A 55,031-nucleotide genomic window follows, 5' to 3' on the forward strand; every position below is an offset into this window, starting at 1 on the left:
GATCGGCGCGTCCCGACCCGGGGACGTGCCGATCGGCACGAGTCCGCGTGCGGGGAGGCTCCGCCGCCTCCGTGCATAATGTGACGTCAGGATGTGAACGTACACATCCGCCAACGAGGTCGGGACCGTGACGACACAGCCGAGCAGCACGCGCGCGCCGAACATCCGCGATGTCGCGCGCGCCGCCGGCGTCTCCTACCAGACCGTCTCGCGCGTCCTCAACGACTCCCCGAACCTGCGACCGGAGACCCGGGAGCGTGTGCTGCAGGTCATCGACGAGCTCGGCTACCGCCCGAACCAGGCGGCGCGCGCCCTGGTCACCAGCCGATCCGGCCTGATCGGCGTCCTCATCGCCTCCCGCGCCGCCGCCTACGGTGTGCAGACCTCGGTCTACGAGATCGAGGACGCGGCGCGCGAGGCCGGGTACAGCGTGGCCATCGCGACCTGCCTGAGCGACGACGCCTCGCTCCGGCACGCGATCGACCAGCTGCTCGGCCAGGCGGTGGAGGCGATCGTGGTCGTCGCGCCGCAGGCCCGCGTCTTCGACCTGATCCAGGCGCAGCCCCTCGGCATCCCCTATGTGTCGCTCGACTCCGAGCACCGCGACGAGGGGCACAGCGTGTCCGTCGACCAGTTCGAGGGCGCGCGCCTCGCGACGCGGCATCTGCTCGAGCTCGGCCACACCCGGATCCTGCACCTCGCGGGCCCGCAGGACTGGATCGAGGCGGACGCGCGCATGCGCGGCTACCTCCGGGAGGTGGCGGACAACGAGCTCTATGTCCAGCCGCCCGTCCTCGGCGACTGGACGGCCGAGTTCGGGTACCGCGCCGGCCGTGAGCTCATGCACCGCATGGAGTTCACGGCGGTCTTCTGCTCCAACGACCAGATGGCGCTGGGCCTCATGCACGCCTTCCGCGAGGCGGATGTCCGCGTGCCCGCCGACATCAGCGTCATCGGCTTCGACGACATCCCCGACGCCGCCCACTACTGGCCGCCGCTCACCACGATCCGGCAGGACTTCGCCGAGATCGGCCGGCGCGCGATCGCCCTCGCCCTGGCGCAGCTGTCCGGGGAGCCGGCGCCGTACCCGACGGAGCCGATCCGACCGCAGCTCGTGCTGCGCGCCTCGACCGGAGCGCCCGGTCGTCGCTGAGCCGAGATGTCACGAGATGGTGACGGTCGCGAAACCCGTTTGACACGTCCGACGGCGCGCACTAATTTTTCGGGGTACCGTGTGAACGGTCACACGGACGCGTCCATCCCGGTCGCGTCGACAGCGACGTCGAGCAGCGAAGGAGCACGGTGAGCCAGCCGACCATCCTGGAGATGCGCTCCATCACCAAGGAGTTCCCGGGCGTCAAGGCCCTCTCGGACGTGTCGATGACCGTGAAGGCCGGAGAGATCCACGCGATCGCCGGCGAGAACGGCGCGGGCAAGTCCACCCTCATGAAGGTGCTGTCGGGCGTGTACCCGTTCGGCACCTACGAGGGCGACATCGTCTACAACGGCCAGGTCCAGCGCTTCGCCAACATCAAGCAGTCCGAACAGGCCGGCATCGTGATCATCCACCAGGAGCTCGCGCTGATCCCCGAGCTGTCGATCACCGAGAACATCTTCCTGGGCAGCGAGCCGAGCCGCTTCGGCGTCATCGACTGGGTCGCGGCCCAGAAGGAGGCCGAGGAGCTCCTGGCCCGCGTCGGGCTCAACGAGGACCCGGACACCCAGATCAAGTCGATCGGCGTCGGCAAGCAGCAGCTGGTCGAGATCGCGAAGGCGCTCCACAAGGACGTCAAGCTGCTCATCCTCGACGAGCCGACCGCGGCCCTCAACGAGGCCGAGTCGCAGCACCTGCTCGATCTCATCGTCGGCCTCAAGGCCAAGGGAGTGACGAGCATCATGATCAGCCACAAGCTCAACGAGATCGAGCGCGTGGCCGACGAGATCACGATCATCCGCGACGGCAAGACGATCGAGACCCTCGACGTCGAGCAGGGCAACATCGACGAGGACGCGATCATTCGCGGCATGGTCGGCCGCTCGCTCGAGTCGCGCTTCCCCGATCGCGAGCCGAAGATCGGCGAGACGTTCTTCGAGGTGAAGCACTGGACGGTGCGCCACCCGCTCGACCCCAACCGCCTGGTCTGCAAGGACGAGGAGTTCTTCGTCCGCCGCGGCGAGATCGTCGGCTTCGCCGGGCTCATGGGCGCGGGCCGCACGGAGCTCGCGATGAGCCTGTTCGGCCGGTCGTACGGCACCTGGGTCTCCGGCGAGATCTACAAGGACGGCCGCGAGATCTCGGTGCCGAACGTGGGCGCGGCGATCAAGCACGGCATCGGCTACGTGAGCGAGGACCGCAAGGCGCTCGGGCTCAACCTGCTCGACACGATCAAGCGGTCCACGGTCTCCGCCGACCTCGCGAAGATCTCGACCGCGGGCGTCGTCGACTCGCTGCAGGAGTTCGAGGTCGCCGACCGCTACCGCAAGCTCCTCCGCACCAAGGCGACGAGCGTCGAGGAGGGGGTGAGCAAGCTCTCCGGCGGCAACCAGCAGAAGGTCGTCCTGTCGAAGTGGATGTTCACCGACCCCGACCTGCTGATCCTCGACGAGCCGACCCGCGGCATCGACGTGGGCGCCAAGTACGAGATCTACGGGATCATCAACGACCTCGCCGCACAGGGCAAGGGCATCATCCTCATCTCGTCCGAGCTCCCGGAGCTGCTCGGGATGTCCGACCGCATCTACACGATCTTCGAAGGCCAGATCACCAACGTGGTGGACGCGGCCGACGCCACTCCCGAGAACCTCCTGGTCAGCATGACCTCGACCCGAAAGACCGGATCCGCCCGATGAGCAACAAGTTCACGAACGCCGTCCGCACCCTCACCGGCGGACGCGGCATCAGCCAGTACTCCATGGTCATCGCGCTCGTCGTGATCATGGGCATCTTCGAGTGGCTGACCGGCGGTCTGACCCTCAACCAGGGCAACGTCATCAACGTCGTCCAGCAGTACTCCTACATCCTGATCCTCGCGATCGGGATGGTCATGGTGATCATCGCCGGCCACATCGACCTGTCGGTCGGGTCGGTCGCCGCCTTCGTCGGGATCATCGTGGCCAAGTCGATGTCCGACTGGCACCTCCCCCCGGTGCTCGCGATGCTGCTCGGCCTCGTCGTCGGCGGACTCGTCGGCGCCTGGCAGGGCTTCTGGGTCGCGTTCGTGCGCGTCCCGGCCTTCATCGTGACGCTCGCGGGGCAGCTGATCTTCCGCGGCGGCAACCAGCTCTTCGGGCAGTCCTCGTCGCAGTCCACGCCCGACAGCTACAACTGGATCGGCAACGGCTTCCTGCCGGACCCGGTCTGGGGCGTGCCGGCGAACCTCTCCACGTGCATCATCGGCGTGATCATCGTCGCGGTCATCGTCTTCCTCGAGGTGCGCGGGCGTCAGCGCCGCGTGCGCATGGGCGCGACCCGCCGGCCGCTCTGGACCTCGATCGTCAAGGTCGCCGCGCTCTCGATCGTCACGCTCTTCGCGACCTACCTCTTCGCGACCGGTCGCGCCGGGACCAGCTTCCCGATCGTGGGCATCATCGCCGGCGTGCTGATCATCATCTACACGTTCGTGACGAACAACACGATCTTCGGCCGCCAGATCTACGCGGTCGGCGGCAACGCCGCCGCCGCGGTCCTCTCCGGTGTCAGCAGCCGCCGCGTGAACTTCTTCGTCATGTTCAACATGTCGGTGCTGGCCGCGATCGCGGGCATGGTGTTCATCGGCAACGCGACGGCCTCCGGCCCGTTCGACGGCACCGGCTGGGAGCTCGACGCGATCGCTGCCGTGTTCGTCGGTGGCGCCGCGGTCGCGGGCGGCATCGGAACGGTGCCGGGATCGATCATCGGCGCCCTGGTCATGGCCTTCCTGGCCAACGGGCTCTCGCTGCTCGGCGTGCCGTCGGAGTGGACCTCGATCATCCGCGGCCTCGTGCTCCTCGTCGCCGTCGCGTTCGACGTCTACAACAAGACCCAGGGGCGCCCGTCCTTCACCGGCGCGCTGCTCCGCGGGCTCGGCATCGGCCGAACCCGCCCCCGGGGCGAGGCGGTCACCGAGACCGCGCTCCCCGAGAACCCCTCCAAGCCCTCGCTGGGCTGATCGAAGCCGATCGGCCCTCGACGGAAGGCGCAGACCGCACGACGGACTGCCCTGCAATCCACCACCAGAGATAAGCAGAAGGAACTATGCGGAAATCACTCCTCATCGGGATCGCCACCGCGGCCATCGCGGTCACGGCGCTCGCCGGCTGCTCGAGCTCCCGCTCGAGCGGCGACAGCGGAAGCGGCAGCGGCGCCATCAAGAAGGGCGACTCCGTCGGCGTCGCGCTTCCCGCCAAGACCTCGCAGAACTGGGTGCTCGCCAAGCAGTCGTTCGACGACGCCCTGACGAAGGCGGGCTTCAAGGCCGACGTGCAGTACGCGGCGGCGAACAACACCGTCTCCGACCAGCAGAACCAGATCGACAACATGATCACCAAGGGCGACAAGGTGATCATCATCGCGGCCCAGGACGGCTCGCAGCTCGGCACGCAGGTGGCGAAGGCCAAGAAGGCCGGCATCACCGTCATCGCGTGGGACCGCAACATCCTCAACACGAAGAACGTCGACTACTACGTCGCCTTCAACAACTACCTCGTGGGCCAGCTGCAGGGCCAGGCGCTCATCGACGGCATGAAGAAGGCGCACCCGGACCAGTCGAAGTTCAACATCGAGCTGTTCGCGGGCTCGTCGACCGACGCCAACGCGACGGTGTTCTTCAACGGCGCGATGAGCGTGCTGAAGCCGAAGATCGACGACGGCACCCTCGTGGTGGCCTCGGGTCAGACCACGTTCCAGCAGGTCCAGACCGACAACTGGGACCCGAAGAACTCGCAGGCCCGCATGTCGAACCTGATCACGAGCACCTACGCGAACGGCACGAAGCTCGACGGCGTCCTGTCGCCGAACGACACCCTCGCGCGCTCGATCATCACGGCGATCAAGGCCGCCGGCCTCCCGAACCCGATCGTGACCGGTCAGGACTCGGAGACCGACTCGATCCCGCTGATCATGCAGGGCATCCAGTACTCCACCATCTACAAGAACACCGATGAGGAGGCCAAGGGCGCGGTCGACGTCGTCTCGGCTCTCGCCGCGGGCAAGACCCCGGCGAACGTCGACAAGAACGACAAGACCAACGCGTACAACGGGACGATCACTGTTCCCTACGTCGCGCTCAAGCCGATCCTCGTGACGAAGGACAACGCGGTCGAGGCGTACGCCAACAACCCGACCCTCGAGGCGCTCGCCAAGAAGGGCTGAGTCCCCATCACGGAGAACGCCCCGGTCGCAGCTCGCGGCCGGGGCGTTCCTCTGTGTGCGGCAGGTACCGCGCCCCGCCGCCCCCTTCGGATGTCCTGTCCGCAATGCAGTCGGGTGCGACAGATGTCGACTTCTGAGGGTGAGGAGGCCTCTCCGGGTCTGCCCATCCTGCATTTCGGGCACTGGCACTCGCACCGGCGGCCGGCGGACCGCACCGAGGCGCGGCTACGCGTTCGGGGTGACGATGTTCTTCAGCGTCGCCGCGTCGGTCGCGGTGGTCAGCGCCTCCTCGACCCGGTCGAGGCCGAAGCGCCCCGACACGAGCGCGTCGAGGTCGACGCGGCCGGTGGAGGCGAGCTCGATCGCGAGCGGCCAGGTGTTGGCGTAGCGGAAGACGCCCGTCACCAGCAGCTCGTAGTTCTGGATGCGCGCGACCGGCAGCTCGAGGTCGGGCTTGCCCATGCCGACGAGCACGACCCGACCGGCCGGCTTGACCGCGAGGATGCCGGAGCGCACCGCCGGCGCGGCACCGGACGCGTCGATGAAGGCGTCGACCTCGAGACCCTCGACGGACTCCGCGGCCGGGTCGATCACGCGCGTCGCGCCCAGCTTCAGCACCTGCTCGCGGCGGAGCTCCAGGATGTCGCTCACGATGACCTCGCTCGCGCCGAACGCCCGCGCGACCTGCGCGGCCACGACGCCGATCGGACCGGCGCCCGCGATGAGCACCCGGCTGCCCGGCTTCGTGCCGGCCTTCTGGTTCGCCCAGATGCCCACCGACAGCGGCTCGCAGAGCGCCGCCGCCTCGATCGACATGCCGTCCGGGATCGGGTGCGCGTAGTCCGCCTGGATCACGGCCGACTCGGCGAAGGCGCCGTCGATCGGCGGGGTCGCGTAGAACTCCATGAGCGGGCAGAGGTTGTAGCGCCCCGCCTTGCACTGCTCGCACACGCGGCACGCGCGCTGCGGCTCGATCGAGACCCGCTCGCCCACGCGGTCGGCGGGCACGGCCGACCCGACCTCGATGATCGTGCCCGCGGACTCGTGCCCGAGGATCATCGGCTCCTCGACGACGAAGTCGCCGATCCGCATCTCGTGGAAGTAGTGGACGTCGCTCCCGCACACGCCGACCGCCTCGATGCGCACGCGCACCTGGTCGGGGTCGAGGGGCACGACGGGCACGTCGTCGACCGTGACGGTCTCCTTGTCGTGCAGAACGCTCGCACGCATCGTGTCGGTCACGGCTTCCTCCTCGTGTACTGCTCCCGGATGATCGGGCGGGTGTCGCGGTCGGGTCGCGCGCCGACAGGGACCTCCCACGTCGGTCGCTCGCCGGTCAGCACCCAGGCCGCCTGCACCGCGGCGCCGAGCGCCACGTACTCGCCGGGCTGCGGCACCTCCACCGGGGCGTCGAACACCTGCGCGGCGATCGCGGCGACCGCGGGGTTCTGGGCGGCGCCGCCGATGAGCAGCAGGCGCTCGGCGACGACGCCCTGGGCGCGCACCGCGTCGAGGCCGTCGGCGAGGCCGCACAACATCCCCTCGATCGCCGCGCGGGCGAGATTCTCGCGGGTCGTCGACCCGAGGGTCATGCCGAACAGCGTCGCCGTGGCGTCGGGGTAGTTCGGGGTGCGCTCGCCCTCGAACCAGGGCTGCAGCACGAGGCCCGCGGATCCGGGCTCGGCCGCCAGCGCGAGCTCGCCGAGCTGCGCGTGGTCGACGCCGAGCAGCCGGGCCGTCGCGTCGAGCACGCGCGCGGCGTTGAGCGTGGTGGCGATCGGCAGGAAGTTGCCGCTCGCGTCGGCGAAACCCGCGGCCGCGCCGGTCTCGTCGGCGATCGGGTCGGCGGTCACGGCGAAGACGGTGCCGCTCGTGCCGAGCGAGACCGCGACGTCGCCGGGGCGGGCGCCGAGACCGAGGGCGGCGGCGGCGTTGTCGCCGGCACCGGGTCCGACCACGATGCCGGCGGGGGCGGCGTCGGTCGCGGCGGTCTCGCCGGCCCGCTCGTCGGGCCCGAGCACCCGCGGCAGGACCGCGTCGTGCCCGAGCGCGGCGATCAGCAGCTCGCGGTCGTACTCGCCGGTCGGCGACCAGTAGCTCGTGCCGCTCGCGTCCGAGCGGTCGGTCACGAGCGCATCCAGCTGCGGTCCGAGCGGCGATGCGTCGGCCGGGCCGTAGCCGAGCAGTCGCCAGGTCAGCCAGTCGTGGGGGAGCGCGACGGCGGCGACGCGGGCCGCGTTCTCGGGTTCCGCATCCCGCAGCCAGCGGAGCTTCGTCGCGGTGAACGACGCGACCGGCACGCTGCCGGTGCGTCGCGCGAGCTCGGCCGCGCCGAACTCGTCGATGAGGTCGCGGGCCGCCTGCGCCGAGCGGGTGTCGTTCCAGAGGAGCGCATCGCGGATCACGCGCCCGTCGGCGTCGAGCACGACCATGCCGTGCTGCTGCCCGCCGATCGCGATCGCGGCGACGTCGTCGAGACCGCCCGCGTCGGTGACCGCGGTGACGAGCGCCGTCCACCACGCCGCGGGGTCGACCTCGGTGCCGTCGGGATGCGACGCGCGCCCGGTGCGCACGACGGCGCCCGTCTCGACGTCGCGCACGACGACCTTGCAGCTCTGCGTCGACGAGTCGACGCCCGCGACGAGCGTCACGGCGATCTCCTTCCGGCCGGTGCGCGGAATCCGCCGGTCACGGGGAGCCCGGACCAGCGGATTCTGCGCACGGGGCGTGGCGGGGTGGGGCGGGTGGGGTCAGCGGGCGCCGAGCAGGTGCTCGGTCGCGAGCTGCTGCAGGCGCACGAAGCCGAAGCCCTTGCCGCCGAGGTACGCGTCGGTGTCGAAGTCCTCGAACGCCGAGCGGTCCCCGAGCAGCTGCTCGTAGGTCTCGCCCTCGTTCAGGGTCGGCTTCGCGAGCTCCGCGACCTTGGCCCGCTCGAGCGTCTCCTGGACCTCGGGGTCGGCGCGGAACGCCTGCGCGCGCTCCTTGAGGAGCAGGTAGGTCGTCATGTTGGCGGCCGCGGCCTCCCAGACGCCCTGCTCGTCCTCGGTGCGGCTCGGCTTGAAGTCGAAGTGGCGCGGGCCGTCGTAGGGACGGCCTCCGAGGACGCCGCCGTTCTCGAGCAGGTCGACGAGCGCGAACGCGTTGTGCAGGTCGCCGTGGCCGAACGCGAGGTCCTGGTCGTACTTGATCGAGCGCTGGCCGTTCAGATCGATGTGGAAGAGCTTGCCGTGGTACAGCGCCTGCGCGATGCCGGCCTGGAAGTTGAGGCCCGCCATCTGCTCGTGGCCGACCTCGGGGTTGACGCCCGCGAGCTCCGGGTGCTCGAGGGTCTCGATGAAGGCGAGCGCGTGGCCGACCGTCGGCAGCAGGATGTCGCCGCGGGGCTCGTTCGGCTTCGGCTCGATCGCGAAGCGGATGCCGTAGCCCTTGTCGAGCACGTACTGCGAGAGCAGGTCGACGGCCTCCTTGTAGCGCGACAGCGCGGACCGCACGTCCTTGGCGGCGTCGTATTCGGCGCCCTCGCGGCCGCCCCACATGACGAAGGTCTCGGCGCCGAGCTCGGCGGCCAGGTCGATGTTGCGGAGGACCTTGCGCAGCGCGTAACGGCGCACCTGGCGGTCGTTCGAGGTGAAGCCGCCGTCCTTGAACACCGGAGCCGAGAACAGGTTGGTGGTGACCATCGGGATCTTCAGCCCGGTGGCCTCGAGCGCGCCCTTGAGGCGGTCGATCTCGCCCTGGCGGACCTCGTCGGAGGAGCCGAAGGCGAAGAGGTCGTCGTCGTGGAAGGTGAGGCCGTAGGCGCCGAGCTCGGCGAGCTTCTGCACGGCGTGGACCGTGTCGAGCGGCGGGCGGGTCGGACCGCCGAAGGGGTCGGTCCCGTTGTAGCCGATGGTCCAGAGACCGAAGGTGAACTTGTCGGCGGGGGTGGGCTGGACGGCCATGGAGGATCTCCCAATCGCGGCATCGTCGGCGGATAAGTGGTGGCTCACAACATATCACCGGCGCGAACTGCTGGCTAGAGTTACCGCATGTCCGGCGACCTCGCCGCGCGCACGTCCGTGTCGCGCACCACGCTCTCGCGTGTCGCCGACGACGCCGACGTCTCGATCTCGACCGTCTCGAAGGTGCTCAACGGGCGCACCGGCGTTTCCGACGCGACGCGGCGCCGGGTCGAGGAGCTGCTCCGCGACCACGGCTACAACCGCCGGAACACCCAGCTGACCGTGGCGCCCCTCGTCGAGCTCGTCTTCCACGAGGTCGACAGCCCGTGGTCGATCAACGTCATCGCCGGCGTCGAGCGCGCGGCCCGCGAGAACGGGCTGAGCATGCTGCTCACGAAGAGCGGCGACCGGCACAAGCCGAGCCCGGACTGGATCGAGGGCGCGATGCAGCGCCGGCCCGCGGGCGTCATCCTCGTGTTCTCCGACCTGCAGCCCGACCACAAGCACCAGCTGCGCGCGCGCAACATCCCGTTCGTGGTCGTCGACCCGTCCGGCGATCCGGCCCCGGACGTCCCATCGATCGGGACGGCCAACTGGTCCGGCGGCTATGCGGCCACCCGTCACCTGATCGACCTCGGCCACCGCGACATCGCGATCGTGGCGGGTCCCGACGACATGCTCTGCTCGACGGCGCGGATCTCCGGCTACCGGGCGGCGCTCGAGAGCGCCGGCATCCCGGTGCGGCGGGACTACATCGCGCCGAGCGGCGAGTTCCGCTTCGACGACGGCCTCCGGGCGGGCGGCGAGCTGCTGGACCTGCCGCAGCGGCCGACCGCGATCTTCGCGAGCAGCGACCTGCAGGCGCTCGGCGTCTACGAGGCGGCGCGGCGGCGCGGCGTCCGCATCCCGGACGACCTCTCGGTCGTCGGCTACGACGACGTCGACGTCGCGAGCTGGGCGGGGCCGCCGCTCACGACCGTGCGGCAGCCGCTCACCGAGATGGCCGCCGAGGCCGTCCGGCTCATCGTCCGACTGCGCGAGGGTGAGCTCGTCGACCACCTGCACGTCGACCTGGAGTCCCGCCTGGTCGTGCGCGAGAGCACGCGTCGGCCGGTCTGATGCCGAGCGGCGCGACCGGGCTCGACGACGTCCGTCGCGGCAATCTCGCGGCGGTGCTGCGGCTCGTGCATCGCGAGGGGCCGGTCTCCCGCGCGTGGATCACCTCGCGCACGGGCCTCAACCGCTCGACCGTCGGCGGCCTCGTCTCCGACCTCGCGAGCCGCGGCCTGGTGCGCGAGGCCGCGCCGGAGGCGACCAACCGGGTCGGTCGCCCGTCGCCCGTCGTCGAGGCCGATCCGCGCCTCGCGGTCGTCGCGGTGAACCCGGAGGTCGATGCGGTCACGACCGCGGTCGTCGGGCTCGGCGCCCGGGTCGAGCGGCGCGAGCGGCACGAGCTCGGGCACCCGGCGACCCCGGAGGAGACGGCGCGCATCGCGGCGGACGCCGTCGCGGCGGCGGCCGCGAACGGCGCGCGCGTCCATCGGATCGCCGCGGTCGGGCTCGCGGTGCCGGGCCTCGTCGGGGAGGCCGACGGCACCGTCCGCTGGGCGCCGCACCTCGGCTGGTCGGGGGCGCCGCTCCGGGCGCTCGTCGAGGCGGCGACGGATCTGCCGGCCGCGGTCGCCAACGACGCGACGGCCGGAGCGCTCGCCGAGCACCTGTTCGGCGCCGGCCGCGGCGTCGACGACCTGGTCTATCTGAACGGCGGCGCCAGCGGCATCGGCGGCGGCATCATCATCGGCGGCGCGACGCTCGGCGGCCATGCGGGATTCGCCGGCGAGCTCGGGCAGAGCCCCGCGGCGTTCCTCCGCCCGGAGGACCGCACGTCGGAGCGCGGCGTCGTGGAGGACGAGGTCGGGCGCGAGCCGCTGCTCCGCGCGCTCGGCATGCGCAGCGCGACCGACCCCGAGCTCGCGGCCGCGCTGCTCGAGGGCGACCGGGAGGACATCCGCGCGGAGCTCGCCCGGCAGCGCCGCGTGCTGGCGGCCACGCTCGCGACCGCTGTCAACATGCTCGACCCGGAGCTGATCGTGTTGGGCGGCTACCTCGCGACGCTGCTGGAGTCGGATCCCGCGGAGCTCGGCCGGCTCGTGCGCGAGCACTCGGTGCCCTCCGGCGGCGTCGGGGTCCGGCTCGCGACGGCGGGGCTCGGCGACGACCGCCTGCTCGTCGGCGCCGCGGAGCTCGCGCTCGCCGGGGTGCTCGCCGACCCCGGCTCGATCTCCGAGGTCGGTCGCTAGCCTGACGAGATGACCGACGACTACCGCGACGACGACGTCGCCTTCCCGCGCGACGTCCTCCTCGGCACGGCGACGGCCTCGTACCAGATCGAGGGCGCGGTGGCCGAGGACGGCCGCACCCCTTCCATCTGGGACACCTTCAGCCGGACGCCGGGCCGTGTGCTGAACGGCGACACCGGCGACGTGGCCGACGACCACTACCACCGCTGGGCGTCGGACCTCGACCTCATGGCCGAGCTCGGCGTCGACGCCTACCGCTTCTCGATCGCGTGGCCGCGGGTGCAGCCGGGCGGCGCGGGCCGCGTCAACGACGCGGGGCTCGCGTTCTACTCGCGCCTGGTCGACGGGCTGCTCGAGCGCGGCATCCGGCCGTGGGCGACGCTCTACCACTGGGACCTCCCGCAGGAGCTGGAGGACGCCGGCGGCTGGGCCAATCGCGACACCGCGCCGCGCTTCGCCGAGTACGCGGCGCGCACCGTCGAGGCGCTCGGCGACCGCGTCGCCGGGTGGATCACGCTCAACGAGCCGTGGTGCGCGGCGTTCCTCGGCTACGCGACCGGCGAGCACGCGCCGGGGCGCCGGGAGCCGGCGGCGTCGCTCGCCGCGGCCCACCACCTGAACCTCGCCCACGGGCTCGCGGTGCCCGAGATCCGCCGGGCCGCGACGAACGACCCGGCGGTCGCGATCACGCTCAACCTCCACGTCGTCCGGCCCGAGGGCGACGGCGGCGAGGAGGCCGTGAGGCGCGTCGACGCGGTGGGCAACCGGATCTTCCTCGACCCGGTCTTCCACGGCCGCTACCCGCAGGACCTCCTCGACGACCAGCGCGCGCTGACCGACTTCTCGTTCGTCCGGCCGGGCGACCTCGAGCTGATCCACCAGCCGCTCGACCAGCTCGGCATCAACTACTACTCGACGAGTCGCGTGCGGCTGCGCCCGGGGGCCCCGGGTCAGGCCGCGTTCCCCTCGACGCGGGGGATCGAGTGGCTGCCCGAGCCCGCGCCGCTCACCGACATGGGGTGGAACATCGACCCGTCGGGCCTCGAGGAGCTGCTCGTGCGCTCGCACGAGGAGTTCGGGATCCCGCTCGTCGTGACCGAGAACGGCGCCGCGTTCCCCGACCGCGTCGAGGACGGCGCGGTGCACGACGCCGACCGGATCGACTACCTGCACCGGCACCTGGCCGCCTGCCGGCGGGCGATGGACCGCGGGGTCGACCTCCGGGGGTACTTCGTCTGGTCGTTCCTCGACAACTTCGAGTGGGCCTGGGGCTACTCCAAGCGGTTCGGGATCGTGCGGGTCGACTACGCGACGCAGGAACGGCTCCCGAAGGACAGCGCGCGCTGGTTCGCCGAGGCCGCCCGCACGCGTGCTCTCCCGCCGCGGCGCTGAACTCTGATACAACGTTGCAACGAGGACGCGCGCATCGTCGCGCGGTGAGGAGCGCTGATGGCCGCGACGCTCCATGACGTGGCGCTGCTCGCGGGCGTCTCGATCAAGACGGTCTCGAACGTCGTCAACGACTACCCCCACATCCGACCCGAGACGCGGGCGCGGGTCGAGGCCGCGATCGCCGAGCTCGGCTACCAGCCGAACCCCTCCGCCCGCAGCCTCCGCTCCGGGCGCACCGGCCTCATCGGCCTCGCCGTCCCGGAGCTCAGCCTCAGCAGCTACTTCGCCGAGCTCGCCGACCGCATGATCGCGGCGGCCGAGCAGCGCGGGCTGACCGTGCTCATCGAGCAGACCGGCGGCGACCGCCAGCGCGAGCTGGACGTGCTGCGGAGCGCGCGGCGGAAGATGACCGACGGACTGCTGTTCAGCGCGCTCGGGATGCAGCAGGACGACGCCGAGCTGCTGCGGCAGCCCTACCCGCTCGTGCTGCTCGGCGAGCGGATCTTCGGCGGCCCGACCGACCATGTGACGATGCACAACGTCGAGGCGGCGCGCACGGCGACCGAGCACCTGCTGCGGCTCGGACGGCGACGGATCGCCGTGGTCGGCGCGCACGTCGGCGAGGTCATCGGATCCGCGGGCCTGCGACTGCGCGGCTATCGCGAGGCGCTGGAGGCGGCGGGCGAGCCGTACCGCGAGGAGCTCATCGGCTACGCCGAGCCCTGGCACCGGGCCGACGGCGCCGAGGTCACGCGACGGCTGATCGCGACCGGGGAGCCGTTCGACGGGCTGTTCGCGTTCAACGACAACCTCGCGTTCGGCGCGATGCGCGCGCTGCAGGAGGCGCACATCGCGATCCCGGAGCAGGTCGCCGTGCTGGGCTTCGACAACCTCGACGACGCCGCCTACTCCGTGCCGAGCCTCAGCACCGTGGATCCCGGGCTCCCGGAGATCGTGGAGACCTCGATCTCGCTGCTCGTCGAGCGCATCGCGGGGCGCGGCCCCGACGAGCCGCAGGAGCTCATGGCCGGCTACCGGATCGTCGAGCGCGAGTCGACGCCGGCCCGCTGAGCCCGGCGACTCGACCCCTCCGCCGCCGACGCGCCCGCGCGTGCTTGACACCCGCCGGAGGGGTGGCCATGATCACTTCTACAACGTTGCATGACAACGTTGTAGAACACAGCGGCTCAGGGGCTCCGAGCCGGGACGGATCGACGGGGATCCGGCGCGCACCCGCGCCGCGACATCCCGCCTCCGCCCCGCCGTCCCCGGTCGTGCACGACAACGAAGTCCAACGCACCTCGAAGGGAATCGCAGTGAAGAAGAGGTCACTCATCGCCGGCATCGTCGCCGTGGCGGTCGCCGCGGCGCTCGCGGCCTGCAGCGGGGGAGGCGGCTCCGACGCGAACGCCAACGCCAACGCCAAGTGCACCAACAAGATCGTCAACGACAAGGCGCCGAAGGTCACCATGTGGGCCTGGTACCCCAACATGAAGACCGTCGTCGACAACTTCAACCAGTCGCACTCCGACGTCCAGGTCTGCTGGAACAACGTCGGTCAGGGCGCTGACGAGTACGACAAGTTCCAGACGGCCGTCTCGGCCAAGAAGGGCGCGCCGGACGTCGTCATGCTGGAGGCGGACCACCTCTCCAACTACGTCATCCAGGACGCGCTCGTCGACATCAGCAAGTACGGCGCCAACAATGTCAAGAAGAACTTCAGCGAGGGCGCCTGGAAGGACGTCTCGGTCGGCGACGCGGTCTACGCGGCGCCCGTCGACGGCGGCCCGATGGGGCTCATCTACCGCAAGGACATCTTCGCCAAGTACGGCATCACGCCGCCCACCACGTGGGAGGAGTACGCCGCCGACGCGCAGAAGATGAAGGACGCGGGCGGTCCCCTGTTCGGCGACCTGGGCGGCAACGTGCCCGCCGTCATGATGGCGCTGCAGATCCAGAAGGGCGCCTCGCCCTTCGAGTACGACCCCACGAAGCCGAAGAACGTGGGCGTCAAGCTCGACGACCAGGCATCCAAGGACGTGCTCGACTACTGGGCCGGCCTGTCGAACAAGGGCCTCGTCGGCAAGCAGGACCAGTTCACCGCCGACTACATCTCGGGCGTCGTGGGCGGCAAGTACGCGACCTACGTGTCGGCCGCGTGGGCTCCGGGCTACCTGACCGGCGCCGGCGTGGGCAAGGGCGACGACAAGGGCCAGTTCGCGGTGGCGCCGCTGCCGCAGTGGGCCGGAGCGAAGCCCGTCTCGGTCAACTGGGGCGGCTCGGCCTTCGCGGTGACCCAGCAGGCGAAGGACAAGAAGCTCTCCGCCGAGGTGGCGCTGGGTATCTACGCCGACTCCAAGTCACTCGAGGACGGCTGGAAGAACCTCGTGATCTTCCCGCTCAACCAGACGGTGCTGACCTCGAAGGACTTCGCCGACTACCCGCTCGACTTCTTCGGCGGCCAGAAGGCGTACGGCGAGGTCTACATCCCGGCCGAGAACGGATACAAGGGCTTCACCTACAGCCCGTTCCAGGTCTACTACTACGCCCAGCTGCAGAAGCAGCTGACGGCCATCAACGCCGGCAAGATCTCCGGCTCGGAGGCCGCCACCACGCTGCAGTCCGACATCGTGAAGTACGCCAAGCAGCAGGGCTTCACGGTCAAGTAGAGCCGAGGGCGGTCGAGCCGGCGCACGACGTCGGCCCGACCGCCCCTCCTCCCCGTCCCGCACCCATCATTCGAAGGGCCTTCCGAATGACCTCCGCCTCCGCGCTCGCATCGTCGCGACGCGCCCGCATCCCCCGGATGCCGATGTCCTCCGCGCAGCGCGCGGCGAACCGGCGTCGCGCCGTGACCGGCTGGCTGTTCATCCTGCCGTTCACGATCGTGTTCGCCGTCTTCCTCGTGCTGCCGCTGCTCTACGCCTTCTACAACAGCCTCTTCACCAAGGGGCTCGCGACCGGCACCCAGTTCGCGCCGCTCGACAACTACATCAAGGCGTTCACCGACCCGTCGTTCCTCGGCGGCGTCGGTTTCGTCCTGCTGTTCTCGCTCGTGCTCATCCCCGTGCAGATGATCGTGTCGCTCGCGATCGCCCTCGTGCTCGACGCGGTGACCACGCGGTTCGCGCGGTTCGCGCGGCTCATGATCTTCCTGCCGTACGCGATCCCCGCGGTCATCGGCGCGATCATGTGGGGCTTCCTCTACAGCCCGACGTTCGGGCCGCTCGGGCAGCTCTTCGGCCTGGTGGGCCTCAAGGCGCCGTTCCTGCTCGACAGCTCGCACGTCTTCGGCGGGCTCATGAACGTCGTCACGTGGCAGTGGGCCGGCTACTACATGATCATCATCTACGCGGCCCTGCAGGGGATCGATCCCACCCTCTACGAGGCCGCGCGCATCGACGGTGCCAACGCCTGGCAGATCGCGCTGCGGATCAAGCTGCCGCTCGTCACCAACGCGCTGCTGCTCATCCTCGTCTTCGCCCTGATCGGCACGCTGCAGTTCTTCACCGAACCGAGCGTGCTGCGCACGATCTCGAACGGCGGCATCACCGCCGACTTCACACCGAACCTCTACGCGTACTACACCGCGTTCTCCTATGCGCAGTTCAATTACGCCTCCGCGCTGTCGTTCGCCCTCGGGGTCGTGGTGTTCATCTGCGTCTACGTGTTCCTGTTCCTCACCCGGAAGCGAGGGAGCTTCCTCTCATGACCGCCGCCACCGCCTTCACGCCGAGCCGCGCCGCCCGGCCCGCCGCCGTCCGTCCACCGGGGCTCCGCCGCCGGCGGGGGATCGTGCCGGCGCACATCTTCCTCGGCATCCTCGTCGTCTACTTCCTGGTGCCCGTCTACTGGATGGTCGTCAACAGCTCGAAGGACGCCGCCGGCCTCTTCGGGGGCACCGGCGGGTCGCTCTGGTTCGACAAGAACGTCGACTACCTCGGCAACCTGCGGGACCTCTTCACCTACGACGGCAGCATCTACCTGCACTGGATCGGCAACTCGGCGCTCTACGCGGTCGCCGGGGGAGTCGGGTCGACGATCATCTCGATCCTCGCCGGATACGGCTTCGCCAAGTTCCGCTTCCGCGGCCGCAACCTCATGTTCTCGCTGCTGCTCGGCGCGGTCATGGTCCCGCTCACGGCGCTCGTCATCCCGACGTTCGTGCTCGCGTCGGACGCGGGTCTCACCGACACGATCTGGGCGGTGATCCTGCCGTCGCTGCTGAATCCGTTCGGGGTCTACCTCATGCGGGTCTACATCGGCGACGCGGTGCCCGACGAGCTCATGGACGCGGCACGGGTCGACGGGGCGGGCGAGTTCCGCACCTTCGCGCAGGTGTCGCTGCCGCTCATGCGCCCCGCGATCGTCACGGTGCTGCTGCTGTCGATGGTCGCGACCTGGAACAACTACTTCCTCCCGCTCGTCATGCTGAGCGACAAGACCCTCTACCCGGTCACGGTCGGCATCGGCGTCTGGCAGGGGCTCGCCTCCGGCAACAACGGCGGGGGCCACTCGCTCTGGAGCCTCATCGTGATGGGCTCGCTCGTGTCGGTGATCCCGCTGGTGATCGCGTTTCTGACCCTGCAGCGCTACTGGCAGGGCGGGCTCTCGATCGGCTCCCTCAAGTGAGCGCCCCCGTCGTCCGCACCACCCGTCCCCTCGTAGAAAGCCGCTGATGATCTCCGCCCATCTCACCATCGACCCGCACTTCCAGGTCGGTCCCGTCCGCCGCCGCGTCTTCGGCTCCTTCGTGGAGCACCTCGGGCGCTGCGTCTACGACGGCATCTACGAGCCCGGTCACCCGGCCGCCGACGAGGATGGGCTGAGGCAGGACGTCGTCGACCTCGTGCGCGAGCTCGGGGTGTCGACCATCCGCTACCCGGGCGGCAACTTCGTCTCAGGGTTCCGGTGGGAGGACAGCGTCGGCCCGCGCGAAGAGCGCCCCACCCGGCTCGACCTCGCCTGGCACTCCACCGAGACGAACGCGTTCGGGCTGCACGAGTTCGGCTCGTTCGTCGACAAGGTCGGCGGCGAGATGATGCTCGCCCTCAACCTCGGCACGCGCGGCACGCTCGAGGCCCTCGACCTCGTCGAGTACGCGAACGTGCGCGCGGGCTCGACGCTCGCCGACCGGCGCGTCGCGAACGGGCGCACCGAGCCGTTCGACGTGCGGATGTGGTGCCTCGGCAACGAGATGGACGGGCCGTGGCAGCTCGGTCACCGCTCGGCGACCGACTACGGCAAGCTCGCCTCCCAGGCGGCGAAGGCCCTGCGCCAGCTCGACGAGCGCGTGGAGCTCGTCGTCTGCGGCTCGTCGAACGCCCACATGCCCACCTTCGGCACGTGGGAGCGCGACGTGCTCCTGGAGTCCTACGACGACGTCGACTACATCTCCTGCCACGCCTACTACCAGGAGCGGGACGGCGACCTCGGGAGCTTCCTCGCGTCGCCGGTCGACATGGACCGTTTCATCGAGACGGTCGTCGCGACCGCCGACCACGTGAAGGCGGTCAAGCGCAGCGAGAAGACGATCGACATCTCCTTCGACGAGTGGAACGTCTGGTACCAGGACCGGTACCGCGACGTCGACAAGATCGAGGGGATCGAGAACTGGCCCCAGGCACCGCGACTGCTGGAGGACGTCTACTCGGTCGCCGACGCGGTCGTGGTGGGCGGGCTGCTCATCTCGCTGCTCAAGCACGCCGACCGGGTGACGGCGGCCTCCCTCGCCCAGCTCGTCAACGTGATCGCCCCGATCATGACGGAGCCCGGCGGCCCGGCATGGCGCCAGACGACCTTCTTCCCGTTCGCGATCACCTCGGAGCTCGCCACCGGCACCGCGCTCGAGGTGAAACTCGAGTCGCCGAGCTACGAGACGGCGCTCTACGGCGAGGTCCCCCAGCTCGACGCGGTCGCGACGCACGACGCCGAGACGGGTCGCACGGCGGTGTTCGTCGTCAACCGGTCGCAGACGGAGGAGGCGACAGTCGAGATCGACGTCACCGGGCTCGGCGCGGTGGCGGTGCGGTCGGCGCGCACGATCTCGGACGACGACGTGACCGCCGCCAACACGCTGGAGGATCGCGAGCGGGTCACCCCGCACGAGAACGACTCGGCGGTGATCGACGGCACGACGCTCATGGTCACCCTGCCCCCGGTCTCCTGGACGGCGATCGAGCTGGGCTGACGACGGCGCGGTCCGCGGGCGGGGGGAGGCCCTCCGCCGCTCCGCGGGCCGCGCTCGCGCCGCGCCGCCGAGCACGCGGAGTAGCGTGGCGGGCATCCCCTCCCCGGAAGAAGGATCGATGGCGCTCTCCGCCTCCGACTGGCCGATCTCTGCGGTGCTGCTGCAGTTCCCGGATGCGCACGACGCTCCCGTCGAGGTGTGGGCCGACGTCCTCGGGCAGGCCCGCCGCGCCGGGTTCGACCGCGTGGACCTCATCGACAGCTGGGTGCGCCCCGCCGACCTCGACTCGTCACGGCGCGGGGAGCTCCTCGCCGTCCTGCGCGAGAACGGACTCGTCGCGCCCGTCGTCGCCGTCGCGCGCAAGAGCGTCGTCGACCCCGAGAACGGGGCCGAGAACCTGGCCTACGACCACCGCACCATCGACGCCGCCGCGGATCTCGGCGTGAAGCTCATCTGCCTGGGACTGCACCGCCCGCTCACCCCGGCGCAGCGCGCCGTGCAGTGGTTCTGGACGGTCGACGGGCCGCGCGATTCCGACGAGCCCGAGGCGCGCGCGCTCGCCGTCACCCGGTTCCAGGAGCTCGGCCGGCACGCCGCGGAGGTCGGCGTGCAGCTCTCCCTCGAGCTCTACGAGGACACCTACCTCGGCACCGCGGCCTCGGCCGTGCGGCTCGTCGAGGAGATCGGGCTGCGCAACGTCGGCCTCTGCCCCGACGTCGGCAACCTCATCCGACTCCACCGGCCCATCGAGCAGTGGCGCGACCTCTATGCGGCGACGCTCCCGTACGCCAACTACTGGCAGGTCAAGAGCTATCAGCGCGACGAGGATCCGGCCACCGGCGCGGTGTTCGCGTTCCCGGCCCCGCTCGAGAGCGGCATCGTCAACCACCGCGAGGTGCTGCGGATGGCCATCGACGCCGGGTTCCAGGGCTACCTGGGGCTCGAGCACTACGGGGGCGACGGCCTGAGCGTCTGCGCCCGCAACCGCGACTACCTGCGCGGGATCCTGCCCGAGTCCGGCGACTACACGCCGGGCACCAGCCGGGTCGATCAGCCCGCGCTCTGAACGAGAGGACGACATGCCCGAGGACGCATATGCCGTGGTCGGATCCGGCTACATGGGGGGCGGGATCGCTCAGGTGCTGGCGCTCGCCGGCCATCCGGTCCGGATCTCCGACGTCACCCTCGAGGTCGCGGAGGCGAACCGCGAACGCCTGATCGCGGAGGCGCGCGCCTTCGCCGCCGACGATCTGTTCCCGGCCGACGCGGCCGAGACGATGGCCGCCCGCATCACCGCGCACGAGCTCGAGGATGCCGTCGCCGGCGTGCGCTTCATCGAGGAGGCGGTGCCCGAGCGCCTCGAGCTCAAGCAGGAGACGCTCCGCCGGATCGGCGAGGCGGCCCCGGCGGACGCGGTGGTCGGCAGCAACACGTCGAGCATCCCGATCGGCACCATGGCGCCGTCGATCGCGCGCCCCGAGCGGTTCCTCGGCGTGCACTTCAGCAACCCGTCACCGTTCATCCCGGCCGTCGAGGTCATCCCGCACACCGGCACCTCGCCCGAGGCCGTCGCGTTCGCCCGCGAGGTCATCGACTCCGTCGGCAAGGTCTCGGCCCTCGTCGAAGACGTGACCGGCTTCGTGCTCAACCGCCTGCAGTTCGCGCTGCTGAACGAGGCGGCGCGGGTCGTGGAGGAGGGCGTGGCGTCGATCGAGGACGTCGACGCGATCATCCGCGGCACCCTCGGATTCCGCCTCCCGTTCTTCGGGCCGTTCGCGATCGCCGACATGGCCGGCCTCGACACCTATGGCATGGTCTTCGCCCAGCTGCGTCAGGCCTACCCCGATCGGTACCCGACGCCCGACCTGCTCCAGCAGCAGATCGACGCGGGGCGCTTCGGCGTCAACAAGACCGGCGCCGGGTTCCTCGAGCCGCCCGCCAGCGGATCGGCCGAGCTCGTCGCGTACCGCAACCGCGCCTACGTGGCGATGTCGCGCCTCCTCGCCGAGCTCGGTCCCGCGCCCGTCGTGTACGCGGAGGGCGCCGGCGACTGACGCGCGCATCCGCCTGCGTCGACGCGCCGCCGCCGTCGGATCCGCACTATCGCGCCATGCTGACGACCGATAGCGTCGTCTCATGCGGATCCTGCTGATCGGTGCGGGCGGTGTCGGCGATGCGATCGCGAAGATCGCCGCGCGTCGCGACTTCTTCGAACTCCTCGTCGTGAGCGACTACGACCCGACCCGCGCGCAGCGCACGATCGACTGGATCGTCGCCACGCACGGCTCCGAGGTCGCGGCGCGCTTCGTCGCCGCGCGGGTCGACGCCTCCGACCCGGAGAGCGTCGCCGCGCTCGCCCGCGAGCACGGCGCGACCCACGTCATGAACGCCGTGGAGCCCAAATTCGTGCCGACCGTCTTCGCCGGAGCGCTCGCCGCCGGCGCCGACTACCTCGACATGGCCATGAGCCTCTCCGAGCCGCACCCCGAGCGGCCCTACGAGGAGACCGGGGTCAAGCTCGGCGACGACCAGTTCGAGCAGGCGCCCGACTGGGAGACCGCCGGCCGGCTCGCGCTCGTGGGCATGGGCGTCGAGCCCGGGCTCTCCGACGTGTTCGCCCGCTACGCGTCCGACCACCTGTTCTCGTCGATCGACGAGCTCGGCACCCGCGACGGCGCGAACCTCGTCGTGCGCGACGAGGCCGGCAATGAGATCTTCGCGCCGTCCTTCTCGATCTGGACGACCATCGAGGAGTGCCTCAACCCGCCCGTGGTGTGGACGAAGGACGGCGGGTGGGTGACGACCGCGCCCTTCTCCGAGCCGGAGACGTTCGTCTTCCCCGAGGGCATCGGCCCCGTGGAGTGCGTCAACGTCGAGCACGAGGAGGTCCTCCTCATGCCGCGCTGGCTCGATGCGCGACGGGTGACGTTCAAGTACGGCCTCGGCGACGAGTTCATCGGCGTGCTGAAGACGCTGCACACGCTGCACCTCGACTCGGTGGCGCCGCTGCGGGTGCGCAGCGCGAACGGACCGGTGGAGGTCGCGCCGCGCGACGTCGTGGCGGCGGCGCTGCCCGATCCCGCCACGATCGGCCCGCGGATGACGGGCAAGACCTGCGCCGGCGTGTGGGTGACCGGCACGGGGCAGGACAGCGCACCGCGCGAGGTGTACCTCTACCACGTCGCCGACAACGAGTGGACGATGCGCGAGTACGAGAGCCAGTGCGTGGTGTGGCAGACCGCACTCAACCCGGTGATCGCCCTCGAGCTGCTCGCGACCGGCGCCTGGAGCGGGGTCGGCGTGCTCGGTCCCGAGGCGTTCGACGCGCAGCCGTTCCTCGAGCTGATGGCGAGGCCGGAGTCCGAGGGAGGCTACGGCCAGGCCTGGGGCCTCGAGGAGCGCACCGCGTCGTAGGCGGGAGATAGCCTGGTGGCGGGGTGCTCGCCCCGTCCTCCACCCTCTCCCGCACCGGCAAGGACCCCGTGACCACGGTCTCCCATCCGGGCGATGCGCTCTCGCGCGGCCGGCTGATCCTCTACATCGTCGCCCTCGGAGCGCTCGTCGCCCTCGGCCCCTTCACCATCGACCTGTACCTGCCGGCGTTCCCGCGGGTCGCGGCCGAGTTCCACGCGCCCGACAGCGAGGTGCAGCTCACGCTCACCGCGACGACCGTCGGCTTCGGTCTCGGGCAGCTGTTCGTCGGTCCGCTGAGCGACCGGTTCGGCCGCCGCCGCCCGCTCCTGTTCGCGACCGCGCTCCACGTCGTCGCCAGCATCGCGGTCGCGCTCGCGCCGAGCGTGCCGGTGCTCATCGCGCTCCGGGTCGTCCAGGGCGTCGGCGCCGCGGGCGGCGGCGTCGTCGCGATGGCGATGGTGCGCGACCTGTTCGGCGGGCAGCCCCTCATCCGGATGCTCTCCCGGCTGGCGCTCGTGACGGGCCTCGCCCCGATCCTCGCCCCCGTCATCGGGTCGCAGCTGCTCGTCGTGCTCGACTGGCGCGGGGTGTTCTGGTGCCTCGCGGCCTACGGCGCGGTGATCCTGGTGGCCGCGCTCCTGCTCATCCGCGAGACCCTGCCGCCGGAGCTGCGACGGATGAGCGGGCATTCGACGGTCGGCCAGCGCTACCGCGCCCTGTTCGGCGACCGGGTCTTCGTCGGCGTCGCGATCATCGGCGGCATGACGTTCTCGGGTCTGTTCGCCTACCTGTCGTCGTCGCCGTTCATCCTGCAGGACGGTTACAGGCTGAGCGCACAGGAGTTCGGGCTCGCGTTCGGCATCAACTCGCTCGGCCTCGTGATCGCGTCGCAGGCGTCGTCACGGATCATGCGCCGGGTCGCGCCCGCCCGGGTGCTCGTGCTGAGCCTGCCCGTCATCCTGCTGGCCGCGCTCGCGCTGATCGTCGGCGGCTGGCTCGTCGAGACGCCGCCGTTCCTGGCGGTCGCGATCCCCTTCTTCGTGCTCGTGACCTGCGCGGGCTTCACCTTCCCGACCGTGCAGGTGCTCGCGCTCGCCGGACACGGGCGGGAGGCCGGCACCGCGGCATCGCTGCTGGGGGCCGCGAACTTCGGGCTGGCGGGCGCGATCTCGCCGATCGTCGGGCTGCTGGGCGTGACGGCCGCGCACGCCGGGCTCGTCATCGCCGGCACCTCCGTCATCGCGCTGACCTCGCTCTGGGTGCTCGTCCGGCCGCTGCGCCACGGCGTGATCAGCGACGACACCGGCTCGATCGAGATCCCGGGGGCGATCGGCTGAGTCAGATGCCGAAGCGCTCGCCCGAGATGAGCATCGCGCCCGCCGCGACGCCCGCGATCGCGATCACGCCGAGGGCGATCCCGACGCCGGCGATCCAGGGCCGGTTCTCGAACCAGTAGGCGCTGCCCGGGTAGTCGCGGAAGAAGTCGCGGAGGTCGACCGGCTCGGTCGTCGTGATGGGCGCCACGGGCAGGGCGGCGGCGACCCGCGTGAGGTCGCCGTCGTGCCAGAAGTTGCCGCGCATCCGGAACAGCCGCTCGCCGGCGGCGTCGCGCACGAGGAGCTGGCACACCGGGCCGGGGGTGAGCCCGACGTAGGTGTTGACCAGATCGACGCGCGCGATCCGGTCGAGCGCGACCTCCTCCACCGGGCTGAAGATGCCGTTGCCGCGCAGCACGCCGTCGCGCACCTCGGTGAAGACGGTCAGCTGCCGAGCGCCGACGAGCACGCACAGGGCGAGCACCACGACGTGGATCGCGAGCACCTCGGCCCACGATCCGTCGTGGTCGTCCGCGGTGAACCAGTAGAGGGCGCCGAACAGCGGCGAGGTCACCAGGAGGCTCGTGATCGACGCCGTGCGGAGCAGCGCGCCGCGCGGCCGGACGCGGACCTCGGGAGTCGTGAGGGTCGCGTCGGGCACTCGGTGATGCTACCGTTCGGGTCGTCACCGTGAACGTTCACGGTGACGACGGGAACGTGGGCGAGGAGGCTCGGGATGACGGACCAGGACGGCACCGGACAGGCGACGGCAGGCGGCACGACGGGCTGGGCCGTGCTCGGGCCGGGCGGGATCTCGCGGCGCTTCGTCTCGCAGCTCGCGGCCGGCGGCGGACGGCTCGCCGCGGTGGGCAGCTCCGACGCGCGCCGCGCCGCGGCGCTCGCGACCGAGGCGGGCGCGACGGAGGCGGCGACCGGCTCCTACGCGGACGCGCTCGCCGCCCCCGGGGTCGACGCGGTCTACATCGCGACGGTCAACACGGGCCACGCGCGGCTCGTGCTCGACGCGCTCGCCGCGGGCAAGGCCGTGCTGTGCGAGAAGCCGCTCGCGCCGAACCACGGCACCGCGATGGCGCTCATCGACGCGGCGGAGCGGGCCGGGCTGCCCCTGGTCGAGGCGTTCATGTACCGCTTCCACCCGCTCACGAGGGAGCTCCTGCGGCTCGTGCGCGACGGCGCCATCGGCGAGGTCCGCCACATCGACGCGACCTTCGCCTTCCGTACAGCCGACCACACCGGCCGGCTGTACGACGCCGACATCGCGGGCGGCGGCATCCTCGACGTCGGCGGCTACCCCGTGACGATGGCGAACGCGCTCGCGGCAGCGGCGGCCGGAACGGACGTCGCCGAGCCCGCCGAGCTCGTCGGGAGCGGCCACGTGGGGGAGGCGGGCGTCGACGAGTGGGCCGTCGCCGACCTGGTGTACCGCGGCGGGGTCACCGCGACCGTGCGCTGCGGGACCCGCGTCGAGCTGACGAGCCAGGTGCTCATCGACGGGTCGCGCGGCCGGATCCGGGTCGCCAACCCGTGGATCGTCCAGGAGGGCGACCCGGCCATCGAGATCGCGACCGTCGACGACGAGCCGCGGGTGATCGCCTTCCCGGGCGAGCTGCCGTACGGAGCCGAGGCAGCGGCGACGGTCGCCGCGCGGCGCGAGGGCCGCATCGAGGCGTCGGAGATGTCGCACGCCGACTCGCTGGCCACCGCGCGCACCCTCGACCGATGGAAGGCCGCGGTCGGCGTGCGGTTCCCGTTCGAGGCGGAGGCGGCCGACATCCCGACGGTCGGCGGGCGCCCGCTCGTCGTCGAGCCCGTTCCGCCGATGCGCGACGGCGAGATCGCCGGCATCGGCACCCGCATGTCCCGTCTCGTGATGGGCGTCGACAACCAGCCGGACCTCGCCCACGCCTCCGCGATCTTCGACGCGTTCGTCGAGGCGGGCGGCACCGCGTTCGACACCGGCTGGGTCTACGGGGCCGGCACGATGGAGCCGCGCCTCGGGCGGTGGATCGCGAACCGCGGCGTCCGCAACGACGTCGTCGTCATCGCGAAGGGCGCGCACACGCCCTACTGCGATCCCGAGTCGCTCACCCGGCAGCTGCACGAGAGCCTCGACCGGCTCCAGACCGACTACGCGGACATCTACATGATGCATCGCGACAACCCCGAGATCCCGGTCGGGGAGTTCGTCGACGTCATGGACGAGCACCGCCGTGCCGGGCGCATCCGCGTCTACGGGGTCTCCAACTGGTCACTCGAGCGCTTCGACGAGGCCAACGCCTGGGCGCGCGCGAACGGACGCCACGAGCTGGCCGTGCTGAGCAACCACTTCGGTCTCGCGGAGGCGTACGACGTGCCGTGGGCCGGCTGCCGCCACGTCACCGATGCGGCGTCGAAGGCGTGGCTCGAGGAGCGGCAGGTCCCGCTCCTCCCGTGGTCGTCGCAGGCGCGCGGCTTCTTCACCGGCCGCGCCCGCCCGGACGACCGGAGCGACGCGGAGCTCGTGCGCTGCTACTACAGCGACGACAACTTCGAGCGCCTCCGCCGGGCCGAGCAGATCGGCGGGGAGTTCGGCGTGCCGGCGACGGCCGTGGCGCTCGCCTACGTGCTCGCCCAGCCTTTCCCGACCTTCCCGCTGTTCGGGCCCCGGACCATCCAGGAGATGCGGTCGTCGATGCTCGGCCTGACGATCGACCTCACCCCGGAGCAGGTCGCGTGGCTCGACCTGCGGGGCTGAACGGCGCGGGATCGCGCGGCGACGCCGGCAGGCGCGCGACGATACTCGACGTCGCGGCGGCCGCCGGCGTCTCCCGGCAGACGGTCACCCGTGCGATGAACGGCATGGGCGACATCAGCCCGGCGACGCGGGCGCGCGTGCTCGCCGCCGCCGAGGAGCTCGGATACCGCCCGTCGCGCTTCGGTCGGGGGCTCGTGACCGGCGGCGAGCGGCAGCTCGGGCTCGTGCTCGACGACCTGCGCAATCCGTACTTCCCCGAGCTGGCTGCCGCCGTCGTCGCGCGTGCGGCCGAGCACGGCTGGAACGTGCTGCTCGTCGACGCCGCCCTCGCCGAGGATCCGACGGAGCTGCTCGCCGCGCTCGGCCGGCAGGTCGACGCGGTCGTGGGCTACATCGGCGTGCGGGTGCCCGACTGGCTCCGGGAGCCGGGCGCGCTCCCGGTGGTGACGCTCGGCGAGGAGGTCGACCCACTGCTCGGCGGGATCCGGCTGGACGACGGCCCCGCGATCGCCGCGCTCGCCGCGCACCTCGCCGGGGCTGGAGTCCGCCGACCGGCCGTGCTCGGGCCGGGGGAGCCGGGCCACGGCGGTCGCACGGGGCGGCTCGCCGCAGCCCTCGCGTCGCAGGGGATGCCGGTGCGCACGATCGCCGCAGGCGCCGTGAGCGCGGAGGCCGCCGCGGCGGCCGCGACGCCGCATCTCACGGGCCCGGACGCCGTCGACGCGGTCGTCGCGTTCAACGACATCATGGCGCTCGGGGTCCTCGCCGCCTGCCGTCGGGCCGGGGTCGCGGTCCCCGATGACGTGCGCGTCGTCGGGATCGATGGCCTGCCGCTCGGCGAGCTCGTCTCCCCGACGCTCACGACGCTCGCCCTCGACCTCGACGAGGTCGCCCGCGATGCCGTGGAGCTGGTGGTCGGCGGGCGTGGATCGCGTGCCGTGCTCACCGTGCGGCATCGGCTCGTGCTGCGCGAATCGGCATAGGCGATCCCGCGCGCTCATCGTGGTGCTGGCGGAGGATGGGGGATTCGAACCCCCGAGGGCTTTCACCCAACACGCTTTCCAAGCGTGCGCCATAGGCCACTAGGCGAATCCTCCTGGCGTCGCCCCGCCTGCGGGAACAGGCGGAGAGGACCCCCCGCGCACCCGCCAGAGCCCGGTTACCCTTGCTGCGTCTCCGCCCTGGGGGAGTTGGCCTGGATGGCGCCACGCGGGGAGCCGTGGGAAGTCTACTGGACGGCGAGGGGGCCGGGACCCTGATCCGGTCCCGGCTCCCTCGGGGTTCCGCGGCGCGTCAGTGCGAGGTGGGGGCCCCGCGGAGCGCATCGCGACGACGCCACGCGGCGAGCCGCGTGAGGCCGAACCCTGCCGCCGCCAGCAGCCCGGCCCCGGCGAGCGTCGCACCGATGGGCACGGTCACGCCGGTCTCGGCGAGGAGTGCAGCGGGCGTCGTGCCCGGGCCGGCCGGAGTGACCGTCGCGGGTCCGGCGTTCGGACCCACCGTGGCGTTCGCGATGGCGACCGAGGCGAGTGCCGGCGCCCCGGACGCCCCCAGCACGTTGACGGTGATCGCGTTCTGGGTGAACGAGCCGTCCGGGTTGGTCATCCGGTTGTTGACCGGGCGCCGAGACGAGGGCGCTGAGAGCCGTGCCGACCGCGGCCGCCAGCCCGGTAGTGACCGTCGTCAGCGTCGTGGCGAGCGTCGTCGCGAGACCCGCGATGGCTGCGATCGCCACGGTGTCGACGATCGGGTCCAGCCCGCCCGCGGCGGTCTGGAGCTGGGTCAGCACGCCGTTCGCGAGCGCGTTCACCTTGGCGACGACGGCCGCGGGGAGGAACGACATGAGGTCGGTCCCGGGAGCGAGGTGGTCGAGATCGGCGACGCCGGCCGCGGCGAGGAGATCGGACGCGGTGATGCTGATGGTCCCGCCCGTGAAGGGGTCGGCCACCGGAGTTCCGAGCAGCGGGTTCACGACGAGGAGCACCGGGTCGAGCACTCCGGCGATCGCCGTGCTGACCGGGGCGATCACGGTGCCGCCCACGGTGGCGCCGACGTCGTCGAGCACGTAGGCCCCGCTCGGAGCACCGGACGCCGGCTGCTGGGCGCTCGCCGCGACGGCACCGATCACGAGATCGATGCTGATGGGGCTGGTCGCCGGATCACCGATTCCGATCGATGCGGAGTTGCCCGCTCCGGGTGTGCCGAGGTTCGACCCGGTCACCGTGGTTCCCGATCCGACCAGGCTCGGTGCCGAGGAGACCGTTCCCGAGAACGCGACCGATGACCCGTCGTCGCGCGCCTGCGCGAACTGCCCGACGGCCCCCAGCTGGATGATGCCCGTCGCCCCGAACAGATCGGTCGTTCCCGCCCGCAGGTTCAGCGCGTCCAGGACGGTGGCGTCGAGCGGGGTGTCGCTCGTGACGGTGCCCGTACCGTTCGCGTCGACCGCTTCGGCGCCGGCCAGATTCAGCAGCGGCGCGCTCGGCGTTCCGGCGATCGTCGCCGTCAGCAGCCGCCCCTCCGCCTGCGAGACCGGTGCCGCGGCGCTGGCGCTCATCGGCACGATCAGTGCGATGGCGGCGCCGAGAGCGGCGGCCGAAACGGCGATGCCCGTGACCGGCATCGATGGACGTGTGCTCATGAGAGCTCCCCCGCGCGTCCTGATCCACACGTCGGGAGGAAGCGCGACGTCCCCTTCGACGCGTCCGGAATCGATCGATGGTTGGTCGGTCATGCACAACCGGAATGTGACGAAAACTATCGGTGCGGTCCCCCAAGGCAACCCTGCCGACGGTGTTTCTGCACGTCCCTCCCGCCCCCGGCCGGCGTCGGAGCCCGCGGCTATCCTTGCGAGGTGGTCACCGCCCTCTACCGCCGATACCGGCCGGAGACGTTCGCCGAGCTGATCGGCCAGAGCCAGGTGACCGACCCGCTGCGCACCGCGCTGCGCACCGATCGGGTCAATCACGCGTACCTCTTCTCCGGGCCGCGCGGCTGCGGCAAGACGACCTCCGCGCGCATCCTCGCGCGCTGTCTCAACTGCGCCGAGGGGCCGACCGACACCCCGTGCGGGGTCTGCCCGTCGTGCGTGGAGCTCGGCCGCGACGGCGGCGGATCGCTCGACGTCGTCGAGATCGACGCGGCCTCCCACAACGGCGTCGACGACGCCCGCGACCTGCGCGAGCGGGCGGTCTTCGCCCCGGCGCGCGACCGCTACAAGATCTTCATCCTCGACGAGGCGCACATGGTGACGCCGCAGGGCTTCAACGCGCTGCTCAAGATCGTCGAGGAGCCGCCGGAGCACGTGAAGTTCATCTTCGCGACGACGGAGCCCGAGAAGGTCATCGGCACGATCCGCTCCCGCACGCACCACTATCCGTTCCGCCTCGTGCCGCCGGCGACGATGCTCGAGTACCTGCAGCAGCTCTGCGAGAGCGAGAAGGTGCAGGTGGAGGCGGGAGTCCTCCCTCTCGTCGTGCGCGCGGGCGGCGGCTCGGTGCGCGACACCCTGTCGCTCCTCGACCAGCTCATCGCCGGATCGGAGGGCGCCGTCGTCGGGTACGAGCGCGCCGTCGCGCTGCTCGGCTACACGCACGGAGCGCTGCTCGACGAGATCGTCGACGCGATCGGCGCCGCCGACGCCCCGACCGCCTTCGCCGGAGTCGACCGCGTGATCCAGACCGGCCAGGATCCGCGCCGCTTCGTCGAGGACCTGCTCGAGCGCCTGCGCGACCTCATCGTCGTCGCCGCGACGCGGGAGGGCGCAGCAGCCGTGCTCCGCGGGGTGCCGCAGGACGAGATCGATCGGATGAGCGTGCAGGCCACGGCGTTCGGCGCGGCCGAGCTCTCACGTGCCGCCGACGTCGCCAACGCGGCGCTCACCGAGATGACCGGTGCGACCTCCCCGCGCCTACATCTCGAACTGCTGGTCGCGCGTCTGCTGGTGCCGGCCACCGACGACACCGAGCGCGGTGCGCTCGCGCGGGTCGAGCGGCTTGAGCGCCGAATGGGCATCGAGGACGCGCCGCGTGCCGTGCCCCCGGCGGCGAGCGAGACGCCGCGCCGGACAGCCGAGCCGACGAGCGCTCCCGCGCCGCGACCGAGCGCGGCGGCTCCCGCCCCGTCGGTCGAGCCGGAGCGACCGGTCGCTGCTGCGGAGGTCGAGCCCATGGAGCCGGCGCCGGCTGAGCCGACGACCGAGTCGGCGGTGACACCGCCCGAGGCCGGATCCGCTCCCGCCGAGCCGGCACCCTCGACCACGGCCGTCGCCCCGGTCACGATCGGCCGACTCCGCGACGCGTGGCCCGAGATCCTGGAGGCGGTCGAGAAGACCAGCCGCAGCTCGTGGCTCGTCGTCTACACCGCGACGCCGCGGGCCCTCGCCGACGACGTGCTGACCCTCGCCTTCCGCAGCCAGAACGACGTCGCCGGATTCCGGCCGAAGCCCGGCTCGACCGAGAGCGTCAGCGAGCACCTCCGCTCCGCCATCGCCGACGTGCTCGGCATCCGGGTGAAGTTCCTCCCGCGCGTCGAGGAGGGTGCGGCGCCGAGCGCTCCCGCTCCGAGCGCGCCCGCGGCGGCTCCGGCTCCCGCGCCGGTGCCTCAGGCGCCCGCGCCCGTCAGACCTGAGCCCGCTGCGCCTGAGTCCGCTGCTGCGCCCGAGCCCGTCGCGCCCGAGTCCGCCGAACCCGCGTCCGCCGCCCCGGAGGAGCGCCCGCAGATCGACGCCGACGGCTGGGCCGTCGTCTCGATCCCGCACTACGACGACGAGGCGCCCGCCACCGCCGCCGACATCGCGGCCGCCATGAAGCCCGCGTCCTCGCTGTCGGCCCCCGCCCCGAAGGCCGAGCGCGCCGCCCCCACGGCCACCGCGCGCGCCGAGATCGCGGCACCGGCGCGCCCCGCCCCCGCGCAGCGCGCCCGCTACGGCGAGGCCGTGGTCCGCGAGCTGCTGAAGGCGGAGTTCATCGAGGAGCAGCAGCTCGCCCCGCGCGACGCCCCCGTCGCCTTCGACGTGGCCGGCACCCCGGCCGCTCCGACCGGCGGCACCGACGACCTCCCGCCGGAGGACGTCCCGCCCGTGCCCGAGGAAGACCGCTGATGGCCTACGAGGGCATCGTCCAGGAACTGATCGACGAGTTCGGCCGCCTCCCGGGCATCGGGCCGAAGTCCGCGCAGCGCATCGCGTTCCACATCCTGCAGACGGAGTCGTTCGACACGACCCGGCTCGCCGAGATCCTCACCCACATCCGCGAGCGCGTGCACTTCTGCTCGATCTGCGGCAACGTCGCCGAGCAGGACACCTGCTCCATCTGCCGCGACCCGCGGCGCAGCCAGAACGTGATCTGCGTCGTCGAGGAGGCGAAGGACGTCGCCGCGATCGAGCGCACGCGCGAGTTCCGCGGCCTCTACCACGTGCTCGGCGGCGCCTTGAGCCCGATCGACGGGATCGGCCCGAACGACCTCCGCTTCGCCCAGCTCGTGAAGCGGCTGGCCGACGGCACCGTCACCGAGGTCATCATCGCGACCGACCCCAACCTCGAGGGCGAGGCCACCGCGACCTACCTCTCCCGGCTCCTCGTGCAGCCCGGCCTCACCGTCTCGCGGCTCGCCTCCGGCCTGCCGGTCGGCGGGGACCTCGAGTACGCCGACGAGGTCACCCTCGGCCGCGCCTTCGAGGGCCGCCGCGTCGTCGAGGCCTGACGGGTCCCCCGAGGGCTACCCGGCCGACGGCCCGACGACCACCTCGCCACTCCACCTGCCCGCGGGGCGCACATCCGGTGCGGTCATGCCGCGACGCTCGGGCGAGCCCGGTCGAGTCGTGCGAAACCTGCGGTTCCGGACGGTCGAACCACCGGTTTCGCACGATTCGACGGATCAACGGCACAAGCACGGCGGGGATCCGGTCGGATCTCGGAGGCGATCCCTGCGATACTCGACGACCGTGACCCCGCGCCTGATCGCCTTCGACCTCGACGACACCCTCGCCCCCTCCAAGTCGCCGCTCGACCCGCGGATGGCGGAGCTGCTCGGCGAGCTCCTGCACGTCGCCGAGGTGTGCGTCATCTCCGGCGGTCAGATCGCGCAGTTCCGTGACCAGGTGATCGCCCGGCTGCCCGAGGGGCTCCCGCTCGAGAACCTGCACCTCATGCCCACCTGCGGCACGCAGTACTACCGCGCCGAGAGCGGCGAGTGGGTGCAGCAGTACGCCGAGGACCTGACCGCCGCCGAGAAGGCCGACGCCCTCGCCGCCGTCGAGGAGGAGGCGCGGCGGCTGGGGATGTGGGAGTCCGAGACCTGGGGCCCGATCCTCGAGGACCGCGGATCGCAGATCACCTTCTCCGCGCTCGGCCAGGCCGCGCCGGTCGACGCGAAGAGGGCCTGGGACCCGACGGGGGAGAAGAAGAACACCCTGCGCGCCGCGGTACAGGAGCGCCTGCCGGAGCTGGAAGTCCGCTCCGGCGGCTCGACGAGCGTCGACATCACCCGGCGCGGTGTCGACAAGGCCTACGGCATGACCCGGCTGGCGGAACTGACCGGCATCCCCTTCGCGGACATGCTCTTCGTCGGCGACCGCCTCGACCCGGACGGCAACGACCACCCGGTCATCGCGCTCGGCGTGCCGACGCGCGCGGTCGAGGGCTGGGAGGAGACGGCGGAGCTCGTCGCGGAGATCGTCCAGGAAGCGCGCCGCTAGGCTGGGAGGTCCGATCCTCCCGCGCGACCGCGCACGCCACCCCGGAGTCCCATGAGCCTCATCGTGCAGAAGTTCGGCGGCTCATCCGTGGCCGACGCCGAGAGCATCAAGCGCGTGGCGAAGCGCATCGTCGAGACCCGCAAGGCGGGCAACTCCGTGGTGGTCGCAGTCAGCGCCATGGGCGACACCACCGACGAGCTCATCGACCTCGCGCACGAGGTGACGCCGTTCCCGGACGGCCGCGAGCTCGACATGCTCCTGACCACGGGCGAGCGCATCTCGATGGCCCTGCTCGCCATGGCGATCAAGTCGATGGGCGTCGACGCGCGCTCGTACACGGGCAGTCAGGCGGGCATGATCACCGACGCCCAGCACGGCGCCGCGCGGATCGTCGACGTCACGCCGGTGCGGCTGCGGGAGGCGCTGGACGAGGGCGCGATCGCCATCGTCGCCGGGTTCCAGGGTTTCAACCGCGACAGCCGCGACATCACGACCCTCGGCCGAGGCGGCTCCGACACGACGGCCGTGGCGCTCGCCGCCGCCCTGGACGCCGACGTGTGCGAGATCTACACCGACGTGGACGGCGTCTTCACCTCCGACCCGCGGGTCGTGCCGCGGGCGCACAAGCTCGATCGCGTGACGAGCGAGGAGATGCTGGAGCTGGCCGCGTCCGGCGCGAAGGTGCTCCACATCCGCGCCGTGGAGTTCGCCCGCCGGCACGGCGTCACCATGCACGTGCGGTCGTCGTTCAACAACACCGAGGGCACTTGGGTCGTCAACGACCAGGACGCCCGCGAGCCCGGAAAGGGGATCGGCGTGGAGGAACCCGTCATCACCGGCGTGGCCGGCGACACCAGCGAGGCCAAGATCACGGTCGTCGGCGTGCCCGACGTGCCGGGCAAGGCGGCCGAGATCTTCACGATCGTCGCCAAGACCGGCGCGAACATCGACATGATCGTGCAGAACATCTCGGCGGCGGCGACCGGGCTGACCGACATCTCCTTCACCCTCCCGAAGGTCGAGGGCGAGAAGGTGCTGGCCGCGCTCCGTGCGGAGCAGGCCGACGCCGGGTTCGACGCCCTCCTGTTCGACGACCAGATCGGCAAGCTGTCGGTCGTCGGCGCGGGGATGCGGACGAGCGCGGGCGTCTCCGCGCAGCTCTTCCGGGCGCTCTCGGACGCGGGCATCAACATCGAGATGATCTCCACCAGCGAGATCCGGATCTCGGTGGTCACGCGCGCCGACACCCTGCGCGAGGCGATGCGCGTCGTGCACGCCGCGTTCGGCCTGGACGGCGAGGCCGAGGCCATCGTCTACGCCGGCACCGGCCGGTGAACCGGGCCGGGTCGGCGCCCCTAGAGGGCCGCGACACGCCCGGCTTGCAGCACCTCCCGGGGTGTGGCAAACTCTTCTAGTTCAATACGCCGCGCTTCGGTGCGGCTCACTGCCAGAGCAGTGCACAGCCCCCGCCGCGAGTGGGACGAGCTGGGCCGCGGGCAGCAGAACACAGCTTCAATCGAATCCTTCCCTCACCGTGCGGTGACGTGCGTGCCGTGTGCGCGACACGCCCGAGCGCGGGGTGCGGCGGGACTTCCCAGAAGAACAGCGGTGCGCGAACGAAGTGTCGCGCGGGTGCGGCCCGAGCAGGGCTGCGCGAGAAACGAGAGAGAGAACGCATGGCGGGACAGAAGATCCGCATCCGGCTGAAGTCGTACGACCACGCCGGCCTCGACGCGTCGGCGCGCAAGATCGTCGACACCGTGACCCGCGCGGGCGCGACGGTGGTCGGCCCGGTGCCGCTGCCGACGGAGAAGAACGTGGTCGTCGTGATCCGTTCTCCCCACAAGTACAAGGACTCCCGCGAGCACTTCGAGAAGCGCACCCACAAGCGCCTCATCGACATCATCGACCCGACGCCGAAGGCCGTCGACTCGCTGATGCGACTCGACCTGCCCGCCGACGTCAACATCGAGATCAAGCTCTAAGGACCCCGCCATGACTGCAGTCAAGACGACCAAGGGTCTGCTCGGCACCAAGCTCGGCATGACCCAGGTCTGGGATGCGAACAACCGCCTCATCCCCGTGACCGTCGTCCAGATCACCCCGAACGTCGTGACCCAGGTCCGCTCGGAGGAGAAGGACGGCTACACCGCCGTGCAGATCGCGTACGGCCAGATCGACCCGCGCAAGGTGAACAAGCCGGCCGCCGGTCACTTCGAGAAGGCGGGCGTCACGCCGCGCCGTCACCTCACCGAGATCCGCACCGCCGACGCCGCCGAGTACTCGCTCGGTCAGGAGCTCGCGGTCGACGTGTTCGAGGCCGGTCAGCTGGTCGACGTCGTCGGCACCAGCAAGGGCAAGGGCTTCGCCGGCGTCATGAAGCGCCACAACTTCAAGGGCGTCTCGGCGAGCCACGGTTCGCACCGCAACCACCGCAAGCCCGGCTCGATCGGTGCGTCCTCGACGCCGTCGCGCGTGTTCAAGGGCATGCGGATGGCGGGTCGCATGGGTGGCGAGCGCGTCACCGTGCAGGGCCTCACCGTCCACTCGGTCGACGCCGAGAAGGGCCTCCTGCTGGTCAAGGGCGCCGTCCCCGGTGCCCGCGGCCGCATCGTCTTCGTCCGCAACGCCGTGAAGGGAGCCTGACCATGGCTGCTGTCCAGCCGAAGGATGGCCCGACTCAGGTCGCGATCATCGACGAGAAGGGCAAGAGCGCGGGCTCGGTCGAGCTCCCGGCCGCGCTCTTCGACGTCACCCCGAACGTCCCGCTGATCCACCAGGTGGTGACTGCGCAGCTCGCGGCCGCCCGCCAGGGCACGCACTCGACCAAGGGTCGCGGCGAGGTCTCCGGCTCGGGTGTCAAGCCGTTCAAGCAGAAGGGCACCGGCCGCAGCCGTCAGGGTTCGGTCCGCGCCCCGGAGCACCGCGGCGGCGGCGTCGTGCACGGCCCGGTGCCGCGCGACTACGCCCAGCGCACCCCCAAGAAGATGATCGCCTCGGCGCTGCTCGGACTCCTGAGCGACCGCGCCCGCGGCGAGCGCCTGCACGTCGTGTCCGTGCTCGGCGGTGAGACGCCCTCGACCAAGGCGGCCGCGACGCAGCTCGCGACCCTCGGGGCCGAGCGCAACGTCCTCATCGTGCTGGAGCGCGGTGACGAGGCCGGCTACAAGAGCGTGCGCAACCTCCCCGAGGTCCACGTGCTCTTCGCCGACCAGCTGAACGCCTACGACGTCGTGACGAGTGACGACGTGGTCTTCACCAAGGCCGCGTTCGACGCCTTCGTGAGCGCCAAGAGCAAGACCGAGGAGGCTGCCCAGTGAGCGGCTACAACAAGGACCCGCGCGACGTCATCCTCGCGCCGGTGGTGAGCGAGAAGAGCTACGGGCTCATCGACGAGGGCAAGTACACCTTCCTCGTCGACCCCCGCTCGAACAAGACCGAGATCAAGCTGGCGATCGAGAAGATCTTCGGCGTCAAGGTCGACTCGGTGAACACCCTCAACCGCACGGGCAAGGCCCAGCGCACCCGCCGTGGCATCGGCAAGCGCAAGGACACCAAGCGCGCGATCGTCACCCTCAAGTCCGGCTCGATCGACATCTTCACGGCTGTCGGCTAAGGGCTAGGGAGAGAAGAACAATGGCCATTCGCAACTACAAGCCGACGACCCCGGGTCGCCGCGGCTCGTCGGTCGCCGACTTCGCCGAGATCACCCGCTCGACGCCCGAGAAGTCGCTGCTGCGCCCGCTGCCGAAGACCGGCGGCCGCAACAACACCGGTCGGATCACGACCCGCCACATCGGCGGCGGCCACAAGCGCCAGTACCGCGTGATCGACTTCAAGCGCAACGACAAGGACGGCGTCGACGCCAAGGTCGCGCACATCGAGTACGACCCGAACCGCACGGCGCGCATCGCGCTCCTGCACTTCGTGGACGGCACCAAGCGCTACATCCTCGCGCCGAACAAGCTCAACCAGGGCGACGTCGTCGAGAGCGGTCCGGGCGCCGACATCAAGCCGGGCAACAACCTGCCGCTCAAGAACATCCCGGTCGGAACGGTCGTGCACGCGATCGAGCTCAAGCCGGGTGGCGGCGCCAAGATGGCCCGCTCCGCCGGGGCGAGCGTCCGCCTCGTCGCGAAGGACGGCCCGTACGCCCAGCTGCGCCTCCCCTCGGGCGAGGTCCGCAACGTCGACGTGCGCTGCCGCGCGACGATCGGCGAGGTCGGCAACGCCGAGCAGTCGAACATCAACTGGGGCAAGGCCGGCCGCAACCGCTGGAAGGGCATCCGCCCGACCGTTCGCGGTGTCGCCATGAACCCGATCGACCACCCGCACGGTGGTGGTGAGGGCAAGACCTCCGGTGGACGTCACCCGGTGAGCCCGTGGGGTCAGCCCGAGGGTCGGACCCGGCACCCCAACAAGGAGAGCGACAAGCTCATCATCCGTCGTCGCACCGTCGGCAAGAAGCGCAAGTAAGGGTAGAGAAGAATGCCGCGCAGCCTGAAGAAGGGCCCCTTCGTCGACGAGCACCTGTTCCGCAAGGTGGCGACGCAGAACGAGGCCAACACCAAGAACGTGATCCGCACGTGGTCGCGCCGCTCGATGATCGTGCCGGCGATGCTCGGCCACACCATCGCGGTCCACGACGGTCGCAAGCACATCCCCGTCTTCGTCACCGAGACGATGGTCGGTCACAAGCTCGGCGAGTTCGCGCCGACCCGCACCTTCCGCGGTCACGAGAAGGACGACAAGAAGGGACGGCGTCGCTGATGGTCCAGTCGATCGCCCGCGTGAAGCACATCCGCGTCACGCCGCAGAAGGCCCGCCGTGTCGTCGACATGATCCGCGGCAAGCAGGCGCAGGAGGCCCTGGCCATCCTGAAGTTCGCGCCGCAGTCGGCGAGCGAGCCGGTCTACAAGCTGGTCGCCTCGGCCATCGCGAACGCGCGAGTCAAGGCCGACGCCAGCAACGCGTTCCTCGACGAGCAGGACCTGGTCATCCGCCGGGCCTACGTCGACGAGGGCACGACCCTGAAGCGGTTCCAGCCGCGTGCCCAGGGCCGCGCGTTCCGCATCAACAAGCGCACGAGCCACATCACCGTAGAGCTCGCCACGCCCGACGAGCTCGGAGGGAGCAAGTAATGGGCCAGAAGGTCAACCCGTACGGCTTCCGCCTCGGCATCACCACCGACCACGTGTCGCGCTGGTTCGCCGACTCGACCAAGCCCGGTCAGCGCTACGCCGACTACGTCGCGGAGGATGTCCGCATCCGCCGCCTGCTCACCAAGCGCCTCGACCGTGCCGGTGTCGCGAAGATCGAGATCGAGCGCACCCGCGACCGTGTCCGCGTCGACATCCACACCGCGCGTCCGGGCATCGTGATCGGTCGCCGCGGCGCCGAGGCGGAGGCGATCCGCGCCGACCTGGAGAAGCTCACCAAGAAGCAGATCCAGCTCAACATCCTCGAGGTGAAGAACCCCGAGGCCGAGGCCCAGCTCGTCGCGCAGGGCATCGCCGAGCAGCTCTCCGCCCGCGTGGCCTTCCGCCGCGCGATGCGCAAGGGCCTGCAGGGCGCGCAGCGCGCCGGCGCCAAGGGCGTCCGGATCCAGGTGTCCGGCCGTCTCGGCGGCGCGGAGATGAGCCGGTCGGAGTTCTACCGCGAGGGCCGGGTGCCGCTGCACACGCTCCGCGCGAACATCGACTACGGCTTCTACGAGGCCCGCACCACCTTCGGCCGCATCGGCGTGAAGGTCTGGATCTACAAGGGCGACATCACCAACAAGGAGCTCGCTCGCGAGCAGGCGGCCCAGAAGTCGTCGCGCCCCGAGCGTCGTGACGGCGGCCGCGGCCGCGGTCCGCGCAGCGAGCAGCCCGCCACCGCAGGAGCCGAGGCGTAACCATGCTCATTCCCCGCAAGGTCAAGCACCGCAAGCAGCACCACCCCGGTCGGGACGGCGCCGCCACCGGTGGCACGAAGGTCAGCTTCGGCGAGTTCGGCATCCAGGCCCTCACGCCGGCGTACGTGACCAACCGCCAGATCGAGTCCGCGCGTATCGCGATGACCCGCCACATCAAGCGCGGCGGCAAGGTGTGGATCAACATCTACCCGGACCGCCCGCTCACCAAGAAGCCCGCCGAGACCCGCATGGGTTCCGGCAAGGGCTCGCCGGAGTGGTGGGTCGCGAACGTCAAGCCGGGTCGCGTCCTCTTCGAGGTCGCCGGTGTCAACGAGGAGCTCGCCCGCGAGGCGCTGCTCCGTGCGATCCACAAGCTGCCGCTGAAGGCGCGCATCATCAAGCGTGAGGAGGGCGACGCCTGATGGCCGTCGGATCCAAGGAGCTCGCCACCGTCGAGCTCGACACCTTCGAGAACGACCGCCTGGTCGACGAGCTGAAGAAGGCCAAGGAGGAGCTGTTCAACCTGCGCTTCCAGTCGGCCACCGGCCAGCTCGAGAGCCACGGGCGTCTGCGCGCCGTCAAGCGCGACATCGCCCGCATCTACACCGTGATCCGCGAGCGCGAGCTCGGCATCCGGGCGACCCCGGTCGCCGTCGAGGCGCCGGCCAAGCCGAAGCGCGGATCGAAGAAGGCCGAGGCCGCTCCGGCCGAGACCGCTGAGAGCACCGCCGAGGAGGCGAGCAAGTAATGGCGAAGGCAACCGAGAAGCCCGAGGCCGCCGAGGAGAAGGCACCGGCCGCGAAGGCTCCGGCCAAGAAGCCGGCCGCCGCCAAGGCCGCCGCGCCGAAGGCCGCTGCCGCCAAGGCCGCGCCGAAGACCGCCGCGAAGGCGGAGGCCCCGGCCACCGTCGAGGCGGGCCACGAGCACGCCGCCCACGACGTGCGCGACGAGAGCGCCCGCGGCTACCGCAAGGCGCGTCGCGGCTACGTGACCAGCGACAAGATGGACAAGACCATCGTCGTCGAGGTCGAAGACCGCGTGAAGCACCCGCTCTACGGCAAGGTCATCCGCCGCACCAGCAAGGTGAAGGCGCACGACGAGGCGAACACCGCCGGCATCGGCGACCTCGTCCTCATCAACGAGACCCGTCCGACCTCGGCCACCAAGCGGTGGCGCCTGGTCGAGATCCTCGAGAAGGCGAAGTAGGCCATGATCCAGCAGGAGTCCCGCCTCAAGGTCGCCGACAACACCGGCGCCAAGGAGCTGCTCACCATCCGCGTGCTCGGCGGTTCCGGCCGTCGCTACGCGAGCCTCGGTGACGTCATCGTCGCGACCGTCAAGGACGCGATCCCCGGCGGCAACGTCAAGAAGGGCGACGTCGTCAAGGCGGTCGTGGTGCGCACCAAGAAGGAGGTCCGTCGTCCCGACGGCTCCTACATCAAGTTCGACGAGAACGCCGCCGTCATCCTCAAGTCGGATGGCGACCCGCGCGGCACCCGCATCTTCGGACCCGTCGGTCGCGAGCTCCGCGACAAGCGGTTCATGAAGATCATCTCGCTGGCCCCGGAGGTCATTTAGTCATGGCGAACATCCGCAAGGGCGACCTGGTGCAGGTCATCAGCGGCCCGTCGCAGGACCGCGGCGGCGACCGCGGCAAGCAGGGCAAGGTCATCGAGGTCCTCAAGGACCAGGACCGCGTCGTCGTCGAGGGCGTCAACTACGTCACCAAGCACGTGAAGGTCGGACAGACCCAGCGCGGCACCAAGACGGGTGGCATCGAGACGCACGAGGCCCCCATCCACATCTCGAACGTCCAGCTCATCGACCCCAAGACGAAGAAGCCGACCCGCGTCGGCTTCCGCGAGGAGACGGTGGAGAAGGACGGCGTGAAGAAGACCGTTCGCGTCCGTTACGCGAAGAAGTCCGGAGAGAAGTTCTAGACATGGCTACCGCGACTGCCGCGGAGACTGGCAAGATCCAGCCCCGCCTTAAGCAGAAGTACCGTTCCGAGATCGCCCCGGCGCTCGCGAAGGAGTTCGGCTTCACCAACCCGCACCAGGTCCCCGGTCTCGTGAAGATCGTGGTCAACACCGGTGTCGGCGAGGCCGCCCGCGACTCGAAGGTGATCGAGGGAGCCGTCAAGGACCTCACCCTCATCACCGGTCAGAAGCCGCAGGTCACCAAGGCCCGTCTGTCCATCGCGCAGTTCAAGCTGCGCGAGGGCATGCCGATCGGCGCCCACGTGACGCTGCGCGGCGACCGGGCGTGGGAGTTCCTCGACCGTCTGCTCTCGCTCGCGCTCCCGCGCATCCGCGACTTCCGCGGCCTCAGCGACAAGCAGTTCGACGGCCGCGGCAACTACACCTTCGGTGTGGCCGAGCAGTCGATCTTCCACGAGATCAACCAGGACCAGATCGACCGCGTGCGCGGCTTCGACATCACGGTCGTGACCACCGCGAAGACGGACGACGAGGGTCGCGCGCTCCTGCGCCAGCTCGGCTTCCCCTTCCGGAACCAGGACGCGGCGGCCTGACCGCCGTCCGCACCCACCCATCCAGGTCGGCCGGGGTGGACCCCGAGCCGATACCAGATAGCAGAAAGAAGAACGTCCCATGACGATGACCGACCCGGTCGCCGACATGCTGACCCGTCTCCGGAACGCCAACCGCGCGTACCACGAGACCGTGTCGCTCCCGTCGAGCAAGCTGAAGACCCACATCGCCGAGATCCTCCAGAAGGAGGGCTACATCTCGGGCTGGAAGGTCGAGGCCGCTCGCGTCGGCTCCACCCTCACCATCGACCTGAAGTACGGCCCGAACCGCGAGCGGTCGATCGCCGGCATCAAGCGCGTGTCGAAGCCCGGCCTGCGCGTGTACGCGAAGTCGACCGAGATCCCCCACGTGCTGGGCGGCCTCGGCGTGGCCATCCTCTCCACCTCGTCCGGTCTGCTGACCGACCGCGAGGCGACCAAGAAGGGCGTGGGTGGGGAAGTCCTCGCCTACGTGTGGTGACCTGACATGTCTCGTATCGGACGTCTCCCCATCGACGTGCCCGCGGGTGTCACCGTGACCATCGACGGCCAGTCCGTCGCGGTCAAGGGCCCGAAGGGCGAGCTCGGCCTGACGGTCAAGAGCCCCATCGCGGTCGAGCTCAAGGAGGGCCAGGTGCTCGTCACCCGTCCCGACGACGAGCGCGAGTCGCGGTCGCTCCACGGCCTCACCCGCACGCTCATCGCGAACCAGATCATCGGCGTCACCGAGGGCTACTCCAAGGGCCTCGAGGTCGTCGGCACCGGATACCGGGTGCAGGCCAAGGGCAGCTCCATCGAGTTCGCGCTCGGCTACTCGCACTCGATCACGGTCGACCCGCCCGCCGGCATCTCGTTCGAGGTCGAGGGCAACAACAGGCTGACCGTCCGCGGCATCGACAAGCAGGCCGTGGGCGAGGTCGCCGCGAACATCCGCAAGCTGCGCAAGCCCGAGCCCTACAAGGGCAAGGGTGTGCGCTACGCCGGCGAGGTCGTGCGCCGCAAGGCCGGAAAGAGTGGGAAGTAATGACCGCACAGCGCCACCTGGCGGGCGGCAAGACCGCCAAGAGCAAGTCCGCGCAGCGGAACCGTCGCCACGCGCGACTGCGCAAGAACATCGCCGGCACCGCCGAGCGCCCGCGTCTCGTCGTGACCCGGTCGGCCCGCCACGTCTTCGTGCAGGTCGTCGACGACACCAAGGGCCACACCGTGGCCTTCGCGTCGACCCTGGAGGCCGACCTCCGCGGATTCGACGGTGACAAGACCGCCAAGGCCCGCAAGGTCGGCGAGCTGGTCGCCGAGCGCGCCAAGAAGGCCGGCATCGACTCCGTCGTGTTCGACCGCGGCGGCAACAAGTACGCGGGACGCGTCGCGGCAATCGCCGAGGGTGCCCGTGAGGGAGGGCTGAGCCTGTGACCGACACGTCGAACACCGAGAACAAGACCGCGAGCGACACCAGCTCCACCACCGAGACCGTCAATGAGGGTCAGGTCGTCGAGACCGCTGCGGGCACCATCTCGAACCAGAACGAGCGCGACGGCCGTCGCGGGGGCCGCGACCGCGGTCAGCGCAACGACCGCAACTCGCGGGACCGCGGCGACAGCCAGTTCCTCGAGCGCGTCGTGACCATCAACCGCGTCTCCAAGGTCGTCAAGGGCGGCCGTCGCTTCAGCTTCACGGCGCTCGTCGTCGTGGGTGACGGCAACGGCACCGTCGGCGTCGGCTACGGCAAGGCGCGCGAGGTCCCGCTGGCGATCAGCAAGGGCGTCGAGGAGGCGAAGAAGAACTTCTTCCGCGTCCCGCGCACCAACAAGACGATCCCGCACCCGGTGCAGGGCGAGGCCGCGGCCGGCGTCGTGCTGCTGCGTCCCGCCGCCGCCGGTACCGGCGTCATCGCGGGCGGCCCGGTCCGTGCCGTCCTCGAGTGCGCCGGCATCCACGATGTGCTGTCGAAGTCGCTCGGCTCGTCGAACACGATCAACATCGTCCACGCGACGGTGGAGGCGCTGCGTCAGCTCGAGGAGCCGCGCGCCGTCGCCGCCCGTCGCGGCCTCGAGTTCGAGGACGTCGCCCCGGAGCGCCTCGTGCGCGCCGAGGCCGACGACCGCGCCGCGGCGCAGGGCGTGTACAACACCGCGAAGGCAGGTGCCTGATGGCCGCGCGTCTGAAGGTCACGCAGACCAAGTCCGTAATCAGCGAGAAGCAGAACCAGCGCGACACGCTGCGGAGCCTGGGTCTCAAGCGGATCGGCGACACCGTCGTCCGCGAGGACACCCCGGCCAACCGCGGCTACGTCCGCACGGTCGCCCACCTCGTGAAGGTCGAGGAGATTGACTGATGGCTGAAGAGACCGAGAAGAAGGCAGCCCGCGAGCCGAGTTCGGCGACGGCGTCCGGCGAGAAGGGTGCGGCCAAGAAGCCTGCCGCTGCGGAGAAGCCCGCGGACGCGAAGAAGGCTCCGTCCAAGGCGTCCGCCGCGAAGGCGCCCGCCACCAAGGCGGCGTCGGCGGAGAAGCCGGCCGCCGAGAAGAAGCCGACCGCGAAGGCGTCGGCCGCGAAGGCCGCGCCGAGCGACGAGACCGCGGCGGCGTCGACCGAGAAGCCGTCGGCCAAGGCTCCGGCCAAGGCCGCCGCGAAGAAGGCGGCTCCGTCGGAGTCCCGTCCGCAGATCCTCAAGGCGCACCACCTGCGCCCGGCGCCCGGTTCCAAGAAGGACCGCACCCGCGTCGGCCGCGGTGAGGGCTCGAAGGGCAAGACGGCCGGTCGCGGCACCAAGGGCACCAAGGCCCGCTACCAGGTGCGCGTCGGCCTCGAGGGCGGCAACCTCAACTCGGTGATGCGCGCGCCGAAGCTCCGCGGGTTCAAGAACCCGTTCCGCGTCGAGTACCAGGTCGTGAACCTGGACCGCCTCGCGGAGCTCTACCCCTCGGGCGGTGACGTGACCATCGGCGACCTGGTCGCCAAGGGCGCGGTGCGCAAGAACGAGAAGGTGAAGGTGCTCGGCACCGGCGACATCTCGGTTAAGCTGAACGTCGCGGTCGACAAGGTCTCGAGCTCCGCGGAGCAGAAGATCGTCGCCGCCGGCGGCTCGGTCAAGTAGCACCGGCTCCACCGCAACCATTCGGGACGGCGGCCCCTCCGGGGGCCGCCGAACCGGGTCCGGCGGGACCCGTCCCACGACATCCCGGGAGGCGACGTGTTCAGCGCGATCGCGCGGATCTTCCGCACTCCGGATCTCCGTACGAAGATCCTCTTCACGCTCGCCATCATCGCCCTGTTCCGGCTGGGCTCCTTCATCCCGGCGCCCTTCGTCAACTTCACCGGCCTCCAGAAGTGCCTCGACAGCATCTCCGGCGACCAGGGCAGCCTCTACGACCTCGTCAACCTGTTCAGCGGCGGGGCGCTCCTCAAGCTCTCGATCTTCGCGCTCGGGATCATGCCGTACATCACGGCGTCGATCATCGTGCAGCTGCTGCGCGTGGTCATCCCGCACTTCGACACCCTCTACAAGGAGGGCCAGGCGGGCCAGGCGAAGCTCACGCAGTACACGCGCTACCTGACCATCGGCCTCGGGCTCCTGCAGTCGACGACCCTCATCACCGTCGCCAACTCGGGCGCACTCTTCGGCACGACCGACGCGACCTGCTCAGGCGACAGCATCCTCGCGCTCCCGCCGCAGCCGTTCGTCTACTTCGCCATGGGCCTCATGGTCATCAGCATGACCGCGGGCACCGGCCTCATCATGTGGATGGGCGAGCTCATCACCGAGCGCGGCATCGGCAACGGCATGTCGCTCCTGATCTTCACCTCGATCGCGTCGCGGTTCATCCCGTCGATGCAGCAGGTCTACACGCAGGGCGGTCCGAACGGCGTGGAACTCGTGATCGGCGTGGTGATCGTGGGTCTCGCGATCCTGGTCGCGGTCATCTTCGTCGAGCAGTCGCAACGCCGGATCCCGGTGCAGTACGCCAAGCGCATGGTCGGCAGACGCACCTACGGCGGCAACAACACCTACATCCCGATCAAGGTCAACATGGCGGGCGTCGTGCCGGTCATCTTCGCCTCGTCGCTGCTGTACCTGCCCGCGCTCGTCGCGCAGTTCAGCCAGTCGAGCACAGGCAACAACCCGGCCTGGGTCGAGTGGATCAACAACAACCTGACCCGCGGCGACAACCCCATCTACATGGCGGTCTACTTCCTGCTGATCGTCGGATTCACCTACTTCTACGTCGCCATCACGTTCAACCCGGACGAGGTCGCCGACAACATGAAGAAGTACGGCGGCTTCATCCCCGGCATCCGCGCGGGGCGGCCGACCGCCGAGTACCTCGACTACGTGCTCACCCGCGTGACGCTGCCCGGGTCGCTCTACCTCGGCCTCGTCGCCCTCATCCCGCTGATCGCGCTCGCGCTCATCAACGCCGACCAGAACTTCCCGTTCGGCGGTACGAGCATCCTCATCATGGTGGGCGTCGGCCTCGAGACGGTGAAGCAGATCGACTCCCAGCTGCAGCAGCGGCACTACGAGGGACTGCTGCGTTGACCCCTCAGAGCGGCGTGCGCCTGCTCATCGTCGGCCCGCCCGGCGCGGGCAAGGGCACGCAGGCGGCGCGCATCTCGGAGCAGCTCGGCGTTCCCACGATCTCGACCGGCGACATCTTCCGCCGGAACATCGCGGAGCAGACCGAGCTCGGCAAGCAGGTCAAGGCGATCGTCGACAACGGCGACTACGTGCCCGACGAGCTCACCAACGAACTCGTCAAGGACCGTCTCGAGCAGGCGGACGCCCACGGCGGCTTCCTCCTCGACGGCTACCCGCGCACGCCCGACCAGGTCGCCTACCTCGACGGGTTGCTCGCGAGCCACGGCCACGTCCTCGATGCGGTGCTGCAGCTCGTCGCCGACCCGGAGGAGCTGATCCGCCGGCTCACGCTCCGCGCGTCTCAGGAGGGCCGCGCCGACGACTCCGAGGACGCGATCCGGCACCGTCAGGAGGTCTACCTCCGCGAGACGCAGCCGCTGCTGCGGATCTTCCGCGAGCGCGAGCTGCTCGTCGAGATCGACGGACTCGGCTCGATGGACGAGGTCGCACACCGGATCTCGGCCGCGTTGAGCTCCCGCGGTCTCGGCGCGTCGGCCGCGTAGCCGCGCCGACTGGCGGAATACTGCGCGATCCCGTACTGTTGACCCTTGGTGTCTGCGCTCTGCAGACGTCCCAATCCCGCACGACCAGCAGACTTCTGGAGCTGATTCACCGCAGTATGGCCAAAAAGGACGGCGTCATCGAGATCGAGGGCTCGGTGCTCGAAGCTCTTCCCAACGCGATGTTCCGCGTGGAGTTGAGCAACGGACACAAGGTCCTCGCCCACATCTCCGGCAAGATGCGCCAGCACTACATCCGCATCCTCCCCGAGGACCGCGTGATCGTGGAGCTCAGCCCTTATGACCTCACGCGCGGTCGGATCGTCTACCGCTACAAGTAGCACCAGCAGTCGCTGAGAAGTAACGGATCCCGCCGGCCACCGCCGCCGGGTTCACGATGACAGCGAGAGAAGAAGCAACATGAAGGTCAACCCCAGCGTCAAGCCGATCTGCGACCACTGCAAGGTGATCCGTCGCAACGGTCGCGTCATGGTCATCTGCAAGTCCAACCCCCGCCACAAGCAGCGCCAGGGCTGAGACCGCACCACCGCAACTGAACAACAAAGCGTCACCAGGATCGCCGCGAGCGGCGTGACACCCCGGGTCCGGAGGCCCGAGCACCGGTGAGGCACAGACCTCCGGATACCGAGTAAGGAACTGCCGACATGGCACGTCTCGCCGGTGTCGACATCCCGCGCGACAAGCGCGTGGAGGTCGCACTCACGTACATCTACGGGGTCGGTCGCACCCGCGCCCTCGCCACGCTGAAGGAGACCGGGATCTCCGGCGACATCCGCGTGAAGGACCTCACCGACGACCAGCTGGTCGCCCTCCGCGACTTCATCGAGGGCAACTACAAGGTGGAGGGCGACCTCCGCCGCGAGGTCCAGGCCGACATCCGCCGCAAGGTCGAGATCGGCTCGTACGAGGGCCTCCGCCACCGTCGCGGGCTCCCCGTCCGCGGCCAGCGCACCAAGACCAACGCCCGCACCCGCAAGGGCCCGAAGCGCACCGTCGCCGGTAAGAAGAAGGCAGGCAAGAAGTAATGGCCACTCCCAAGGCCTCCGCCGGCCGCAAGCCGCGCCGCAAGGAGAAGAAGAACATCGCCGTGGGCCAGGCCCACATCAAGTCGACGTTCAACAACACGATCGTCTCGATCACCGACCCGTCGGGTGCGGTCATCGCCTGGGCCTCCGGCGGCGACGTCGGCTTCAAGGGTTCGCGCAAGTCGACCCCGTACGCCGCGGGCATGGCCGCCGAGTCGGCCGCGCGCAAGGCGCAGGAGAACGGCATGAAGAAGGTCGACGTCTTCGTCAAGGGCCCGGGCTCGGGTCGCGAGACCGCGATCCGATCGCTCACCGCCGCGGGTCTCGAGGTCGGCTCGATCAACGATGTGACGCCGCAGGCGCACAACGGCGTCCGCCCGCCGAAGCGCCGCCGCGTCTGACGCGATGAGGCGGGGGCCTGCGGGCTCCCGCCTCATGCGCGCCCCACGACTTTCACAACTCCACATCCCGGCGGCCCAGCCACCCGCCGTACCTCACGTGGGCGTCATATGGCGGACGCCCTCGCCGAAAGGAAGCACCCGTGCTCATCGCACAGCGTCCCACCCTCTCCGAGGAGAACATCTCCGAGTTCCGCTCGCGGTTCGTCATCGAGCCGCTCGAGCCGGGCTTCGGCTACACCCTCGGCAACTCGCTGCGTCGCACCCTGCTGTCGTCCATCCCGGGCGCGGCGGTCACCAGCATCCGCATCGACGGGATCCAGCACGAGTTCGACACCATCCCCGGTGTCAAGGAGGACGTCGTCGAGATCGTCCTCAACATCAAGAACCTGACGGTCTCGAGCGAGCACGACGAGCCGATCACCGCCTACCTGCGCAAGCAGGGCACGGGCGTCGTCACCGCCGCCGACATCTCGGCGCCGGCCGGGGTCGAGATCCACAACCCGGACCTCGTCATCGCGACGCTCAACGACAAGGCGAAGTTCGAGCTCGAGCTCACCATCGAGCGCGGCCGCGGCTACGTGTCGGCGACTCAGAACCGCAGCGAGTTCAGCGAGGCGGGCCAGATCCCGATCGACTCGATCTACTCGCCCGTGCTCAAGGTCACCTACCGCGTCGAGGCCACCCGTGCCGGTGAGCGCACCGACTTCGACCGTCTCGTGGTCGACGTCGAGACCAAGGCCGCGATCAGCCCGCGCGACGCGATCGCGTCGGCCGGCCGCACCCTGGTCGAGCTGTTCGGTCTCGCCCGCGAGCTGAACGCCGCGGCCGAGGGCATCGAGATCGGCCCCGCGCCGGTCGACGCGGTGCTGTCGAGCGAGCTCAGCATGCCGATCGAGGACCTCGACCTGTCCGTGCGCTCCTACAACTGCCTGAAGCGCGAGGGCATCAACACCGTGTCGGAGCTCGTCGCGCTGTCGGAGACGCAGCTCATGAACATCCGCAACTTCGGCCAGAAGTCGGTGGACGAGGTCAAGGACAAGCTCACCGAGATGGGCCTGTCGCTGAAGGACAGCGTGCCCGGCTTCGACGGCGCGCACTTCTACGGCGGCTACGACGACGAGAACGTCTGACCTGACGGTTTCTAGGACATAGGAAGACACGGAACAATGCCCAAGCCCACCAAGGGTCCCCGCCTCGGAGGCGGCCCGGCGCACGAGCGCCTGCTGCTCGCGAACCTCGCCTCGGCGCTCTTCACCCACAAGAGCATCCAGACCACGGAGACGAAGGCCAAGCGCCTGCGTCCCCTCGCGGAGCGCCTCATCACCTTCGCGAAGCGCGGCGACCTGCACGCGCGTCGCCGGGTGATGACGATCATCCGCGACAAGTCCGTCGTGCACGAGCTGTTCACCGAGATCGCACCGCTCGTCGCGGAGCGCGAGGGCGGCTACACCCGCATCATCAAGACCGGATTCCGCAAGGGCGACAACGCCCCCATGGCGGTCATCGAGCTCGTCCTCGAGCCCGTGACCAAGAAGCCGGCGTCGTCGACGAGGTCGGCCGCCCGCAACGAGACGCCGAAGGCCGCGCCGGCGACGGCCGCCGCGCCTGCCGAGGAGACCCCTGCCGAGGAGGAGGCGATCGAGGCCGAGGAGGCCGAGGTCGTCGCCGAGGGCGGGAGCGAGGCCGACGCGCCCGAGGCCGAGAAGACCGCGGTCGAGGCGCAGGATGAGGCCGTCGAGGCCTCGACCGACGCCGCGCCGGCCGAGGACGACGCCAAGTAGGCTGCGCACCCACTGATCGAGGGCCCCGCCGGGTGAACCGGCGGGGCCTTCGTCGTCTACGGTGACGGCATGGCGACCGACGCTCCGACAGGCTCAGGGCGAGCTGCGGTGGTGCTGGAGGTCGACGGTCCGGACGGGACGCGGTCGGTGCGCGTGTCGAGCCCCGACCGCGTGCTCTGGCCCGATGTCGGCGTGACGAAGCTCGAGCTCGCCGAGTACCTGGTGGCCGTGGGCGGCGCGTTCGTGGAGGCGAACGGGGACCGCCCGGTGGCTCTGCAGCGGTTGCCCGAGGGGATCGAGGGCGAGGAGTTCTTCAGCAAGTCGCCGCCGCGCGGGGTGCCGGCGTGGATCCGCGACACGATGGTCACCTTTCCGAGCGCCCGCCGGCATCCGATGCTCGTCATCGACGAGCCGGCCGCGGCCGTCTGGATGGCGCAGATGAACACGATCGTCTTCCACCCCTGGCCCTCCCGTGCCGAGGACATCGACCACCCCGACCAGCTGCGGATGGACCTCGACCCGCAGCCCGGTGTCGGATACCGCGACGCGGTGCGGGCGGCGCCGGTGCTGCGCGCCATCCTCGAGGAGGCGGGCCTCACGCCGTACGTCAAGACGTCGGGCAGCCGTGGCCTTCACGTCTACGCCCCCATCGAGCCGACCCACGACTTCATCGACGTGCGCCACGCCGTCATCGCGGCGGGCCGCGAGCTGGAGCGGCGGATGCCGACCGAGGTCACGACCGCGTGGTGGAAGGAGGAGCGCGGCGAGCGGGTCTTCGTCGACTTCAACCAGTCGGCGCGGGATCGGACGATCGCGGGCGCCTACAGCCCCCGGGCGCGACCCGGGGCGCCCGTGTCGACGCCGCTCCGCTGGGAGGAGCTGGACTCGGCCGACCCGGCGGTGTTCACCGTGCGCTCGGTGGCCGCGCGCCTTCGCGAGCACGGCGACCCGTGGCACGGGATGGCCGAGCACCGCGGCGCGCTCGACGTGCTGCTCGGGTGGTGGGAGCGCGATGTCGCCGCGGGGATCGGCGAGCTGCCGTACCCGCCGGAGTACCCGAAGATGCCGGGGGAACCGCCGCGGGTGCAGCCGAGCCGGGCGAGGAAGCCGTCGGAGTAGCCGCGACCGGCGTCGGTCAGCCGAGCACGTCGTCGAGGTCGTAGGCCGCCGGCCGCTCGAGCTGGTCGAGACGGCACGATGCGGGCTCCCGATCCGGGCGCCAGCGCTCGAACTGGACCGCGTGCCGGAACCGGCCGCCCTCGAGCTGGTCGTAGCGCACTTCGAGCACGCGCTCCGGTCGGAGGCGGACGAGCCCGATGTCCTTCGCGGAGGAGAAGCGACTCCGCTCACCCTCGCCCTGCACCGCCGCGCCGGAGGCGTCGCGCTCGACGAGCGGCTGCAGCTCCTCGAGGAGCTCGTCCCGGCGGGCGGCGCTGAACGCCGACGCGCCGCCGACGCCGCGCAGCACCCCGTCGGCGTCGTACAGCCCCACGAGGAGCGACCCGATGCCGTGGCCGGTCGTGTGGACGCGGTACCCGATCGGCACGACATCGGCCGTCCGGTGGTGCTTGATCTTGCGCATCACGCGCGTGCCCGGCCGGTAGCTCGCGGCGCGCGGCTTCGCGACGACGCCATCGAGCCCGGCACCCTCGAACTCCACGAACCATCGACGCGCGAGCTCCGGGTCGCGGGTGGTGCGGCCGAGGTGGAGCGGCGCGGTGACACCGCCGAAGAGGGTCTCGAGCCGCGCCCGGCGCGCGGCGAACGGCTCGTCGAGGAGCGAGCGGCCGTCGGCCGCCAGGAGATCGAAGGCGACGAACGAGGCGGGGGTCTCGGCGGCGAGTCTCGCGACGCGGCTCGCAGCGGGGTGGATGCGCTGCGAGAGCGCGTCCCAGTCGAGCCGCTCGCGGCCCCTCGGGCCGGTCCGCACGACGATCTCGCCGTCGATGATGCAGGGTTCGCGCAGCTGCTCCGCGACCACCGTGGCGAGCTCGGGGAAGTACCGGGTCAGCGGCTTCGAGCCGCGACTGCCGATCTCGACATCGGGGCCGTCCGCGAAGACGATGCCGCGGAATCCGTCCCACTTCGGCTCGTAGTCCCAGCCGCCGTCGACGGAGTCCGGCTCCGGCACCGCGTCGATCGCGGTGGCGAGCATGGGCTGGATCGGCGGATGGAGCGGCAGAGCCATGCTCCAGGCTAGGCCGACGCCGACCGGGAGGCGGGGATCGGGCCCCGCGAACCTCCAGCCTAGACTCGGCCGCATGGCGACGACCCGGGTCCGGATGGATCTCGCCTACGACGGCACCGAGTTCTCCGGGTGGGCGCGGCAGCGCGGTCTCCGCACGGTGCAGGGGGAGCTGGAGTCGCGTCTCGCCGAGCTGTTCCGGTCCACCGGCGCGCAGCCCGCGGTCACGGTCGCGGGGCGCACCGACGTCGGCGTGCACGCGACGGGGCAGGTGGCGCACGTGGACCTCGGGGACGCCGAGCTGGCCGTGCTCGACCGGGTGCGCGGCACCGCCACGACGCACGGGCCGGCGTCGCTGGCCCGACGTCTGACGGGGATCGGCGGTCCGGTGTCCGACCTGGTGGTCTCCCGGTCCGCCGTCGCACCCGAGGGCTTCGACGCCCGGTTCGCGGCCCTGTGGCGCCGCTACGAGTACCGGCTCGCCGACGGCCGCGCCCCGCACGATCCACGCCGTCGGCACCACACGCTCTGGCACCCCGCCGACCTGGACGAGGCGGCCATGGAGGCGACGGCGGCGTCGCTCCTCGGCCTGCACGACTTCGCGGCGTTCTGCCGGCCGCGCGAGGGGGCGACCACGATCCGCACGCTGCAGGAGTTCACCTGGCGCCGCGACGACGACGGCGTGCTCGTCGCGCGGGTGCGCGCCGACGCGTTCTGCCACAGCATGGTCCGGGCGCTCGTCGGCTCGTGCATCGCGGCGGGGGAGGGGCGGCTGGCAGCGGACCGCGTCGCGGCGCTGCGGGATGCGGGTGCGCGCTCCTCGGCGTTCAAGGTCGTGCCCGCGCGCGGGCTCACGCTGGTGGAGGTGGGCTACCCGCCCGACGAGGAGCTCGCGGCGCGGGTCGAGCGCACCCGGGCCCGGCGCCAGGTGGCGGAGCTCGACCCGATCGACTAGCCTGTTGAGGTTGCCCGCTCGACGCGGGCCGCATTCCGAGCCCTCCACCGCAGGGTTCCCGCCGATCCGGCGGGAACGCTCACCGGAGCGGGATTCACGACACCTCGAGAGAAAGCAGTCATCATGACGCGCACGTTCAGCCCCAAGCCGGCGGACATCAAGCGCGACTGGATCGTCATCGACGCCACCGATGTGGTGCTCGGCCGACTCGCCAGCCACGCCGCCGCGATCCTCCGCGGGAAGCACAAGCCCACCTTCGCGCCGCACATGGACATGGGCGACTTCGTCATCGTCATCAACGCCGAGAAGGTCGCGCTGACGGGTCAGAAGCTCGAGAAGAAGCTGGCCTACCGCCACTCCGGCTACCCGGGCGGCCTCTCCAGCCAGACCTACGTCGAGATGCTCGAGAAGCACCCCACCCGCGCCGTCGAGAAGGCGATCCGCGGCATGCTGCCGAAGAACTCGCTGGGCCGCGCCCAGATCAAGAAGCTGAAGGTCTACGCGGGCGCCGAGCACCCGCACGCCGCGCAGCAGCCCACGCCCTTCTCCCTCACCCAGGTCGCGCAGTAAGCGCCCGCGAAGACTCCCAAGGACACCGAATCATGGCGAACATCGAGGACCTGGCTCCCGAGCTCAACTCCTACTCCACCGAGACCCCGGCCGGCGAGGCCACCGAGACCCGCGCGCCGCGCGTCGTCAACGTGGGTGGCGCCGCGGTCGGCCGCCGCAAGGAGGCCATCGCGCGCGTGCGCCTGGCCCCGGGCGCGGGCGGCTTCACCGTCAACGGCCGCACGCTCGAGGAGTACTTCCCGAACAAGCTGCACCAGCAGCTCATCACCGATCCGTTCACCGTGCTCGAGCTCGTCGGCTCGTACGACGTGATCGCGAAGATCACGGGCGGCGGCCCCTCGGGCCAGGCCGGCGCGCTGCGTCTCGCCATCGCCCGTGCGCTCAACGAGATCGACCGCGAGAACAACCGCCCGACCCTCAAGAAGGCCGGCTTCCTCACCCGTGACGCCCGCGTCATCGAGCGCAAGAAGGCCGGTCTCAAGAAGGCCCGCAAGGCGTCGCAGTTCTCGAAGCGCTAGTCGCCCATGCCCCGTCTGTTCGGAACCGACGGCGTCCGGGGCCTGGCGAACGGTGACGTCGTCACCGCCGACCTCGCCCTGGGGCTCGCCCAGGCGGCGGCCCGGGTCCTGACCCGCGGCCGTCACGCCGACCAGCTCCGGGCCGAGGGCCGGCGGCCGAAGGCCGTGCTGGCGCGCGACCCGCGCGTCAGCGGCGAGTTCATCGCGGCGGCGGTTGCGGCCGGGCTCGCGAGCTCCGGCATCGACGTGCTCGACGCGGGCGTCATCCCGACCCCGGCGGCGGCGTTCCTCATCGACGACGTCGGGGCCGACTTCGGCGTCGTCGTCTCCGCGTCGCACAACCCGGCGGCCGACAACGGCATCAAGTTCTTCGCGCTCGGCGGCACCAAGCTGCCCGACGAGGTCGAGGACCGGATCGAGGCCGCCCTGGCGCAGCCGAAGATGGCGCCGACGGGCGCGGGCGTGGGCCGCATCCGGCGCTTCTCCGACGCCGAGGACCGCTACATCGTCCACCTCGTCGGCACGCTCGACGTGAAGCTCGAGGGCCTGCACGTGGTGATCGACGCCGCGCACGGCGCCGCGTCCGGGGTCTCGCCGGAGGCGTTCGCCCTCGCCGGCGCGAAGGTGACCGTGATCGGCGCGGACCCGGACGGGCT

At 70.8% G+C, this 55,031-nt stretch carries 61 protein-coding genes, 1 tRNA gene and 1 other RNA gene (1 of these 63 running past the window's edge); 55 read left to right on the forward strand and 8 right to left on the reverse strand.

The genetic code is table 11. The features are described from left to right. Window positions 1-127 precede the first annotated feature (127 nt). The 4 genes from ACTHM3_RS00005 (at window position 128) to ACTHM3_RS00020 (ending at window position 5,350) form a co-directional block, all read left to right on the forward strand. Window positions 128-1,153 (forward strand): LacI family DNA-binding transcriptional regulator, encoded by a 1,026-nt coding sequence (locus ACTHM3_RS00005; protein ID WP_440404029.1) that lies wholly within the window; start codon window positions 128-130, stop codon window positions 1,151-1,153. Between the two features lie 173 nt (window positions 1,154-1,326). After that, complete coding sequence (gene mmsA / locus ACTHM3_RS00010; RefSeq protein WP_440404137.1) at window positions 1,327-2,850, forward strand: multiple monosaccharide ABC transporter ATP-binding protein; 1,524 nt, start codon at window positions 1,327-1,329, stop codon at window positions 2,848-2,850. Then, window positions 2,847-4,148, forward strand: a complete 1,302-nt coding sequence (mmsB, locus tag ACTHM3_RS00015; protein ID WP_440404030.1) for a multiple monosaccharide ABC transporter permease — start codon at window positions 2,847-2,849, stop codon at window positions 4,146-4,148. Before mmsA ends, mmsB begins: the two co-directional genes overlap by 4 nt. Before the next feature lie 86 nt (window positions 4,149-4,234). Beyond that, window positions 4,235-5,350: a substrate-binding domain-containing protein gene (locus ACTHM3_RS00020; RefSeq protein WP_440404031.1), complete on the forward strand. Its 1,116-nt coding sequence runs from the start codon at window positions 4,235-4,237 to the stop codon at window positions 5,348-5,350. A gap of 225 nt (window positions 5,351-5,575) precedes the next feature. On the opposite strand, the gene ACTHM3_RS00025 is transcribed toward ACTHM3_RS00020, so the two are convergent. The 3 genes from ACTHM3_RS00025 to xylA all read right to left on the reverse strand — a co-directional run bounded on the left by ACTHM3_RS00025 (window position 5,576) and on the right by xylA (window position 9,291). Further along, window positions 5,576-6,580: an NAD(P)-dependent alcohol dehydrogenase gene (locus ACTHM3_RS00025; protein ID WP_440404138.1), complete on the reverse strand. Its 1,005-nt coding sequence runs from the start codon at window positions 6,578-6,580 to the stop codon at window positions 5,576-5,578. An 8-nt stretch (window positions 6,581-6,588) separates the two neighbouring features. Then, a complete protein-coding gene (gene xylB / locus ACTHM3_RS00030) occupies window positions 6,589-8,001 on the reverse strand; it encodes a xylulokinase (protein ID WP_440404032.1) in 1,413 nt (470 codons plus the stop codon). Window positions 8,002-8,100: 99 nt separating this feature from the next. Beyond that, window positions 8,101-9,291 (reverse strand): xylose isomerase, encoded by a 1,191-nt coding sequence (gene xylA / locus ACTHM3_RS00035; RefSeq protein WP_440404033.1) that lies wholly within the window; start codon window positions 9,289-9,291, stop codon window positions 8,101-8,103. Between the two features lie 87 nt (window positions 9,292-9,378). Between xylA and ACTHM3_RS00040 the strand changes: the two genes are divergently transcribed. The 12 genes from ACTHM3_RS00040 to ACTHM3_RS00095 all read left to right on the forward strand — a co-directional run bounded on the left by ACTHM3_RS00040 (window position 9,379) and on the right by ACTHM3_RS00095 (window position 23,924). Next, the gene (locus ACTHM3_RS00040) at window positions 9,379-10,410 is read left to right on the forward strand and encodes a LacI family DNA-binding transcriptional regulator (protein WP_440404034.1); all 1,032 of its coding nucleotides are present in this window, start codon (window positions 9,379-9,381) and stop codon (window positions 10,408-10,410) included. After that, the gene (locus tag ACTHM3_RS00045) at window positions 10,410-11,591 is read left to right on the forward strand and encodes an ROK family transcriptional regulator (protein ID WP_440404035.1); all 1,182 of its coding nucleotides are present in this window, start codon (window positions 10,410-10,412) and stop codon (window positions 11,589-11,591) included. The genes ACTHM3_RS00040 and ACTHM3_RS00045 overlap by 1 nt, the downstream gene beginning before the upstream one ends. Before the next feature lie 9 nt (window positions 11,592-11,600). Further along, window positions 11,601-12,983, forward strand: a complete 1,383-nt coding sequence (locus ACTHM3_RS00050; RefSeq protein WP_440404036.1) for a GH1 family beta-glucosidase — start codon at window positions 11,601-11,603, stop codon at window positions 12,981-12,983. A gap of 57 nt (window positions 12,984-13,040) precedes the next feature. Further along, a complete protein-coding gene (locus ACTHM3_RS00055) occupies window positions 13,041-14,054 on the forward strand; it encodes a LacI family DNA-binding transcriptional regulator (RefSeq protein ID WP_440404037.1) in 1,014 nt (337 codons plus the stop codon). A gap of 245 nt (window positions 14,055-14,299) precedes the next feature. Next, on the forward strand, window positions 14,300-15,652 hold the full coding sequence (locus tag ACTHM3_RS00060) for an ABC transporter substrate-binding protein (protein ID WP_440404038.1): 1,353 nt from the start codon (window positions 14,300-14,302) through the stop codon (window positions 15,650-15,652). 86 nt (window positions 15,653-15,738) lie between these two features. Next, window positions 15,739-16,695, forward strand: a complete 957-nt coding sequence (locus tag ACTHM3_RS00065) for a carbohydrate ABC transporter permease (RefSeq protein WP_440404039.1) — start codon at window positions 15,739-15,741, stop codon at window positions 16,693-16,695. Next, complete coding sequence (locus ACTHM3_RS00070; protein WP_440404040.1) at window positions 16,692-17,615, forward strand: carbohydrate ABC transporter permease; 924 nt, start codon at window positions 16,692-16,694, stop codon at window positions 17,613-17,615. Before ACTHM3_RS00065 ends, ACTHM3_RS00070 begins: the two co-directional genes overlap by 4 nt. A 46-nt stretch (window positions 17,616-17,661) precedes the next feature. Then, window positions 17,662-19,173, forward strand: coding sequence for an arabinosylfuranosidase ArfA (gene arfA, locus ACTHM3_RS00075; RefSeq protein WP_440404041.1), 1,512 nt, complete (start codon window positions 17,662-17,664; stop codon window positions 19,171-19,173). Between the two features lie 118 nt (window positions 19,174-19,291). Next, a complete protein-coding gene (locus ACTHM3_RS00080) occupies window positions 19,292-20,239 on the forward strand; it encodes a sugar phosphate isomerase/epimerase family protein (protein WP_440404042.1) in 948 nt (315 codons plus the stop codon). Window positions 20,240-20,252: 13 nt separating this feature from the next. After that, the gene (locus tag ACTHM3_RS00085; protein WP_440404043.1) at window positions 20,253-21,227 is read left to right on the forward strand and encodes a 3-hydroxyacyl-CoA dehydrogenase family protein; all 975 of its coding nucleotides are present in this window, start codon (window positions 20,253-20,255) and stop codon (window positions 21,225-21,227) included. Window positions 21,228-21,309: 82 nt separating this feature from the next. Beyond that, complete coding sequence (locus ACTHM3_RS00090; RefSeq protein WP_440404044.1) at window positions 21,310-22,587, forward strand: saccharopine dehydrogenase family protein; 1,278 nt, start codon at window positions 21,310-21,312, stop codon at window positions 22,585-22,587. Window positions 22,588-22,610: 23 nt separating this feature from the next. Then, on the forward strand, window positions 22,611-23,924 hold the full coding sequence (locus ACTHM3_RS00095) for a multidrug effflux MFS transporter (RefSeq protein ID WP_440404045.1): 1,314 nt from the start codon (window positions 22,611-22,613) through the stop codon (window positions 23,922-23,924). A gap of 1 nt (window position 23,925) precedes the next feature. Here ACTHM3_RS00095 and ACTHM3_RS00100 read toward each other — a convergent pair whose 3' ends face one another. Beyond that, complete coding sequence (locus tag ACTHM3_RS00100) at window positions 23,926-24,564, reverse strand: hypothetical protein (RefSeq protein ID WP_440404046.1); 639 nt, start codon at window positions 24,562-24,564, stop codon at window positions 23,926-23,928. A 75-nt stretch (window positions 24,565-24,639) separates the two neighbouring features. On the opposite strand from ACTHM3_RS00100, the gene ACTHM3_RS00105 reads away from it, so the two are divergent. Continuing rightward, complete coding sequence (locus ACTHM3_RS00105) at window positions 24,640-26,658, forward strand: aldo/keto reductase (protein WP_440404047.1); 2,019 nt, start codon at window positions 24,640-24,642, stop codon at window positions 26,656-26,658. Beyond that, window positions 26,637-27,641 (forward strand): LacI family DNA-binding transcriptional regulator, encoded by a 1,005-nt coding sequence (locus tag ACTHM3_RS00110; RefSeq protein WP_440404048.1) that lies wholly within the window; start codon window positions 26,637-26,639, stop codon window positions 27,639-27,641. Before ACTHM3_RS00105 ends, ACTHM3_RS00110 begins: the two co-directional genes overlap by 22 nt. Window positions 27,642-27,667: 26 nt before the next feature. Here ACTHM3_RS00110 and ACTHM3_RS00115 read toward each other — a convergent pair. The 3 genes from ACTHM3_RS00115 to ACTHM3_RS00125 all read right to left on the reverse strand — a co-directional run bounded on the left by ACTHM3_RS00115 (window position 27,668) and on the right by ACTHM3_RS00125 (window position 29,299). Continuing rightward, window positions 27,668-27,755, reverse strand: a tRNA-Ser gene (locus tag ACTHM3_RS00115). Window positions 27,756-27,783: 28 nt separating this feature from the next. Next, window positions 27,784-27,880, reverse strand: an RNA gene (gene ffs, locus ACTHM3_RS00120) — signal recognition particle sRNA small type. A 6-nt stretch (window positions 27,881-27,886) separates the two neighbouring features. Further along, on the reverse strand, window positions 27,887-29,299 hold the full coding sequence (locus tag ACTHM3_RS00125; RefSeq protein ID WP_440404049.1) for a choice-of-anchor G family protein: 1,413 nt from the start codon (window positions 29,297-29,299) through the stop codon (window positions 27,887-27,889). A 213-nt stretch (window positions 29,300-29,512) separates the two neighbouring features. On the opposite strand from ACTHM3_RS00125, the gene ACTHM3_RS00130 reads away from it, so the two are divergent. The 33 genes from ACTHM3_RS00130 (at window position 29,513) to ligD (ending at window position 51,266) form a co-directional block, all read left to right on the forward strand. Continuing rightward, on the forward strand, window positions 29,513-31,759 hold the full coding sequence (locus tag ACTHM3_RS00130) for a DNA polymerase III subunit gamma and tau (RefSeq protein WP_440404050.1): 2,247 nt from the start codon (window positions 29,513-29,515) through the stop codon (window positions 31,757-31,759). Next, window positions 31,759-32,361 (forward strand): recombination mediator RecR, encoded by a 603-nt coding sequence (recR, locus tag ACTHM3_RS00135; RefSeq protein WP_440404051.1) that lies wholly within the window; start codon window positions 31,759-31,761, stop codon window positions 32,359-32,361. Before ACTHM3_RS00130 ends, recR begins: the two co-directional genes overlap by 1 nt. A 241-nt stretch (window positions 32,362-32,602) precedes the next feature. After that, the gene (locus tag ACTHM3_RS00140; protein ID WP_440404052.1) at window positions 32,603-33,355 is read left to right on the forward strand and encodes an HAD-IIB family hydrolase; all 753 of its coding nucleotides are present in this window, start codon (window positions 32,603-32,605) and stop codon (window positions 33,353-33,355) included. A 51-nt stretch (window positions 33,356-33,406) separates the two neighbouring features. Next, window positions 33,407-34,690, forward strand: coding sequence for an aspartate kinase (locus tag ACTHM3_RS00145; RefSeq protein WP_440404053.1), 1,284 nt, complete (start codon window positions 33,407-33,409; stop codon window positions 34,688-34,690). 341 nt (window positions 34,691-35,031) lie between these two features. Continuing rightward, window positions 35,032-35,340 carry a 30S ribosomal protein S10 gene (gene rpsJ, locus ACTHM3_RS00150; protein ID WP_120761912.1) on the forward strand — a complete coding sequence of 103 codons (309 nt, stop codon included), beginning with the start codon at window positions 35,032-35,034 and terminating at the stop codon, window positions 35,338-35,340. A 10-nt stretch (window positions 35,341-35,350) separates the two neighbouring features. Next, window positions 35,351-36,001 (forward strand): 50S ribosomal protein L3, encoded by a 651-nt coding sequence (gene rplC / locus ACTHM3_RS00155; RefSeq protein ID WP_440404054.1) that lies wholly within the window; start codon window positions 35,351-35,353, stop codon window positions 35,999-36,001. 2 nt (window positions 36,002-36,003) lie between these two features. Beyond that, window positions 36,004-36,675 (forward strand): 50S ribosomal protein L4, encoded by a 672-nt coding sequence (gene rplD / locus ACTHM3_RS00160; RefSeq protein ID WP_440404055.1) that lies wholly within the window; start codon window positions 36,004-36,006, stop codon window positions 36,673-36,675. Then, window positions 36,672-36,971, forward strand: a complete 300-nt coding sequence (rplW, locus tag ACTHM3_RS00165; RefSeq protein WP_440404056.1) for a 50S ribosomal protein L23 — start codon at window positions 36,672-36,674, stop codon at window positions 36,969-36,971. Before rplD ends, rplW begins: the two co-directional genes overlap by 4 nt. Before the next feature lie 20 nt (window positions 36,972-36,991). After that, complete coding sequence (gene rplB / locus ACTHM3_RS00170) at window positions 36,992-37,831, forward strand: 50S ribosomal protein L2 (protein ID WP_440404057.1); 840 nt, start codon at window positions 36,992-36,994, stop codon at window positions 37,829-37,831. A 12-nt stretch (window positions 37,832-37,843) separates the two neighbouring features. After that, window positions 37,844-38,125: a 30S ribosomal protein S19 gene (gene rpsS / locus ACTHM3_RS00175; protein WP_440404058.1), complete on the forward strand. Its 282-nt coding sequence runs from the start codon at window positions 37,844-37,846 to the stop codon at window positions 38,123-38,125. Next, the gene (gene rplV, locus ACTHM3_RS00180) at window positions 38,125-38,496 is read left to right on the forward strand and encodes a 50S ribosomal protein L22 (protein ID WP_440404059.1); all 372 of its coding nucleotides are present in this window, start codon (window positions 38,125-38,127) and stop codon (window positions 38,494-38,496) included. Before rpsS ends, rplV begins: the two co-directional genes overlap by 1 nt. Continuing rightward, a complete protein-coding gene (gene rpsC / locus ACTHM3_RS00185) occupies window positions 38,496-39,251 on the forward strand; it encodes a 30S ribosomal protein S3 (RefSeq protein WP_440404060.1) in 756 nt (251 codons plus the stop codon). Before rplV ends, rpsC begins: the two co-directional genes overlap by 1 nt. A 2-nt stretch (window positions 39,252-39,253) precedes the next feature. Beyond that, window positions 39,254-39,673 carry a 50S ribosomal protein L16 gene (rplP, locus tag ACTHM3_RS00190; RefSeq protein ID WP_440404061.1) on the forward strand — a complete coding sequence of 140 codons (420 nt, stop codon included), beginning with the start codon at window positions 39,254-39,256 and terminating at the stop codon, window positions 39,671-39,673. Beyond that, a complete protein-coding gene (gene rpmC / locus ACTHM3_RS00195; protein ID WP_440404062.1) occupies window positions 39,673-39,999 on the forward strand; it encodes a 50S ribosomal protein L29 in 327 nt (108 codons plus the stop codon). The genes rplP and rpmC overlap by 1 nt, the downstream gene beginning before the upstream one ends. Before the next feature lie 191 nt (window positions 40,000-40,190). Next, entirely contained in the window at window positions 40,191-40,457 is a 267-nt protein-coding gene (gene rpsQ, locus ACTHM3_RS00200) for a 30S ribosomal protein S17 (RefSeq protein ID WP_440404139.1), read from the forward strand. A gap of 3 nt (window positions 40,458-40,460) precedes the next feature. Continuing rightward, window positions 40,461-40,829, forward strand: coding sequence for a 50S ribosomal protein L14 (gene rplN / locus ACTHM3_RS00205; protein WP_440404063.1), 369 nt, complete (start codon window positions 40,461-40,463; stop codon window positions 40,827-40,829). Between the two features lie 2 nt (window positions 40,830-40,831). Next, window positions 40,832-41,191 carry a 50S ribosomal protein L24 gene (gene rplX / locus ACTHM3_RS00210; protein WP_440404064.1) on the forward strand — a complete coding sequence of 120 codons (360 nt, stop codon included), beginning with the start codon at window positions 40,832-40,834 and terminating at the stop codon, window positions 41,189-41,191. A gap of 2 nt (window positions 41,192-41,193) precedes the next feature. Continuing rightward, window positions 41,194-41,784 (forward strand): 50S ribosomal protein L5, encoded by a 591-nt coding sequence (rplE, locus tag ACTHM3_RS00215; RefSeq protein WP_440404065.1) that lies wholly within the window; start codon window positions 41,194-41,196, stop codon window positions 41,782-41,784. 79 nt (window positions 41,785-41,863) lie between these two features. Beyond that, on the forward strand, window positions 41,864-42,262 hold the full coding sequence (gene rpsH / locus ACTHM3_RS00220) for a 30S ribosomal protein S8 (protein ID WP_440404066.1): 399 nt from the start codon (window positions 41,864-41,866) through the stop codon (window positions 42,260-42,262). Between the two features lie 6 nt (window positions 42,263-42,268). Then, window positions 42,269-42,805 (forward strand): 50S ribosomal protein L6, encoded by a 537-nt coding sequence (rplF, locus tag ACTHM3_RS00225; RefSeq protein WP_440404067.1) that lies wholly within the window; start codon window positions 42,269-42,271, stop codon window positions 42,803-42,805. Next, window positions 42,805-43,194 (forward strand): 50S ribosomal protein L18, encoded by a 390-nt coding sequence (gene rplR, locus ACTHM3_RS00230; RefSeq protein ID WP_440404068.1) that lies wholly within the window; start codon window positions 42,805-42,807, stop codon window positions 43,192-43,194. Before rplF ends, rplR begins: the two co-directional genes overlap by 1 nt. A 98-nt stretch (window positions 43,195-43,292) precedes the next feature. Beyond that, a complete protein-coding gene (gene rpsE, locus ACTHM3_RS00235; protein ID WP_440404140.1) occupies window positions 43,293-43,931 on the forward strand; it encodes a 30S ribosomal protein S5 in 639 nt (212 codons plus the stop codon). Then, a complete protein-coding gene (gene rpmD, locus ACTHM3_RS00240; protein ID WP_284254405.1) occupies window positions 43,931-44,116 on the forward strand; it encodes a 50S ribosomal protein L30 in 186 nt (61 codons plus the stop codon). The genes rpsE and rpmD overlap by 1 nt, the downstream gene beginning before the upstream one ends. Further along, complete coding sequence (rplO, locus tag ACTHM3_RS00245) at window positions 44,116-44,877, forward strand: 50S ribosomal protein L15 (protein ID WP_440404069.1); 762 nt, start codon at window positions 44,116-44,118, stop codon at window positions 44,875-44,877. The genes rpmD and rplO overlap by 1 nt, the downstream gene beginning before the upstream one ends. A gap of 96 nt (window positions 44,878-44,973) precedes the next feature. After that, window positions 44,974-46,320, forward strand: coding sequence for a preprotein translocase subunit SecY (gene secY, locus ACTHM3_RS00250; RefSeq protein WP_440404070.1), 1,347 nt, complete (start codon window positions 44,974-44,976; stop codon window positions 46,318-46,320). Continuing rightward, window positions 46,317-46,922: an adenylate kinase gene (locus ACTHM3_RS00255; protein ID WP_440404071.1), complete on the forward strand. Its 606-nt coding sequence runs from the start codon at window positions 46,317-46,319 to the stop codon at window positions 46,920-46,922. The genes secY and ACTHM3_RS00255 overlap by 4 nt, the downstream gene beginning before the upstream one ends. 116 nt (window positions 46,923-47,038) lie before the next feature. Beyond that, window positions 47,039-47,260, forward strand: coding sequence for a translation initiation factor IF-1 (infA, locus tag ACTHM3_RS00260; RefSeq protein WP_100365313.1), 222 nt, complete (start codon window positions 47,039-47,041; stop codon window positions 47,258-47,260). A 79-nt stretch (window positions 47,261-47,339) separates the two neighbouring features. Continuing rightward, window positions 47,340-47,456 (forward strand): 50S ribosomal protein L36, encoded by a 117-nt coding sequence (gene rpmJ, locus ACTHM3_RS00265; RefSeq protein ID WP_055821300.1) that lies wholly within the window; start codon window positions 47,340-47,342, stop codon window positions 47,454-47,456. Between the two features lie 128 nt (window positions 47,457-47,584). Continuing rightward, window positions 47,585-47,965, forward strand: a complete 381-nt coding sequence (gene rpsM, locus ACTHM3_RS00270; protein WP_440404072.1) for a 30S ribosomal protein S13 — start codon at window positions 47,585-47,587, stop codon at window positions 47,963-47,965. Beyond that, window positions 47,965-48,366 (forward strand): 30S ribosomal protein S11, encoded by a 402-nt coding sequence (gene rpsK, locus ACTHM3_RS00275; RefSeq protein ID WP_284254411.1) that lies wholly within the window; start codon window positions 47,965-47,967, stop codon window positions 48,364-48,366. Before rpsM ends, rpsK begins: the two co-directional genes overlap by 1 nt. 140 nt (window positions 48,367-48,506) lie before the next feature. Further along, complete coding sequence (locus ACTHM3_RS00280; protein ID WP_440404073.1) at window positions 48,507-49,496, forward strand: DNA-directed RNA polymerase subunit alpha; 990 nt, start codon at window positions 48,507-48,509, stop codon at window positions 49,494-49,496. A gap of 36 nt (window positions 49,497-49,532) precedes the next feature. Next, entirely contained in the window at window positions 49,533-50,147 is a 615-nt protein-coding gene (gene rplQ / locus ACTHM3_RS00285) for a 50S ribosomal protein L17 (protein ID WP_440404074.1), read from the forward strand. A 69-nt stretch (window positions 50,148-50,216) separates the two neighbouring features. Further along, window positions 50,217-51,266 (forward strand): non-homologous end-joining DNA ligase, encoded by a 1,050-nt coding sequence (gene ligD / locus ACTHM3_RS00290; RefSeq protein WP_440404075.1) that lies wholly within the window; start codon window positions 50,217-50,219, stop codon window positions 51,264-51,266. A gap of 16 nt (window positions 51,267-51,282) precedes the next feature. Here the strand turns inward: ligD and ACTHM3_RS00295 are convergent, their stop codons facing one another. Then, the gene (locus tag ACTHM3_RS00295; protein WP_440404076.1) at window positions 51,283-52,335 is read right to left on the reverse strand and encodes an ATP-dependent DNA ligase; all 1,053 of its coding nucleotides are present in this window, start codon (window positions 52,333-52,335) and stop codon (window positions 51,283-51,285) included. Window positions 52,336-52,408: 73 nt separating this feature from the next. On the opposite strand from ACTHM3_RS00295, the gene ACTHM3_RS00300 reads away from it, so the two are divergent. From ACTHM3_RS00300 to glmM, 4 genes are all read left to right on the forward strand, one after another. After that, window positions 52,409-53,287: a tRNA pseudouridine synthase A gene (locus tag ACTHM3_RS00300; RefSeq protein ID WP_440404077.1), complete on the forward strand. Its 879-nt coding sequence runs from the start codon at window positions 52,409-52,411 to the stop codon at window positions 53,285-53,287. 123 nt (window positions 53,288-53,410) lie between these two features. Further along, on the forward strand, window positions 53,411-53,857 hold the full coding sequence (gene rplM / locus ACTHM3_RS00305) for a 50S ribosomal protein L13 (RefSeq protein ID WP_440404078.1): 447 nt from the start codon (window positions 53,411-53,413) through the stop codon (window positions 53,855-53,857). A 32-nt stretch (window positions 53,858-53,889) separates the two neighbouring features. After that, window positions 53,890-54,375 carry a 30S ribosomal protein S9 gene (gene rpsI, locus ACTHM3_RS00310; protein WP_440404079.1) on the forward strand — a complete coding sequence of 162 codons (486 nt, stop codon included), beginning with the start codon at window positions 53,890-53,892 and terminating at the stop codon, window positions 54,373-54,375. Between the two features lie 6 nt (window positions 54,376-54,381). Beyond that, on the forward strand, window positions 54,382-55,031 hold the 5' portion of the coding sequence (glmM, locus tag ACTHM3_RS00315; RefSeq protein ID WP_440404080.1) for a phosphoglucosamine mutase. Its footprint extends 739 nt past the window's final position; only the first 650 of its 1,389 coding nucleotides appear in the window; the start codon lies at window positions 54,382-54,384; its stop codon lies beyond the right edge, outside the window.

The sequence above is a fragment of the Pseudolysinimonas sp. genome (genome assembly GCF_051954455.1).
In the GTDB taxonomy this organism is placed as follows: Bacteria; Actinomycetota; Actinomycetes; order Actinomycetales; family Microbacteriaceae; genus Pseudolysinimonas.

Coding starts and splice junctions, on each gene's coding strand:
- mmsA (WP_440404137.1), top strand. CDS start 1,327: ATGCGCTCCATCACCAAGGAGTTCCCGGGCGTCAAGGCCCTCTCGGAC.
- mmsB (WP_440404030.1), top strand. CDS start 2,847: ATGAGCAACAAGTTCACGAACGCCGTCCGCACCCTCACCGGCGGACGC.
- ACTHM3_RS00020 (WP_440404031.1), top strand. CDS start 4,235: ATGCGGAAATCACTCCTCATCGGGATCGCCACCGCGGCCATCGCGGTC.
- ACTHM3_RS00025 (WP_440404138.1), bottom strand. CDS start 6,580: ATGCGTGCGAGCGTTCTGCACGACAAGGAGACCGTCACGGTCGACGAC.
- xylA (WP_440404033.1), bottom strand. CDS start 9,291: ATGGCCGTCCAGCCCACCCCCGCCGACAAGTTCACCTTCGGTCTCTGG.
- ACTHM3_RS00040 (WP_440404034.1), top strand. CDS start 9,379: ATGTCCGGCGACCTCGCCGCGCGCACGTCCGTGTCGCGCACCACGCTC.
- ACTHM3_RS00045 (WP_440404035.1), top strand. CDS start 10,410: ATGCCGAGCGGCGCGACCGGGCTCGACGACGTCCGTCGCGGCAATCTC.
- ACTHM3_RS00050 (WP_440404036.1), top strand. CDS start 11,601: ATGACCGACGACTACCGCGACGACGACGTCGCCTTCCCGCGCGACGTC.
- ACTHM3_RS00055 (WP_440404037.1), top strand. CDS start 13,041: ATGGCCGCGACGCTCCATGACGTGGCGCTGCTCGCGGGCGTCTCGATC.
- ACTHM3_RS00065 (WP_440404039.1), top strand. CDS start 15,739: ATGACCTCCGCCTCCGCGCTCGCATCGTCGCGACGCGCCCGCATCCCC.
- ACTHM3_RS00070 (WP_440404040.1), top strand. CDS start 16,692: ATGACCGCCGCCACCGCCTTCACGCCGAGCCGCGCCGCCCGGCCCGCC.
- arfA (WP_440404041.1), top strand. CDS start 17,662: ATGATCTCCGCCCATCTCACCATCGACCCGCACTTCCAGGTCGGTCCC.
- ACTHM3_RS00080 (WP_440404042.1), top strand. CDS start 19,292: ATGGCGCTCTCCGCCTCCGACTGGCCGATCTCTGCGGTGCTGCTGCAG.
- ACTHM3_RS00085 (WP_440404043.1), top strand. CDS start 20,253: ATGCCCGAGGACGCATATGCCGTGGTCGGATCCGGCTACATGGGGGGC.
- ACTHM3_RS00090 (WP_440404044.1), top strand. CDS start 21,310: ATGCGGATCCTGCTGATCGGTGCGGGCGGTGTCGGCGATGCGATCGCG.
- ACTHM3_RS00105 (WP_440404047.1), top strand. CDS start 24,640: ATGACGGACCAGGACGGCACCGGACAGGCGACGGCAGGCGGCACGACG.
- ACTHM3_RS00125 (WP_440404049.1), bottom strand. CDS start 29,299: ATGAGCACACGTCCATCGATGCCGGTCACGGGCATCGCCGTTTCGGCC.
- recR (WP_440404051.1), top strand. CDS start 31,759: ATGGCCTACGAGGGCATCGTCCAGGAACTGATCGACGAGTTCGGCCGC.
- ACTHM3_RS00145 (WP_440404053.1), top strand. CDS start 33,407: ATGAGCCTCATCGTGCAGAAGTTCGGCGGCTCATCCGTGGCCGACGCC.
- rpsJ (WP_120761912.1), top strand. CDS start 35,032: ATGGCGGGACAGAAGATCCGCATCCGGCTGAAGTCGTACGACCACGCC.
- rplC (WP_440404054.1), top strand. CDS start 35,351: ATGACTGCAGTCAAGACGACCAAGGGTCTGCTCGGCACCAAGCTCGGC.
- rplD (WP_440404055.1), top strand. CDS start 36,004: ATGGCTGCTGTCCAGCCGAAGGATGGCCCGACTCAGGTCGCGATCATC.
- rplB (WP_440404057.1), top strand. CDS start 36,992: ATGGCCATTCGCAACTACAAGCCGACGACCCCGGGTCGCCGCGGCTCG.
- rpsS (WP_440404058.1), top strand. CDS start 37,844: ATGCCGCGCAGCCTGAAGAAGGGCCCCTTCGTCGACGAGCACCTGTTC.
- rplV (WP_440404059.1), top strand. CDS start 38,125: ATGGTCCAGTCGATCGCCCGCGTGAAGCACATCCGCGTCACGCCGCAG.
- rpsC (WP_440404060.1), top strand. CDS start 38,496: ATGGGCCAGAAGGTCAACCCGTACGGCTTCCGCCTCGGCATCACCACC.
- rplP (WP_440404061.1), top strand. CDS start 39,254: ATGCTCATTCCCCGCAAGGTCAAGCACCGCAAGCAGCACCACCCCGGT.
- rpmC (WP_440404062.1), top strand. CDS start 39,673: ATGGCCGTCGGATCCAAGGAGCTCGCCACCGTCGAGCTCGACACCTTC.
- rplN (WP_440404063.1), top strand. CDS start 40,461: ATGATCCAGCAGGAGTCCCGCCTCAAGGTCGCCGACAACACCGGCGCC.
- rplX (WP_440404064.1), top strand. CDS start 40,832: ATGGCGAACATCCGCAAGGGCGACCTGGTGCAGGTCATCAGCGGCCCG.
- rplE (WP_440404065.1), top strand. CDS start 41,194: ATGGCTACCGCGACTGCCGCGGAGACTGGCAAGATCCAGCCCCGCCTT.
- rpsH (WP_440404066.1), top strand. CDS start 41,864: ATGACGATGACCGACCCGGTCGCCGACATGCTGACCCGTCTCCGGAAC.
- rplF (WP_440404067.1), top strand. CDS start 42,269: ATGTCTCGTATCGGACGTCTCCCCATCGACGTGCCCGCGGGTGTCACC.
- rplR (WP_440404068.1), top strand. CDS start 42,805: ATGACCGCACAGCGCCACCTGGCGGGCGGCAAGACCGCCAAGAGCAAG.
- rpmD (WP_284254405.1), top strand. CDS start 43,931: ATGGCCGCGCGTCTGAAGGTCACGCAGACCAAGTCCGTAATCAGCGAG.
- rplO (WP_440404069.1), top strand. CDS start 44,116: ATGGCTGAAGAGACCGAGAAGAAGGCAGCCCGCGAGCCGAGTTCGGCG.
- infA (WP_100365313.1), top strand. CDS start 47,039: ATGGCCAAAAAGGACGGCGTCATCGAGATCGAGGGCTCGGTGCTCGAA.
- rpmJ (WP_055821300.1), top strand. CDS start 47,340: ATGAAGGTCAACCCCAGCGTCAAGCCGATCTGCGACCACTGCAAGGTG.
- rpsM (WP_440404072.1), top strand. CDS start 47,585: ATGGCACGTCTCGCCGGTGTCGACATCCCGCGCGACAAGCGCGTGGAG.
- rpsK (WP_284254411.1), top strand. CDS start 47,965: ATGGCCACTCCCAAGGCCTCCGCCGGCCGCAAGCCGCGCCGCAAGGAG.
- rplQ (WP_440404074.1), top strand. CDS start 49,533: ATGCCCAAGCCCACCAAGGGTCCCCGCCTCGGAGGCGGCCCGGCGCAC.
- ligD (WP_440404075.1), top strand. CDS start 50,217: ATGGCGACCGACGCTCCGACAGGCTCAGGGCGAGCTGCGGTGGTGCTG.
- ACTHM3_RS00295 (WP_440404076.1), bottom strand. CDS start 52,335: ATGGCTCTGCCGCTCCATCCGCCGATCCAGCCCATGCTCGCCACCGCG.
- ACTHM3_RS00300 (WP_440404077.1), top strand. CDS start 52,409: ATGGCGACGACCCGGGTCCGGATGGATCTCGCCTACGACGGCACCGAG.
- rplM (WP_440404078.1), top strand. CDS start 53,411: ATGACGCGCACGTTCAGCCCCAAGCCGGCGGACATCAAGCGCGACTGG.
- rpsI (WP_440404079.1), top strand. CDS start 53,890: ATGGCGAACATCGAGGACCTGGCTCCCGAGCTCAACTCCTACTCCACC.